This is a genomic window from Amycolatopsis jiangsuensis (genome assembly GCF_014204865.1).
Classification (GTDB): domain Bacteria; phylum Actinomycetota; class Actinomycetes; order Mycobacteriales; family Pseudonocardiaceae; genus Amycolatopsis; species Amycolatopsis jiangsuensis.
Genome location: NZ_JACHMG010000001.1, coordinates 3,173,920 through 3,230,326, shown reverse-complemented (window position 1 = coordinate 3,230,326; position 56,407 = coordinate 3,173,920). Strand labels below are relative to the sequence as shown.

Annotated in this window: 50 protein-coding genes and 1 pseudogene (1 of these 51 cut by a window edge); 35 read left to right on the top strand and 16 right to left on the bottom strand. The window is 70.7% G+C overall.

All coding sequences use genetic code 11. The features are described from left to right. Positions 1 to 200: 200 nt before the first annotated feature. On the bottom strand, positions 201 to 665 hold the full coding sequence (locus BJY18_RS36865; RefSeq protein ID WP_184780440.1) for a GtrA family protein: 465 nt from the start codon (positions 663 to 665) through the stop codon (positions 201 to 203). Positions 666 to 811: 146 nt separating this feature from the next. Between BJY18_RS36865 and BJY18_RS14225 the strand changes: the two genes are divergently transcribed. Both BJY18_RS14225 and BJY18_RS14220 read left to right on the top strand, forming a co-directional pair. Next, positions 812 to 991 carry a hypothetical protein gene (locus tag BJY18_RS14225; protein ID WP_184780439.1) on the top strand — a complete coding sequence of 60 codons (180 nt, stop codon included), beginning with the start codon at positions 812 to 814 and terminating at the stop codon, positions 989 to 991. A gap of 144 nt (positions 992 to 1,135) precedes the next feature. Next, positions 1,136 to 1,438, top strand: a complete 303-nt coding sequence (locus tag BJY18_RS14220) for an iron-sulfur cluster biosynthesis protein (RefSeq protein ID WP_184780438.1) — start codon at positions 1,136 to 1,138, stop codon at positions 1,436 to 1,438. A gap of 3 nt (positions 1,439 to 1,441) precedes the next feature. Here the strand turns inward: BJY18_RS14220 and BJY18_RS14215 are convergent, their stop codons facing one another. From BJY18_RS14215 to BJY18_RS14195, 5 genes are all read right to left on the bottom strand, one after another. Further along, on the bottom strand, positions 1,442 to 2,773 hold the full coding sequence (locus tag BJY18_RS14215) for an FAD-dependent monooxygenase (RefSeq protein ID WP_184780437.1): 1,332 nt from the start codon (positions 2,771 to 2,773) through the stop codon (positions 1,442 to 1,444). Next, positions 2,766 to 3,419, bottom strand: coding sequence for a VC0807 family protein (locus BJY18_RS14210; RefSeq protein WP_184780436.1), 654 nt, complete (start codon positions 3,417 to 3,419; stop codon positions 2,766 to 2,768). The genes BJY18_RS14215 and BJY18_RS14210 overlap by 8 nt, the downstream gene beginning before the upstream one ends. Continuing rightward, positions 3,416 to 4,015, bottom strand: coding sequence for a TetR/AcrR family transcriptional regulator (locus BJY18_RS14205; RefSeq protein WP_184780435.1), 600 nt, complete (start codon positions 4,013 to 4,015; stop codon positions 3,416 to 3,418). The genes BJY18_RS14210 and BJY18_RS14205 overlap by 4 nt, the downstream gene beginning before the upstream one ends. A 1,196-nt stretch (positions 4,016 to 5,211) precedes the next feature. After that, positions 5,212 to 6,336, bottom strand: a complete 1,125-nt coding sequence (locus BJY18_RS14200; protein WP_184780434.1) for a glycerate kinase — start codon at positions 6,334 to 6,336, stop codon at positions 5,212 to 5,214. After that, positions 6,333 to 7,280: a 2-hydroxyacid dehydrogenase gene (locus tag BJY18_RS14195; RefSeq protein WP_184780433.1), complete on the bottom strand. Its 948-nt coding sequence runs from the start codon at positions 7,278 to 7,280 to the stop codon at positions 6,333 to 6,335. Before BJY18_RS14195 ends, BJY18_RS14200 begins: the two co-directional genes overlap by 4 nt. Before the next feature lie 1,196 nt (positions 7,281 to 8,476). Here BJY18_RS14195 and BJY18_RS14190 point away from each other — a divergent pair. The 18 genes and pseudogenes from BJY18_RS14190 (at position 8,477) to BJY18_RS14105 (ending at position 28,284) form a co-directional block, all read left to right on the top strand. Next, positions 8,477 to 9,286, top strand: coding sequence for a CoA transferase subunit A (locus BJY18_RS14190; protein ID WP_184780432.1), 810 nt, complete (start codon positions 8,477 to 8,479; stop codon positions 9,284 to 9,286). Then, complete coding sequence (locus BJY18_RS14185; RefSeq protein ID WP_184780431.1) at positions 9,283 to 10,038, top strand: CoA-transferase subunit beta; 756 nt, start codon at positions 9,283 to 9,285, stop codon at positions 10,036 to 10,038. Before BJY18_RS14190 ends, BJY18_RS14185 begins: the two co-directional genes overlap by 4 nt. Next, the gene (locus BJY18_RS14180; protein WP_184780430.1) at positions 10,035 to 11,216 is read left to right on the top strand and encodes a thiolase family protein; all 1,182 of its coding nucleotides are present in this window, start codon (positions 10,035 to 10,037) and stop codon (positions 11,214 to 11,216) included. Before BJY18_RS14185 ends, BJY18_RS14180 begins: the two co-directional genes overlap by 4 nt. A 16-nt stretch (positions 11,217 to 11,232) precedes the next feature. Further along, entirely contained in the window at positions 11,233 to 11,967 is a 735-nt protein-coding gene (pcaH, locus tag BJY18_RS14175; RefSeq protein ID WP_184780429.1) for a protocatechuate 3,4-dioxygenase subunit beta, read from the top strand. Then, positions 11,964 to 12,515, top strand: coding sequence for a protocatechuate 3,4-dioxygenase subunit alpha (gene pcaG / locus BJY18_RS14170; protein ID WP_312873841.1), 552 nt, complete (start codon positions 11,964 to 11,966; stop codon positions 12,513 to 12,515). Before pcaH ends, pcaG begins: the two co-directional genes overlap by 4 nt. 27 nt (positions 12,516 to 12,542) lie before the next feature. Next, positions 12,543 to 13,322, top strand: coding sequence for a 3-oxoadipate enol-lactonase (gene pcaD, locus BJY18_RS14165; protein ID WP_184780427.1), 780 nt, complete (start codon positions 12,543 to 12,545; stop codon positions 13,320 to 13,322). Further along, positions 13,319 to 13,720: a 4-carboxymuconolactone decarboxylase gene (pcaC, locus tag BJY18_RS14160; RefSeq protein ID WP_184780426.1), complete on the top strand. Its 402-nt coding sequence runs from the start codon at positions 13,319 to 13,321 to the stop codon at positions 13,718 to 13,720. The genes pcaD and pcaC overlap by 4 nt, the downstream gene beginning before the upstream one ends. A gap of 10 nt (positions 13,721 to 13,730) precedes the next feature. Then, positions 13,731 to 14,537 (top strand): IclR family transcriptional regulator domain-containing protein, encoded by an 807-nt coding sequence (locus BJY18_RS14155; RefSeq protein ID WP_184780425.1) that lies wholly within the window; start codon positions 13,731 to 13,733, stop codon positions 14,535 to 14,537. Continuing rightward, positions 14,530 to 15,126, top strand: a complete 597-nt coding sequence (locus BJY18_RS14150) for a nucleotidyltransferase family protein (RefSeq protein ID WP_184780424.1) — start codon at positions 14,530 to 14,532, stop codon at positions 15,124 to 15,126. The genes BJY18_RS14155 and BJY18_RS14150 overlap by 8 nt, the downstream gene beginning before the upstream one ends. Positions 15,127 to 15,704: 578 nt before the next feature. Further along, positions 15,705 to 16,583 carry an AAA family ATPase gene (locus BJY18_RS14145; RefSeq protein WP_184780423.1) on the top strand — a complete coding sequence of 293 codons (879 nt, stop codon included), beginning with the start codon at positions 15,705 to 15,707 and terminating at the stop codon, positions 16,581 to 16,583. A 901-nt stretch (positions 16,584 to 17,484) separates the two neighbouring features. Beyond that, positions 17,485 to 18,600: a vWA domain-containing protein gene (locus BJY18_RS14140; RefSeq protein ID WP_184780422.1), complete on the top strand. Its 1,116-nt coding sequence runs from the start codon at positions 17,485 to 17,487 to the stop codon at positions 18,598 to 18,600. Next, positions 18,593 to 19,705 (top strand): XdhC family protein, encoded by a 1,113-nt coding sequence (locus BJY18_RS14135; RefSeq protein WP_184780421.1) that lies wholly within the window; start codon positions 18,593 to 18,595, stop codon positions 19,703 to 19,705. The genes BJY18_RS14140 and BJY18_RS14135 overlap by 8 nt, the downstream gene beginning before the upstream one ends. 348 nt (positions 19,706 to 20,053) lie before the next feature. Beyond that, positions 20,054 to 20,569, top strand: a complete 516-nt coding sequence (locus BJY18_RS14130; RefSeq protein ID WP_184780420.1) for a (2Fe-2S)-binding protein — start codon at positions 20,054 to 20,056, stop codon at positions 20,567 to 20,569. Then, positions 20,569 to 23,007: a xanthine dehydrogenase family protein molybdopterin-binding subunit gene (locus BJY18_RS14125; protein ID WP_184780419.1), complete on the top strand. Its 2,439-nt coding sequence runs from the start codon at positions 20,569 to 20,571 to the stop codon at positions 23,005 to 23,007. Before BJY18_RS14130 ends, BJY18_RS14125 begins: the two co-directional genes overlap by 1 nt. Next, a complete protein-coding gene (locus tag BJY18_RS14120; protein ID WP_184780418.1) occupies positions 23,004 to 23,855 on the top strand; it encodes an FAD binding domain-containing protein in 852 nt (283 codons plus the stop codon). The genes BJY18_RS14125 and BJY18_RS14120 overlap by 4 nt, the downstream gene beginning before the upstream one ends. Before the next feature lie 104 nt (positions 23,856 to 23,959). Then, positions 23,960 to 24,400 (top strand): annotated as a pseudogene (locus BJY18_RS14115) (SRPBCC family protein); the annotation flags it as partial. Between the two features lie 1,569 nt (positions 24,401 to 25,969). Further along, positions 25,970 to 27,184: a GGDEF domain-containing protein gene (locus BJY18_RS14110; protein ID WP_184784611.1), complete on the top strand. Its 1,215-nt coding sequence runs from the start codon at positions 25,970 to 25,972 to the stop codon at positions 27,182 to 27,184. Between the two features lie 44 nt (positions 27,185 to 27,228). Beyond that, positions 27,229 to 28,284: an NAD(P)-binding domain-containing protein gene (locus tag BJY18_RS14105; RefSeq protein WP_184780417.1), complete on the top strand. Its 1,056-nt coding sequence runs from the start codon at positions 27,229 to 27,231 to the stop codon at positions 28,282 to 28,284. Positions 28,285 to 28,290: 6 nt separating this feature from the next. Here BJY18_RS14105 and BJY18_RS14100 read toward each other — a convergent pair whose 3' ends face one another. Continuing rightward, complete coding sequence (locus BJY18_RS14100; protein WP_184780416.1) at positions 28,291 to 29,037, bottom strand: SGNH/GDSL hydrolase family protein; 747 nt, start codon at positions 29,035 to 29,037, stop codon at positions 28,291 to 28,293. A gap of 113 nt (positions 29,038 to 29,150) precedes the next feature. Between BJY18_RS14100 and BJY18_RS14095 the strand changes: the two genes are divergently transcribed. The 3 genes from BJY18_RS14095 to BJY18_RS14085 are packed head-to-tail and all read left to right on the top strand — an operon-like array spanning position 29,151 to position 31,692. Continuing rightward, positions 29,151 to 29,825 (top strand): response regulator, encoded by a 675-nt coding sequence (locus tag BJY18_RS14095; protein WP_184780415.1) that lies wholly within the window; start codon positions 29,151 to 29,153, stop codon positions 29,823 to 29,825. Further along, complete coding sequence (locus BJY18_RS14090; protein ID WP_184780414.1) at positions 29,822 to 31,216, top strand: ATP-binding protein; 1,395 nt, start codon at positions 29,822 to 29,824, stop codon at positions 31,214 to 31,216. Before BJY18_RS14095 ends, BJY18_RS14090 begins: the two co-directional genes overlap by 4 nt. Continuing rightward, positions 31,213 to 31,692: a hypothetical protein gene (locus BJY18_RS14085; protein ID WP_184780413.1), complete on the top strand. Its 480-nt coding sequence runs from the start codon at positions 31,213 to 31,215 to the stop codon at positions 31,690 to 31,692. The genes BJY18_RS14090 and BJY18_RS14085 overlap by 4 nt, the downstream gene beginning before the upstream one ends. Here BJY18_RS14085 and BJY18_RS14080 read toward each other — a convergent pair. Next, positions 31,685 to 32,890: an acyltransferase family protein gene (locus BJY18_RS14080; protein WP_184780412.1), complete on the bottom strand. Its 1,206-nt coding sequence runs from the start codon at positions 32,888 to 32,890 to the stop codon at positions 31,685 to 31,687. The two genes, BJY18_RS14085 and BJY18_RS14080, sit on opposite strands and share 8 nt — an antisense overlap. Positions 32,891 to 33,027: 137 nt before the next feature. Between BJY18_RS14080 and BJY18_RS14075 the strand changes: the two genes are divergently transcribed. After that, positions 33,028 to 33,849, top strand: a complete 822-nt coding sequence (locus BJY18_RS14075) for an alpha/beta fold hydrolase (protein WP_184780411.1) — start codon at positions 33,028 to 33,030, stop codon at positions 33,847 to 33,849. Here BJY18_RS14075 and iolD read toward each other — a convergent pair. The 6 genes from iolD to BJY18_RS14045 are packed head-to-tail and all read right to left on the bottom strand — an operon-like array spanning position 33,846 to position 40,347. Further along, positions 33,846 to 35,684: a 3D-(3,5/4)-trihydroxycyclohexane-1,2-dione acylhydrolase (decyclizing) gene (gene iolD / locus BJY18_RS14070; RefSeq protein ID WP_184780410.1), complete on the bottom strand. Its 1,839-nt coding sequence runs from the start codon at positions 35,682 to 35,684 to the stop codon at positions 33,846 to 33,848. The genes BJY18_RS14075 and iolD overlap by 4 nt on opposite strands. Then, positions 35,681 to 36,625, bottom strand: coding sequence for a 5-dehydro-2-deoxygluconokinase (gene iolC / locus BJY18_RS14065; protein WP_184780409.1), 945 nt, complete (start codon positions 36,623 to 36,625; stop codon positions 35,681 to 35,683). Before iolC ends, iolD begins: the two co-directional genes overlap by 4 nt. After that, positions 36,622 to 37,404 carry an ATP-binding cassette domain-containing protein gene (locus tag BJY18_RS14060; protein ID WP_184780408.1) on the bottom strand — a complete coding sequence of 261 codons (783 nt, stop codon included), beginning with the start codon at positions 37,402 to 37,404 and terminating at the stop codon, positions 36,622 to 36,624. The genes iolC and BJY18_RS14060 overlap by 4 nt, the downstream gene beginning before the upstream one ends. Continuing rightward, the gene (locus BJY18_RS14055) at positions 37,401 to 38,429 is read right to left on the bottom strand and encodes an ABC transporter permease (protein ID WP_184780407.1); all 1,029 of its coding nucleotides are present in this window, start codon (positions 38,427 to 38,429) and stop codon (positions 37,401 to 37,403) included. The genes BJY18_RS14060 and BJY18_RS14055 overlap by 4 nt, the downstream gene beginning before the upstream one ends. Beyond that, positions 38,426 to 39,427, bottom strand: coding sequence for a substrate-binding domain-containing protein (locus BJY18_RS14050; RefSeq protein ID WP_184780406.1), 1,002 nt, complete (start codon positions 39,425 to 39,427; stop codon positions 38,426 to 38,428). The genes BJY18_RS14055 and BJY18_RS14050 overlap by 4 nt, the downstream gene beginning before the upstream one ends. A 29-nt stretch (positions 39,428 to 39,456) precedes the next feature. Next, positions 39,457 to 40,347 (bottom strand): sugar phosphate isomerase/epimerase family protein, encoded by an 891-nt coding sequence (locus BJY18_RS14045; RefSeq protein WP_184780405.1) that lies wholly within the window; start codon positions 40,345 to 40,347, stop codon positions 39,457 to 39,459. A 133-nt stretch (positions 40,348 to 40,480) separates the two neighbouring features. On the opposite strand from BJY18_RS14045, the gene BJY18_RS14040 reads away from it, so the two are divergent. The 3 genes from BJY18_RS14040 (at position 40,481) to BJY18_RS14030 (ending at position 43,080) form a co-directional block, all read left to right on the top strand. Further along, entirely contained in the window at positions 40,481 to 41,506 is a 1,026-nt protein-coding gene (locus BJY18_RS14040) for a LacI family DNA-binding transcriptional regulator (RefSeq protein WP_184780404.1), read from the top strand. Further along, positions 41,503 to 42,504, top strand: coding sequence for a Gfo/Idh/MocA family protein (locus BJY18_RS14035; RefSeq protein ID WP_184780403.1), 1,002 nt, complete (start codon positions 41,503 to 41,505; stop codon positions 42,502 to 42,504). The genes BJY18_RS14040 and BJY18_RS14035 overlap by 4 nt, the downstream gene beginning before the upstream one ends. A 69-nt stretch (positions 42,505 to 42,573) precedes the next feature. Next, positions 42,574 to 43,080, top strand: a complete 507-nt coding sequence (locus BJY18_RS14030; RefSeq protein WP_312873840.1) for a GNAT family N-acetyltransferase — start codon at positions 42,574 to 42,576, stop codon at positions 43,078 to 43,080. Between the two features lie 82 nt (positions 43,081 to 43,162). Here BJY18_RS14030 and asnB read toward each other — a convergent pair whose 3' ends face one another. Then, complete coding sequence (asnB, locus tag BJY18_RS14025; protein ID WP_184780402.1) at positions 43,163 to 45,004, bottom strand: asparagine synthase (glutamine-hydrolyzing); 1,842 nt, start codon at positions 45,002 to 45,004, stop codon at positions 43,163 to 43,165. Between the two features lie 404 nt (positions 45,005 to 45,408). Here asnB and kdpF point away from each other — a divergent pair, with 404 nt between their 5' ends. Genes kdpF through BJY18_RS13995 form a run of 6 tightly spaced genes read left to right on the top strand, consistent with a single transcriptional unit; the run spans position 45,409 to position 53,088 of the window. Then, a complete protein-coding gene (gene kdpF / locus BJY18_RS36860; protein WP_184780401.1) occupies positions 45,409 to 45,510 on the top strand; it encodes a K(+)-transporting ATPase subunit F in 102 nt (33 codons plus the stop codon). Between the two features lies 1 nt (position 45,511). Further along, on the top strand, positions 45,512 to 47,173 hold the full coding sequence (gene kdpA / locus BJY18_RS14015) for a potassium-transporting ATPase subunit KdpA (protein WP_184780400.1): 1,662 nt from the start codon (positions 45,512 to 45,514) through the stop codon (positions 47,171 to 47,173). Continuing rightward, positions 47,170 to 49,251: a potassium-transporting ATPase subunit KdpB gene (gene kdpB / locus BJY18_RS14010; protein ID WP_184780399.1), complete on the top strand. Its 2,082-nt coding sequence runs from the start codon at positions 47,170 to 47,172 to the stop codon at positions 49,249 to 49,251. The genes kdpA and kdpB overlap by 4 nt, the downstream gene beginning before the upstream one ends. A gap of 56 nt (positions 49,252 to 49,307) precedes the next feature. Beyond that, complete coding sequence (locus BJY18_RS14005) at positions 49,308 to 49,844, top strand: potassium-transporting ATPase subunit C (protein ID WP_221459249.1); 537 nt, start codon at positions 49,308 to 49,310, stop codon at positions 49,842 to 49,844. A gap of 5 nt (positions 49,845 to 49,849) precedes the next feature. Continuing rightward, positions 49,850 to 52,396, top strand: coding sequence for a sensor histidine kinase (locus BJY18_RS14000; RefSeq protein ID WP_184780397.1), 2,547 nt, complete (start codon positions 49,850 to 49,852; stop codon positions 52,394 to 52,396). Further along, positions 52,393 to 53,088 (top strand): response regulator, encoded by a 696-nt coding sequence (locus tag BJY18_RS13995; protein WP_221457715.1) that lies wholly within the window; start codon positions 52,393 to 52,395, stop codon positions 53,086 to 53,088. The genes BJY18_RS14000 and BJY18_RS13995 overlap by 4 nt, the downstream gene beginning before the upstream one ends. Positions 53,089 to 53,119: 31 nt before the next feature. Here the strand turns inward: BJY18_RS13995 and BJY18_RS13990 are convergent, their stop codons facing one another. After that, the gene (locus tag BJY18_RS13990; protein WP_184780396.1) at positions 53,120 to 53,791 is read right to left on the bottom strand and encodes a hypothetical protein; all 672 of its coding nucleotides are present in this window, start codon (positions 53,789 to 53,791) and stop codon (positions 53,120 to 53,122) included. Positions 53,792 to 53,998: 207 nt separating this feature from the next. On the opposite strand from BJY18_RS13990, the gene BJY18_RS13985 reads away from it, so the two are divergent. Next, the gene (locus BJY18_RS13985; RefSeq protein WP_184780395.1) at positions 53,999 to 54,295 is read left to right on the top strand and encodes an acylphosphatase; all 297 of its coding nucleotides are present in this window, start codon (positions 53,999 to 54,001) and stop codon (positions 54,293 to 54,295) included. Between the two features lie 200 nt (positions 54,296 to 54,495). Continuing rightward, on the top strand, positions 54,496 to 56,407 hold the 5' portion of the coding sequence (smc, locus tag BJY18_RS13980; RefSeq protein WP_184780394.1) for a chromosome segregation protein SMC. The gene runs 1,694 nt beyond the window's last position; 1,912 of the gene's 3,606 nt are visible here — the first part of the coding sequence; the start codon lies at positions 54,496 to 54,498; its stop codon lies beyond the right edge, outside the window.

The following is a 56,407-nucleotide window of genomic DNA, read 5'->3' as shown; positions in this document are numbered from 1 at the left end:
CCTCGAGGACACCGATTGGCCGCAGATCGTCGCCCTCTACCGGCTACTGATGCAAGTTTCGCCCAGTCCGATCGCTCGGCTCGGCCACGCGGGCCGCGTACATCGAGGCAGCGCGGCTGGCCACCAACCTGGCCCATGCGCGTTACCTGAATACCCGCGCGCGATCCCTCGGCGACTGAACGCCCCCCGGCGTGTCCGGCTCAGCTGCCGGCTTGTTCCGCGTGGCGGCGGGCGAAAACCCACCAGCGCAGCACCGCGAACCGCACCACACCGCCGACGAAGCTCGCGGCCAGCAGCGCGCTCGTCTGCTCCCATGCGGTCGGGTGGGTCACCAGCTCGTCGAGCCCGGCCAGGACGAGCGAGCCGTAGCCGGCGTAGAAGGCGAAGGTCGCGAGGTCCTGCAGATGCCGCTTCCCGGCGCGGCTGCTGCGCCCGGCGAACGTGACGCGGCGATGGAACTCGGTGTTGCCCACGGTGGTGAGCGCGATGGCCACGAGGTTCGCCCACTGCGCGCCGAGCTGCGGTTGCAGGACGAGGAACAGCACCGCCTGCAGCCCGGTGGTGATCCCGCCGGCGAGGAGATACCACGCGGCGTGCCCGCCGAGTTCGTGGTGCCGGCCGGCGCTGAACAGTGGCCGCCCGGACGTCCACCTGGTGGTGGTCATACGTTCGACGTTACTCGCGGTTCACAACCTTGTTAACCTGGTGAACCCGCTGAAAACCTGTGATCCGGGTGACAGCGGGTGACCCCGTTTCACCGCGGCCCGCCTCGGGTAGCTCCACTCGAACACTGCGGACGCCAGGAGGGCTCATGAGTGATCGGCACCCCGCCGAGGAGGACGAGCCCGGTCCCGGCGTGGCAGTGCAGCGACGGCAGGCCGATCCGGCCGGTGCCGAGGACGAGGCTTCCGCCGGCGCCGGGGAACCGGTGGACCCGGTGGGCGGCACGGTCGCCGACGCGATCCGTTCGGCGATGAACCGGAGAGCCTGACCGGCCGGCCGCAGGGACGCACTGTGACCGCTGCCACCTTCGTCTGATCACCGATCCGCTCACGCTGCGCGACCGGGCAGGCGACCTTAGCTTGAGATCCACCATCTGACATCGCATCCGACCGCGACGAAGGGAAGGCCGAAGATGCTGACCGTCACCGAAGCCGCCGCCGAGGCGATCACCGCGCTGACCGCCCAGGAGGGCACCGAAACCGGTGATAGCGGACTGCGGTTCGCTCTCCAGAGCATGGAAGGCGACGGTGCGCAGCTGGCGTTGTCCGTCGCCCCGTCCCCGGAGGACGGCGACCGTGTGGTCGGCGCCGACGGCGGGGCCAAGGTCTTCCTGGAGCCGCAGGCCGCCGCACTGCTGGACGACAAGGTGCTCGACGTCCAGCAAGACGAGACCGGCGACGTGGCGTTCGCCGTGCTGCCGCAGCAGTCCGCCTGACCGTCAGGCCGGGAGGCCGAACCACCGCCGCGCCGCGGCGTCCAGGTCCGGCCCACCCGCCCAGGCCAGGTAGCCGTCGGGACGGACGAGCTGCGGCTCGGCGCCCCCGGCGGAGACGAGGCGGTCGGCCCAGCCCGGCGGCAGCGGCGTGCCGATGAGCACTCCGCGCCCGTCCGGTGTGGCCGGGACCGCGGTCGCGCGACCGGTGGTGCCCGGGTAGCGGATCCCGATGCCGGACAGTTCCAGCGCGACGTCGCGGCGGGCTTCGGGAACGGCGAGGAGCCCGCGGAAGATCTCGCGCACGGCCGCCGACTCGGGGTTCGGCATGCCGAGCGCCCCTTGCGCCCGGGTGCTGAGCAGCACGCGTTCGGCGATCGGATGCCGCTCGTCGTGGTAGCTGTCGAGCAGCCCCTCCGGTGCCCATCCGCGAACCTGCGCGGCCAGCTTCCAGCCGAGGTTCACCGCGTCCTGCAGCCCCAGGTTCAGCCCCTGTCCGCCCACGGGGAGGTGGATGTGCGCGGCGTCGCCGGCGAACAGGACGCGGCCGTGCCGGTACCTCGCCAGCTGCCGCGCCGCGTCACCGAACCGTGAGGCCCAGAGGACTTCGCCCACTTCGATGCCCGGCCCGTGCGCGGCCAGCAGGCCGCGCTGCAGTTCTTCCGCGGTGACCGGGGCGTCGCGGCCGAGCTGTTGCTGTTCCTCCCCGGCGACGATGACCCGGTGGCGTCCGCCGGTGAGCGGTAGCAGGAATCCCGAACCGTGCGCCGGCAGTTGCCAGTTTTCGGCGAGACCGTCAGGTTTGCGATCGAGCTTGAGGTCCGCGACGACCAAGGAGATCCGCGCCGAGTAGCCGGGGAAATCGGCGCCCAGCAAGGCGCGCACAGTGCTGTGCCCGCCGTCCGCGGCGACCAGCCAGCCTGCCCGATGCTCGCGCCCGCCAGCGGTGACCGTGACGCCGCTGCCATCCTGTGCCACAGCGGTGACGGCCGCGCCACGCAGAACCGGCGTACGCAGCTTCCCCTCGATCGCCGTCGCGATGTGAGCCTGTTCGACGCCGAGCTGGTAAGGAAAACGCGTGGGCAGATCGGCATAGCCGACCGGGAGCCCGGCGAAGTGCCCGGCCTCCAGACGGGCCTGGACGTGCGGTTCGATCGCGGAGAGCAGGTCGCGCTCGGCCAGCACCTCGATCGAACGGGGCTGCACGGCGAGTGCCTTCGACTGCCGGCTCGGCCGCGCATCGCGTTCCAGGACCAGCACTTCGAGCCCGGCGCGTTCCAGTTCGAACGACGTCAGCAGCCCGGTCGGGCCGGCCCCGGCGACCAGGACGTCAGGCATCGAGGTTCTCCTTCTTGAGGTACCAGACGTGCCAGGCGATCAGGAGGGCCAGCGAGCCGAACCAGACCACGTTGGTGACCAGCGAGATCAAGTCGATCGGCAGCACGTAGACGAGGACGACGTGCGCCACCGCACCGGCCAGCAGCACACCTCCCCAGGCCGCGGTATCGATGCGCATCCCGCGGCGGAACCGGGCGTCGGTGTCCCAGCGCGCAGCCCACGCCCGCGCGCCTTCGGCGCCGCGTTTCACCTCGGCGATGGTGCGGCCGAGGATGAGCTGGGCCGGTTTGCCGAGCCCCACCGTGACGAGCATCCAGGCGCCGAAGAGCCCGCCGAGCGCGGCAGTCCAGCCTTCCCGGATCGCGAGCGTGCGTGGATCGTCCGACAGGAGGCCGAGCACCACCGACAGCACGAGGACGCTGAGCGTCACCATGGCGATGAGGTCGATCCGGCGGTTGCGCACGATCGTCCACAGCACATACGGCGCGACCACGAGAACGCCCGACATCAGCGCCCACCACTGGCTCACCCCGGCCGCGCGCAGGCCGTAGAACAACGCCATCGGCACGACGACTTCGAAGATCACGTTGCGCACGTTGGCGCGCACCACGCGGCGCAGGCCCATGTCGGGCTGTTGAACGGTCATTCTTCCCCCTCGACATCAGGTGCGGTCGCCCGCACATACGCTTCGGCGAGCTCACGTCCCAGCCGCGTGAGTTCCTCGGCCCCCGGCGGCGCGGCGGCCATGGTGGCGACGACCGCGTCGATCCCGGCCGCGCAGGCGAGCGCCATGGTCCGCGAGTCGAAACGGCGGAACGCGCCGGCCGCCTGGCCGGTCCGGAAGTGCTCCTCGAACAAGTCCAGCCGCCCGTTCACCGCGGCACTCTGCGAACCGGCGTTCTTCACGAGGTCGATCAGCGCCCGCACGGCCGCCGGATGCTCGCCCACCATGTCCACATTGGACTCGACGTACGCCCGCAACTGGGCGACGTGCCCGACCGCGGCATCGATCCGTGGCTCCATGAACGCCCGCATGACCTGCTCGATCTCCCCGACGCAAGCGGTGAGCAGATCGTCCTTTCCCGCGAAGTGGTAACTGATCATCCCGGTACTGGACAGCCCGGCCTGCTTCGCGATCCGGCTGAACGACGCCCTGGCGTATCCGTCCTCGGCAATCACCTCGATCGCCGCCGTCACGATCTGCGCCCGCCTGCCGGACTCGGTGAACGTTCTTGCTCGCATGAGCAAAAATTAGCTTGAATGAGCAAATTTGGCAAGTCGACGGCGTGGAGTGGCACCTGTGGCCCCGTCGGCGGGCGCGGCACGGCGGTCTGGGCGGGCTTGCCGGGGAGGGCCGGCGGCGGGTGGTTGGGCCTCGCGCTCGCGCTGTCGGGTGAGTGGGTGGGGCTTCGCGTTTTCGGTGGGTGGAGCTTCGTGCTCCGGGGACGGGGTTGAGCTTCACGTTCCAGGTGGTTGGCTCGGCGTCCGGCGTTGCCCTGAAGTCTGCGTTCCCGGGTGTTCGGAACGCCTGGCGCTGCCCATGGCTGGGGGTAGGGGAGCCTCGCGTTGCCCAGGGTGGGTGGCGGCCTCTCGCGTTGCCGAGTGTTCGTCTACGCAACCCCGTTGTCGGGCGTACGGAGTATCGCCCCGCGTTGCTGCCGGGTGGACGGAGCGCCACCCCGGCTCCCGAGCGGACTGAACCGCCGCACTCTGCCGATTGTCCGGCCGCCCCGCCTGGTGAATATCGGTCTCGGGTCGTCACCGTGTCGTCGAGTCCCTGAGCGGTGCGGTGCCACGAGAGGTTCGGCAGGCAATACCGGCTCGTGAGTGTCCAAGCCGGTGAGAACCGGCTTGGACACTCACGAAACCCTGGTCCGGCCGCCGTCAGCGATACCTCGCCAACCGTGCGCGACACAGCACCAGCATGTGCGCTCGGATGTTGCAGCGGTGCCGCGTCGGTCTGTCGAGCGCTTCAGTTGCGCAGTCCGGCAACTCCGGTTCCAAGCGTTGGTGGGTCGTGGGTTTCTTTGCTGGACTTCGGGTTCAGTGCTGCGGCGGTCCGCATCGCGCTGTCTGGCGTTTGGCTGGACCGCCAGGGGATCCAGTTCCGAGACTTTGGTGCTTGGTGGGCTTTTGCTGGTTTTGAGGTTGGTGCCGTAGCGGTCCGCTTCTGCCTGTCGAGCGTGCGGTGGCGGCGCCCGGTGACCTCGATTCCGGGTGTCGGTACGTCGCTGGCACTTCGGCTGGACTCCAGGTTCGCTGCTGCAGCGGTCCGCCTCGAGTTGTCGCGCGCCCGGCGACGCGGCCCGATGATTCCGGTCCAGGACGTCAGTGCGTTGCGCATTCCTCGACCGGAATTTCCGCTCGGGTGCTGCAGCGGTTCCACCTCGTGCTGTCCAGTGTTCGGTTGCGCAGCCCGGAAATCCGGCTCCGAGAGGTCAGCGTGTCGCCCATTCCCTGACCAGGATGTCCGCCCGGGTGCGCAGGAGTTCGGCGGCGTGCGTGCGGGCGTGGTCGAGCGATGGGGCATGGTCGATCAGCGCGCTGCTCCCCACCACGCCCAGCCCGGCCAGCGCCGCGGCGTCCAGCTGGATCCGCCCGGCCAGTACCAGCAACGGTGCCCCGGCCCGCGCCGCTCGCGCGGCGATGCCGGCGGGTGCCTTGCCGGACAACGACTGTTCGTCCAGCGACCCCTCTCCGGTGATCACAAGGTCGGCGCCGGACAACGCGGCGTCCACCCCGGTGAGGGACGCGATCAGGTCGAAGCCCGATGCGACCTCCGCGCCCAGGCCGGCGATCGCCCCGCCCGCGATACCGCCGCCCGCGCCCGCGCCGGGCACCTGCGAGACGTCGCCGGCGCCGGCGTTCGCCAGCACCTCGGCCCAGCCCGCCAGCGCGGCGTCCAGCGTGGCGACGTCCTCGGCGCCCGCACCCTTCTGCGGCCCGAACACCGCGGCCGCGCCGTTCGGGCCGAGCAGCGGATTCGTGACGTCGGTCGCGACAGTCACCGGCACCGTACCCAGCCGTTCGCGCACGGGTCCCAGCTCCGCCCGCGCGACCCGCGCCAGCGCGCCGCCGCCGAGGCCCACGGGTGAGCCGAACGGGTCGAACACCCCGGCACCCAGCGCGGCCAGCATGCCCGCGCCACCGTCCGTGCTCGCCGTTCCGCCGACGGTCAGCACGAGCCGTCGCGCACCCCGGTTCACCGCGTCCGCCAGCAGCTCACCCACGCCCCAGGTGTGCGCGGCGAGGGCGGTTTCCGGGCTGGGCGTGACGAACTCGATGCCGCACGCCCGCGCCGACTCCAGGTACGCGGTGTCCTCGAGCAGTACGTAGCGCGCCTCGACCTGCTCGGTCAGCGGGCCGCGCACCGACAGCCGCACCATGGCCCCGCCCGCGTTCTCCAGAACCTCCAGCGTTCCCTCGCCACCGTCGGCGACCGGGCGGGCGGCGATTTCGGCGTCCGGCAACGCATCCCGCACGCCGAGTGCGATCGCGTCGGCCACCTCGACCGCGGTGAGGCTGCCCTTGAACTTGTCCGGTGCGATCACGACACGGGTCACGCGCTCACCTCCGTCAGCGGTTCCGCCCCGGCGAGCACCGAGGCGACGTTGCGCGCGGCCAGCACCGCCATCGCGGTGCGGGTTTCCACGGTCGCCGACCCCAGGTGCGGGGTCAGCACCACGTTCTCGCGGCCGAGCAGGCGTGGCTCGACGTCCGGCTCCGCCTCGAACACGTCCAGTGCGGCTCCGGCGATCTCCCCGGCCTCCAGCGCGTCGGCCAGCGCGGACTCGTCGACCACCGGGCCGCGCGTGGTGTTCACCAGGTACGCGCCCGGTTTCATCGCCCGCAACGCGGCCGCGTCGATCAGATGCCGCGTGTCCGGGGTGAGTGGGCAGTGCAGCGAAACGAAGTCCGAACGCCGCAGCACCTCCTCGAACGGCACGAACTCTCCGGCGAAATCCGCCTTACGGGACCGTCCGGAGTAGACGATCCGCATGCCGAACGCGGCCGCCCGCTCGGCCACCGCACGGCCGATCTGCCCGAGCCCCACGATGCCGAGTGTTGTGCCCTGCAGCCCGGAACCGAGCAGGAAACCCAAGTGGAACGACCACGGCCGGCCCGAGCGCACAAGTCGTTCCCCTTCGCCGAGCCGACGCGTGAGGGCGAGCAGCAGCCCGAATGTGAGATCGGCGGTGGCGTCGGTGAGTACGCCCGGCGTGTTGGCCACCACGACGCCACGCTCGGTCATCGCGGCGACGTCGACGTTGTCGTAACCCACCGCGACGTTCGCGACCACCTTCAGCCCGGGACCCGCGGCCTCCGCGACCGTACTGTCGATCCGGTCGTGCAGCATCGAGACCACCGCGGCCGACCCGGACACGAACTCCCGCAGCTCCTCCGGCGTGAGCGGCCGGTCGGCGGGCGAAACCGCCACCTCGCCGACAGACTCGAGAACTCGCACGGCCTCATCCGGAATCCAGCGCGTCACGGCGATCTTCGGCATGGCGAGCAGCCTAATGCCCGCACCGCCGGACCGGCGAGGTCACTACCGCGCCGCCACAGCACGGTCGCGCGGTCCTCACGCACGCGGAAGACCGCGCCCGAAACCCTCGCGCGCGGAGGACCGCGCCCGCAGCCTTCGCGCGCGGAAGACCGCGCCCGAAGCTCTCGCGCGCGGAGGACCGCGCCCGACACCCTCGCATGCGGAGCGCTGCGGCTGAAGCCCTCGCATGCGCAACGCCGCTCCACAGCGGACGGCCGCGTTCGCATGGCGGTATCTCCCAACGCCGCACCCGGTGCTGGGAGATACCGCCACCGGACTCGCGAAACTGTGAGCACACCAACGCCGCGACCCGACACCACCGCTGTGCGACGCCGAAACATTCAACACACGACGTGCCGCCGTGCCGGTGCTGGCCGGGACACGATGCTGCCGCTGTGCGTTGCCTGAACCGCGCCCCGATGGCGCCGCCGTATGGTGCCGAAACGTCGGCACGCCGGTGTCGCCATGTGATGCTGGACCGGAACACGACGCTGTTGCTGTAGCGCCGGACCGCGACCCGACGGTGTCGCCGTGTGGCGCCGAGACCTCGGCACGACGGTACCGCCGTGTGGTGCGGAAACGTCGAGACGACGGTACCGCGCGTATTGCACGAAATCTCGGCACGCCGGTGCCGCCGTGTGGTGCCGGACTGGAACACGACGCCGCTGCCGTGTGGCGCCGGAGCGCGACCCGACGGTGTCGCCATGTGGTGCCGAAAGCCCCGGCACGACGGTACCGCGCGTATAGCGCGAAACCTCCGCACGCCGGTGTCGCCGTGTGGTGCCGGACCGGAACACGACGCCGCTGCCGTGTGGCGCCCGACCACCACACGATGACGCCGCCGTGTGGCCCCGCAAGGGCGCCGATCCCAAGCCAGCTGCCCACGGCAGCGCGCAAACCCCTCCCGATCCGCAGCCCGAGCTTCCGATGATCACCACGTCGGCAAGCGGCCCGTCGCCGCCGCAGCAACCGAACTTCCTTACCGCACACCACAAACCGACCGATCAAATCACCTGTCGGTCATTGACCACTCCCGTCCCCCATCCGGTTGCTCTTCCCTTCCCGGCTCGACCGAACCATGCTATGTTCTCATATAGAACGACTGTGCGCTATGCGAACAATCTACCGCAGAGAACACCCACACGGAAGGACTCGAGATGGCACGGGTGCTGGCGCTTGGCGAGGCGGTCGCCGAGCTGGTGCACGACGGGGACACTGTCGCGCTCGAGGGCTTCACGCACCTCATTCCGGTGGAGGCCGGGCACGAGATCATCCGGCAGGGCCGCCGGGAGCTCACGCTCGTGCGGATGACTCCGGACATCGTCTACGACCAGCTGATCGGTGCGGGTTGCGCGAGCAGGCTGATCTTCTCCTGGGGAGGCAACCCCGGGGTCGGTTCGCTGCACCGGTTCCGCGACGCCGTGCAGCACGCCTGGCCGGTGCCGCTGGAGATCGAAGAACACAGCCACGCGGGCATGGCCAACCGCTACGTCGCCGGGGCCTCCGGGCTTCCGTTCGCCGTGCTGCGTGGGTACACCGGCACCGACCTGCCCGGCCAGACGGCCACTATCAAACCGATCACCTGCCCGTTCACCGGGGAGCAGCTCACCGCGGTGCCGGCACTGAACCCGGACGTCGCCATCGTGCACGCGCAGCGCGCCGACCGGGCGGGCAACGTGCAGATGTGGGGCCTCGTCGGTGTCCAGAAGGAAGCCGTGCTCTCCGCCAAGCGTTCGCTGGTCACCGTGGAGGAAGTGGTCGACGAGCTGGAGCCGCGCCCGGGCGCCATCGTGTTGCCCACCTGGGCGGTCACCGCGGTCGCCGAGGTGCCCGGTGGCGCCAAGCCGTCGTACGCGGCCGGCTACTACGAGCGTGACAACGCCGCCTACCAGGCGTGGGACCCGATCGGCCGAGAGCGGGAGGAGTTCACCCGCTGGCTGAACGATCTGACCGGAGTGAAGGCATGAATGAGTACACCGCGGACGAGATGATGAGCGTGGCCGCCGCCCGGGCGCTCGGCGAAGGCACGTCCTGCTTCGTCGGCATCGGATTGCCCAGTACCGCGGCCAACCTCGCGCGCCGCACGCACGCGCCGAACCTCACGCTGATCTACGAATCCGGCTGCCTCGGCGCGAAACCCTCTCGGCTGCCGTTGTCGATCGGCGACGGTGAGCTCGCCGACACCGCCGACGCCGTGGTCAGCGTGCCCGAGGTCTTCAACTACTGGCTCCAGCCGGGCCGGATCGACGTCGGCTTCCTCGGTGCCGCGCAGCTGGACAAGTTCGGCAACATCAACACCACCGTCATCGGCACCGACTACCACGATCCGAAGGTGCGGCTGCCCGGTGCGGGCGGGGCGCCGGAGATCGCCGCCTCCTGCAAGGAGGTGTTCGTGGTGCTGCGCCAGAACAAGCGGGCGTTCGTGGACCAGGTGGACTTCGTGACCTCGTTCGGCCACGGCTCCGGCCGTGGCGACCGGGAGCGGCTCGGCCTGCGCGGAGCCGGCCCCACCCTCGTGGTCACCGATCTCGGGCTGCTGCGGCCCGACCCTGACACCGCGGAGCTGACGCTCACCGAACTGCACCCGGGCATCGAGCTGGACAGCGTCGTGGCAGCCACCGGGTGGACACTGAAGGTGGCCGAAGACCTCAAGACCACACCCGAGCCCACCGAACGCGAACTGTCCCTGCTCCGCGAACTGAAGAAGGCCGGCGAATGAGCGACGTCTACCTGTTCGACGCGATCCGCACCCCATTCGGCCGCCACGGCGGCGCCCTGGCGAAAACGCGCCCGGACGACCTGGCGGCCGGGATGCTGCGTGTACTCGCCGAGCGCAATGACCTCGACCCGGGCACTGTCGACGAGGTTCTGCTCGGTGACGCCAACGGCGCGGGGGAGGACAACCGGAACGTGGCACGGATGGCCACGCTGCTCGCCGGCTGGCCGACGTCGGTGCCGGCCGCGACGGTCAACCGGCTGTGCGCGTCCGGGCTCGACGCGGTGCTGCACGCGAGCCGCACGATCCAGGTCGGCGACGCCTCGCTGATCGCCGCCGGCGGGGTCGAGTCGATGAGCCGCGCGCCGCTCGTGATGGCCAAGCCGGAGAAGGCGTTCCCGGCCGCCAACCAGACGCTGTACAACTCGGCGCTGGGCTGGCGCATGGTCAACCCGGCCATGCCCGCGGAGTACGTGATCTCGAACGGTGACGCCACCGAATACCTCGCCGGGCGCTACGGCATCGGCCGCGACGAGCAGGACGAATTCTCGGTGCGCAGCCACCGCAGCTCCGCCCGCGCGTGGGACGAGGGCTTCTACGCCGATCACGTGGTGCCGGTCGAGGGCGTGGAGCTCGATCGCGACGAGAGCATCCGGCCCGACTCCACGACGGAGAAGCTGGCCAAGCTCAAACCGGCCTTCCGGGCGGACGGCGGCACGGTCACCGCGGGCAATTCGTCGCCGCTCAGCGACGGGGCGTCGGTCCTGCTGCTCGGCGACGAGGCGGCAGGCCGGCGCCTGGGCCGGGATCCGCTGGCCCGGATCGCGGGTCGCGGTGCGGCCGGGGTGGACCCGAACGTCTTCGGCATCGGACCGGTGCGGGCCGCGGACATCGCACTCGAACGGGCCGGGATCGGCTGGGGCGACGTGGCGGCGCTGGAACTCAACGAGGCGTTCGCCGCGCAATCCCTCGCCTGCCTGCGGGAATGGAAAGAACTCGATCCCGAGCTGGTGAACGTGAACGGCGGCGCGATCGCCATCGGACACCCGCTCGCCGCGTCCGGCGGCCGGATCCTCGGCACGCTCGCCCGGCAGCTGCGCCGCACCGGCGGCCGGTGGGGGGTCGCCGCGATCTGTATCGGTGTCGGTCAGGGCCTCGCGGTCGTGATCGAGAGCGTGTGAGGAAGGAGGACAGACGATGGGCACCCCGACCGATCTGCGGTTGCCGCGTTACCGCCGTGACCCGGAGGGCACACATCCGCCGCTGGGCTTCGACGGCTACCGGTCCACCGCCCTGCGGCATCCGAAACAACCGCTGGTGCTGCTTCCCCAGCAGCTCACCGAGGTCACCGGCCCGCTGCTCGGACCGGGCCGGATCGGCGAACTGGACAACGACCTCACCCGGCAGCACGAGGGCGAACCGCAGGGGCAGCGGATCATCGTGACCGGCCGGCTCCTCGACGGTGACGGCAGGCCGATCCGCAATTCCCTCGTGGAGATCTGGCAGGCCAACGCCGGCGGCCGCTACCGGCACACCGGCGACCGATGGCCCTCACCGCTCGACCCGAACTTCGACGGGCTGGGCCGCACCCTCACCGACGGCGACGGGCGCTACGAGTTCACCACCATCAAGCCCGGCGCCTACCCGTGGAAGAACCACGACAACGCGTGGCGCCCGGCGCACATCCACTTCTCCGTGTTCGGCTCCGCCTTCACCCAGCGGCTGGTCACGCAGATGTACTTCCCGGACGATCCGCTGTTCTCGCAGGACCCGATCTTCACCTCGATCCCGGACGAAAAGGCCCGGCAGCGGATGATCTCGCGGTTCGACCTCGCACGCACAGTGCCGGAATGGGCGCTGGCCTTCCAGTTCGACATCGTCGTGCGTGGACGGGAGCAGTCGGTGTTCGAGGACGAGGAGGACGACGAGTGAAGCTGGGAAGCACGCCCTCGCAGACCGTCGGGCCGTACCTGTCGATCGGGCTGCCGTGGGAGGACGGGCCGTTCGTGGTACCCGAGGGCGCCGAGGGTGCGGTGTGGATCCGCGGTGTGGTCTACGACGGTGCTGGCGATCCGATCCCGGACGCGATGATCGAGACCTGGCAGGCCGATCCGGACGGCGGCTTCCGCCACCCCGACGATCCGCGCGGGCACCGTGGCCCGGAGTTCCGCGGGTTCGGCCGGTGTCCCACCGACGCCGCCGGTGAATACCGGATCCACACGGTGCTCCCCGGTGTCGTGCCGGGGGAGGACGGGGCACCGCAGGCCCGGCACATCGATGTGTCGGTGTTCGCCCGCGGATTGCTGAACCGGGTCGTCACGCGGATCTACTTCGAGGACGAGGACAACTCCGGTGACGCGGTGCTGGCGAGCGTTCCGGAGGGCCGCAGGGAGACTCTGCTGGCGCGCCGGACCGCCGACGGGTACCGGTTCGACGTCCGGCTCCAAGGCGAGGGGGAAACAGTCTTCTTCGAGTTCTGACCGAGCGTCCGCAGTGGAGGTAGGGAAGTGAGCGGTGTCCGGGTGCACCGGGTCGTCGAGGGACCGGAGAACGGTCCGGTGGTGGTCTTGTCCAACTCGATCGGCAGCGACCACCGGATGTGGGAGCCGCAGGTCGCGCCGTTGGTCGAGCGCGGGTTCCGGGTGGTGCGGTACGACACGCGCGGCCACGGCGCCTCGCCGGTGCCGTCCGGGCCCTACGAGGTGGCCGACCTGGGTGGCGATGTGCTCGCACTGCTCGACGACCTCGGCGTGGCGCGGGCGCACTTCGCCGGGCTGTCGCTGGGTGGGATGACCGGCCTCTGGCTCGGCGTGCACGCTGCCGGACGTTTGGCGAGCCTCACCCTGTGCTGTACGTCCGCGCGGCTCGGACCACCGCAGATGTGGGCGGATCGAGCTCGGCTCGTGCGCGCCGAAGGCACCGTGGCGGTCGCGGAGGCCAGTGTCGGGCGCTGGGTGACCCCGGCCTATTCGCGGGCTCATCCGGACCGGGCCGCGTTCCTGCGGGACATGATCGCTGCGCAGCCGTCCGAGGGCTACGCCGCGTGCTGCGGCGCGATCGAGCGGATGGACCTGCTCGGCGAGCTCCCGAAGATCGCCGTGCCGGCGCTCGTGATCGCGGGCGCCGACGATCCCTCGACCCCGGTCGAACCACACGGCAGGCAGCTCGCCGAAAGCATCCCGGGTACCCGGCTCGAGGTCATGGCCTCCGCCGCGCACCTCGGCAGTTACGAGCAGCCGGGCGAGTTCACCCGGCTGCTCCTCGAGCAGATCATGGAGAACGAGTGAGCGAAGAACGTCACGAGGCGGGCATGCGGGTCCGCCGTGAGGTGCTGGGTGACGAGCACGTGGACCGAGCCGTGGCACGGACCTCCGAGTTCAGCGGGCCGTTCCAGGAGTACATCACCGAGGCGGCGTGGGGTTCGGTGTGGACGCGAGACGGGCTCGACCGGCGTACCCGCAGCTGCATCACGCTGGCCACGCTGACCGCGTTGCACTGCCATGAGGAGCTGGCGATGCACGTCCGGGCGGCCGTCCGCAACGGCCTGACCGCGGACGAGATCGGGGAAGTGCTGCTGCACACCGGGGTGTACGCCGGGGTGCCGGCCGCGAACGCCGCGTTCGCGATCGCCCAGCGCACCCTGGCCGAGCTGGGAGAAGCCACAGCCCAGCCACCGGCCGGATAGGGTTCGGAGCATGGACTCCGACGATCCGGCCGAACGCGGCGCGCATCACGTGCAGTCGCTCGAGCGTGGGCTGGCGGTGATCAAAGCGTTCGGTGCCGAGGCACCGCACCTCACGCTCAGCGAGGTCGCCCGCAGCACCGGGTTGACCCGAGCGGCGGCGCGCCGGTTCCTGCTCACGCTCGTCGACCTGGGTTACGTGCGTACCGACGGCAAGTACTTCTCGCTCACCGCGCGGGTGCTGGAGCTGGGCTACGCCTTCCTGGCCGGGTTGAGCCTCGCCGAGCTGGCGCAACCGCACCTGGAACGGCTGTCCGCGAAGGTGCGCGAATCCAGCTCGGTGTCCGTGCTGGAGATCCCGGACATCGTGTACGTCGCGCGGGTCGCGGTGTCGCGGATCATGACGGTGAGCATCAACGTCGGCACGCGGTTCCCCGCCTACGCCACGTCGATGGGACACGTGCTGCTCGCCGACATGACCCCGTTCGAGCTGGACATGTTCCTCGGCGTCACCGATTTCGAGCGGCTGACCGCGCACACCCTGACCGACCGCGACTCGCTGAAGTCCGAGCTGGCCGCCGTCGCCCGCCAGGGCTGGGCGATGGTCGACCAGGAACTCGAGGAAGGCCTCCGCTCGGTCGCCGCCCCGATCTACGACCGGAGCGGTCGCGCGGTGGCCGCGGTGAACATTTCCACGCACGCCAGCCGCACCTCCGCGGAAACCGCGCGGACGGAACTCGTCCCGTCCCTGCTGGCCACTGCCGCCGCGATCTCCGACGACCTGAAGCTGTCCGCGTCCGGGCAGGCCGCACATGGCTGAACGCGTCGCCGGCCTGGTGCTGGCCGCGGGCGCCGGCCGCCGTTTCGGCCGGCCGAAGGCGCTCGTCGAATTCGAGGGCGAAGCCCTGGTCCAGCGAGCCGGCCGCGCCCTCACCGAGGCCGGTTGCGAGCCTGTCCGAGTGGTGGTCGGTGCGGCAGCGGCCGAGGTGCGCCGGCTGCTGGCGCAGCCGTGGGAAGCCGTCGAGGCGCCCCGATGGCAGGAGGGTATGGGGGAGTCGCTCAAGGCGGGCCTGCAGCATCTGATCCCTCGGGAGACGCGGGCCGCCGCTGTGCTGGTGCACCTGGTCGATCTGCCGTGGATCCCGCCGTCGGCGCTCCGCCGTGTGCTGGCGGAGGCGACGGAAACCACCGTGGCGCGCGCCGCGTACGACGGAGTGCCCGGCCACCCGGTCCTGTTCGGCCGCCGCTGGTGGCCCGAAGTCGCCGCCGCGGCAACGGGAGACCGCGGCGCCCGCGACTGGCTCAAAGCCCGCACCGACGTCCGCCTCGTCGAATGCGGCGACCTGGGCAACGGTCACGACGTCGATCGCCCGGCAGACCTCGAACGACCCGTCCCACCGGAAAGGTGACACAGCACTGCCGCCGGGAACGACCGCCCGCTGCCACGGGGTGACTGGCAGCGGAGTGGGGCAGGCTGGTGCCAGCGCGCGTCGGGCTCGTCGCGGACCGGGGTTGCGGGGCGTTGCGGCTTGTCGCGATCCGGGGGGTTTGCGGGGCGTTGCGGCTTGTCGCGGTCCGGGGGGGTTGCGAGGCGTTGCGGCTTGTCGCGGTCCGGGGATCTACGGGTCGGTCCAAACCGCGGGGGCAGTTCGGTTCGCGGTCGGCTTGATCCGCGGAGCCGTCCGGTTCGCAGATCGGTTCAATCCGCGGGGAGGTCGGGTTCGTGGGTCAGGTTGGTCTGCATCGCGCAGTGGTGCTGTGGTGCAGTAACGGTGCGGCGTTGCCGACGTCGCGGGGGCGTAGGTTCCACAAATGCGGACAGTGGTTCCGGCGCGGGTGGGTGGCGAGACCGTCGGTGCCGGGACCGTAGTCGGGTGGCGGGTGAGATCGTGAGCGTCCAGGCCACGGGTGGTGCGTGCAGCATGGGATCGGTCCGGTCGGCCGTTGACGCGGCGCTTCGGGCCGGGACCGTCCTACGATCGACGGTGTGACCGAGTCTCCTGCTTCGCCCGAGGACCTGACTGCCGCGCTCGACTCCACCGGTTATCTCGCTGACGAAGGATTGGCGACGGCCGGCTTTCTCGCGTTGCGGATGCGCCGGCCGCTGTTTTGCGAGGGCGAGCCGGGTACCGGCAAGACATCGCTGGCGCTTGCGTTGTCGGAAGCGCTCGAGGTGCCGCTCGTCCGGTTGCAGTGCCACGAGGGCATCGACGCCGCGCAGGCGCTGTACGAGTGGGACTTTCCTCGGCAGCTGCTGCACTTGCGTGCGCTCGAAGCGGCCGAAGGCGGACGGCTGGATGCCGATACTGCCGAGCGGTCGCTCTACACCGAGCGGTTCCTGCTGGCCCGGCCGCTGCTGCAGGCACTGACCACCGCGCCGTGCGTGCTGCTGGTCGACGAGATCGACCGCGCCGACGACGAGTTCGAGGCCTTCCTCCTGCAGCTGCTCGACGAATACACGGTCACGATCCCCGAATACGGCGAAATTCGCGCCGAGCAGCCGCCACTGGTGGTGCTCACCTCGAACCGGACGCGCGAGGTGCACGACGCACTCAAGCGCCGGTGCCTCTATCACTGGCTGGAACACCCCGACCTGGGCCGGGAGATGCGGATCCTGCGCCGGCGGGTGCCGGACGTCAGCGAGACCCTTGCCCGCCAGATCGCCGAGGCGGTACACCGGCTTCGCGACCTGGAACTGCTGAAACCCCCCGGGACAGCCGAATCGCTCGACTGGGCCCGGGCACTGCTCGCCCTCAACCGGAATGAACTGGACGCCGCGACCGCCGCCCGCACCCTGGGCGCGGTCCTGAAGTACAGCGAAGACCTCGACCGGGTCCGGGCCAAGCTGGACGCCCTGTTCGCCTGAACGTTCCGCTGGGCGGGTAGGCGACAGTGGCCGGTCGGCTGAGTCGGCTGAGGGAGAGTGCCCCGGGCTGGGCGCGTAGGAGGCAGCGCCGGCTGGTGGGCGGTGGCGGCTGGGTCGGTTGAGTTGGTGGGCGGTGGCGGCTGGTTCCGTTGAGTCGGTGGGCGGCGCTGGCCGCGCTCGCTGGTCGGTGGGCGGCGGTGGCTGTTTCCATGAAAGGCTGGGTGGCGGTCGCTAGGTCCGGTGAGTCGGCGGAAGACAGTAACTGGGTTCGCTGGTCGGTGGGAGACAGTGGCCGGGTTCGCTGGGTGGCTGGGCGACGATGGCTGCGTTCGCTGGGTGGGTGGCAAGGTGATGGCTGCGCCCGCCGGGTTTTGCCGGACCCGTAGTTGCCGCGGTCGGTTGATGCGGGATGGCGGCCACTCGACGTCCCCTGGCGGGTGCGGTTTCGGACGGGTTCCGGAAGCCGGAGCGTGACGGCCGGGCGGGCTGTTGCGCGGGCGGAAAACGCGTTGACCAGCCTTGCCGGGCTCGGTCATGCTGGATGCATCATCGCGAGCTGAGCATCCCACGAGCATCAATCACCGTCGTCGAGTGTCGTCGTCAGTCGCTGCCCAAAGCGCTGTCAAGAAGCACCGCCAAAGAAGTGCCGTCCGAAAGCGCCTTCGGGAACCACTGCCGAACGTACCTCCCGAAGCATCGCCAAGAAGCATCCCCAAGAAGCGCCGCGAGAAACGGCACCGTCCAGGCGTTCCGCCGCCGGTGCAGGCCCTTCGCGCCCACCCGGTTGCGGGTCCGGTCGCTGTGGAGGGCGACCGGTCCGCGCCGTCGTTCCGTTACGCGAACGGCGGCGCGGACCGCCTTCGGTGCCACCTCGAGTGCACACCAGGGACACAATGGGGGCATGGACACCGAACGGGCGGATCCGCTCGCCGGGTTCGCCGGGTTCGCGGCGGCTCTGCGTGAGGCGGGCGTGGCCTGTGACGCTCGCCGGGTGCAGGCGTACCTCGCGGCGGTCGGCGAGGTCGACCTCGCGGCGCCGACGCAGGTGTACTGGGCCGGGCGCCTCACGTTGTGTTCCGACCCGGACGATCTGCCGCGTTACGAGGAAGCGTTCGCGCGATGGTTCGCCGCGGACGACCGGTTGCCGAAGCAGGCCGGCGCGCCTGCGCCGAAGCGTGCCCGCATCGCCCCGCTCACGTCCGGCGGAGACGGGGAGTCGGCCGGTGCGGACGCCGAGGACCGGTTGCGGATTGCCGCGAGCGATCACGAAGTCCTGCGGCACCGCGACCTTGCCGAGTTGAGCAAGGCCGAGCGTGAGCATCTGCGGGAGCTCCTCTCCACACTGCAGCCCGTGCTGCCCAGGCGCCGCGCCGCGCGCCGCGTGCCTGAGCGCGGTGGGCGGCTGGACGCTTCGCGCACACTGCGTGCCATGCTCGCCGACGGTGGGGAGCCTGTCCGTCTCGCCTACCATCGCCGCGGCACACGGCAGCGGCGCGTCGTGTTGCTGATCGACGTCTCCGGTTCGATGAGCCCGTACGCCGACGCCTTACTGCGTTTCGCCCACGTACTCACACGGTCGGCGCCCATGGCTGTCGAAGTGTTCACGCTGGGCACGCGGATGACACGGGTGTCGCGGCAGCTGCGTCAGCGCGATCCGGAGCAAGCCATGCTCGCCGCGGGCACCGCGGTGCCCGACTTCGCCGGCGGTACCCGCCTCGGCGAGACGCTGCGCGTGTTCCTCGACCGCTGGGGACAGCGCGGTGTCGCGCGCCGAGCGGTGGTCACCGTGTTCTCCGACGGCTGGGAGCGAGGCGATGTAAGTCTGCTGTCCGGACAGCTCGGCAGACTGCGCAGGCTCGCGCACGCCGTACTCTGGGTGAATCCGCATGCGGGGAGAGAGGGTTACGCGCCGGTCCAGTCCGGCATCGTCGCCGCCCTTCCCCACATCGACCGGTTGCTGGCCGGACACAGCCTGGCGACGTTGGAACAACTGCTCGGGGAGATAGCCGATGCGTGACGTACTGGACGATGTGTACCGCCGCTGGCAGTCGGGCGAGACCGTGGGTCTCGGCACCGTGGTGGCCACCTTCTCGTCGGCGCCCCGCGCGCCCGGCGCGTCGATGGTGGTCGCGCCGGACGGCACGGTGGCCGGCAGCGTGTCCGGCGGCTGCGTCGAGGGCGCGGTGTACGAGCTGGCGCAGGAGGTGGTCGCCGAGCGCAAGCCGGTGCTGCAGCGCTACGGCGTGACCGACGACGACGCCTTCGCGGTCGGCCTGACCTGCGGCGGGATCATCGACATCTTCGTGGAGCCGGTGGACCGCGAATCGATGCCGGAGCTGGACCGGGTGGTCGAATCGGTGCGGGCGGGCGAGCCGGTCGCGGTGGTCACCGTGATCGAGCACGAAACGGCCGGGCTGGTCGGCGAACGCCTGATCGTCTGGCCGGATCGGGTCGAGGGTTCGCTCGGTTCGTCCCGGATGGACGACGCGGTCGCCGACGACGCCCGTGGCCTGCTCGCGTCCGGGCGTACCGGAACCCTGCACTACGGTCCGGACGGTCAGCGCCGCGGTGAAGGCATGGCAGTGTTCGTGAACTCGTTCGAACCGCCGCCGCGGCTGCTGGTGTTCGGCGCGATCGACTTCGCCGCCGCGATGGCCCGCATGGGCGCCTACCTCGGCTACCAGGTCACGGTGTGCGACGCGCGTCCGGTGTTCGCCACCAGCAGCCGGTTCCCGGAGGCGCACGAGGTCGTGGTCGACTGGCCGCACCGCTACCTGCAGGCTGAGGCCGAAGCGGGCCGGATCGACTCGCGGACCGCGATCGCGGTGCTCACCCACGATCCGAAGTTCGACGTGCCGCTGCTGGAGGTCGCACTGCGCCTCGACGTCGGCTACGTGGGCGCGATGGGCTCACGCAAAACGCACGATGATCGCTTCGCCCGGTTGCGGGAGGCCGGGATCACCGAGCCCGAACTGGAACGGCTGTCCTCGCCGATCGGTCTGGACCTGGGCGCGCGCACGCCGGAGGAGACCGCGGTGTCCATCGCGGCGGAGATCATCGCGCTGCGCTGGAGCGGCACCGGTCGCCGGCTGGCCGCGCTGAGCGGGCGCATCCACGCCTGAGGCGGTCCGGAACGGACGGTGCCCGATCCGGAAACCGCGCTGCCACGCCGAAAACCTCGGTGAATCGCCGACCGGAGCGCGTACTGGTGTGTGCACAGCCGCCGTCGCGTGATCGCGGCGAGTGGCCGTAAAAATCACCCGTACGGAGTGCCGCATCTGCGGTTCGACAGACCAGAAACCCGTGCAGCTGCGGAAGTGCGACGGGGACATGCGACATTCGGACTTGTCCGCGCGGGAAAGGAGTAGCACGCTCGCGTGTGAGGCCGATCACCGTCGCGCCTTGGCCGTTCCCGAACCGGCCCGCCGGCCCGCCGGGGCCAGGCGGGCATTTGCTCTTGGAGGCCTTTGATGCGGATCACCGTCACCGTCGACGGGACCAAGTACACCGACGACGTCGAGCCGCGCACGCTGCTCGTCCACTATCTACGGGAACGGGTCGGGAAGGTGGGCACCGTCGTCGGCTGCGACACCAGCAACTGCGGCGCCTGCACCGTGCACCTCGACGGGCACAGCGTGAAGTCCTGTTCCGTCCTCGCCGTGCAGGCCGACGGCAGTGAGATCACCACCGTCGAAGGGCTCGCCCGCGACGGGCAGCTGCACCCCGTCCAGCAGGCCTTCCACGACAATCACGCGCTGCAGTGCGGGTTCTGCACTCCCGGCATGATCATGCAGTCCATCGATCTGCTGGCGGACAACCCGGATCCGGACGAGCAGGCGGTGCGAGAGGGGCTCGAAGGCAACCTCTGCCGCTGCACCGGCTACCAGAACATCGTCCGCGCGGTGCGGGACGCGGCCCGGCACATGAGCCCGGGCGCCGGTCCCGAGGCCGAGCAGATCAAGCACGTCGGCGTGGGTGGTGAGTGATGACCGCGACCATCGAACCCGAGGTCGGAAAGTCCCGTCGCCGCAAGGAAGACGAACGGCTGATCACCGGCCGCACGCGCTGGACCGACAACATCGCGCTGCCCGGGATGCTGCACCTTGCGGTGCTCCGCTGCCCGCTGGCGCACGCGAAGATCACCTCGCTGGACACGTCCGCGGCGAAGGAATCGCCCGGCGTCATCGCCGTCTACACCGCCGCCGACCTCGATCCGGACGGTAGCATCGGCATGCCCTGTGCCTGGCCGGTCACGCCGGACATGGGTGCGCCGCGGCGTCCGGTGCTGGCCGCCGATCGGGTCAACTTCGCCGGGGAAGGCGTGGCCGTGGTGGTCGCCCGGTCCGCCGGTGAGGCGCACGACGCGCTGGAGGCGATCGAGGCCGACTACGACGAGCTGCCGCCGGTGCTGGACATGGAGGCCGCGCTCGCCGAAGGCGCTCCGCTCGTGCACGAGGAGCTGGACAGCAACAAGAACGCGCTGTGGGTCTTCGATTCGGCCGGTGCCGGCACCGGCGGGGACGTCGAGCAGGCGCTCTCCTCGTCGGAGATCGTGCTCAAGCGCCGGTTCCGCCAGCAGCGGCTGGTGCCCGCGTTCATGGAGCCACGGGCGTGCGTGGTCGACCCGACCGGCACGCAGGTCACCATGTGGTCGGCCACCCAGGTGCCGCACATCCTGCGCGTGATGTCCGCGATGACGCTCGGTATCCCGGAGCACAAGCTGCGGGTGATCGCCCCGGACGTCGGCGGCGGGTTCGGCGGCAAGATCGGCGTGCTGCCCGAGGAGATGATGGCGCTGCTCGTGGCGCAGAAACTCGGGAAACCGGTGAAGTGGAACGAATCCCGGTCCGAGACGATGCTCGCCGCGCACCACGGCCGGGACCAGATCCAGGACCTGACGATCTCCGCGAACGCCGACGGCACGCTCACCGGGCTGAAGGTCGAGCTGCTGGCCAACCTGGGTGCCTACAACGGGCTGGTCGGACCGGGGGTGCCGATCCTCGGTGCGTTCATGTTCAACGCGATCTACAAGATCCCGGCCTACCACTTCGCCTGCACCAACGTGTTCACCACGACCACGCTGACCGACGCCTACCGCGGTGCCGGCCGGCCGGAGGCGACGTTCGCGATCGAGCGGATCATGGACGAGCTGGCCGACGAGCTGGGCATGGATCCGCTGGAACTGCGCGAGAAGAACTGGATCAAGCACGAGGAGTTCCCGTACACCACAGTCGCCGGGCTGACCTACGACACGGGTAACTACGAGGCGGCCACGGAGAAGGCCAAGCAGCTGTTCGGATACGACGAGCTGCGCCGCGAGCAGGAGCGGCGCCGTGCGGCGAACGATCCGGTGCAGCTGGGCATCGGGATCTCCACGTTCACCGAGATGTGCGGGCTCGCGCCGTCGCGGGTGCTCGGCTCGCTCGACTACGGTGCCGGCGGCTGGGAGTACGCGTCGCTGCGGATGCTGCCCACCGGCAAGGTCGAGGTCACCACGGGTGCCTCGGCGCACGGGCAGGGGCACGAGACGGCGTGGAGCCAGATCGTGGCCGACCAGCTGGGGGTGCCGTTCGAGGACGTCGAGGTGCTGCACGGGGACACCCAGTCCTCGCACAAGGGCCTGGACACCTACGGTTCCCGGTCGCTGGTCGTCGGCGGGATCGCGGTCGTCAAGGCCGCGGAGAAGGTGATCGCCAAGGCCAAGCCGATCGCCGCGCACCTGCTGGAGTGCTCGGAGGACGACCTCGAGTTCACCGGCGGCAAATTCGCGGTCAAGGGCACCGATTCGGCCACCACGATCCAGGACGTGGCGCTCGCCGTGTTCGCCGCGCACAACCTTCCCGACGGGACCGAACCGTCGCTGGATTCCGACGCCACCTTCGATCCGGAGAACTTCTCGTTCCCGCACGGCACGCACCTGTGCGCGGCCGAAGTGGACACCGAGACGGGCCGCGTCACGCTGCGTTCGTACGTGTGCGTGGACGACGTCGGCACGGTGGTCAACCCGCTGATCGTGGAGGGCCAGGTGCACGGCGGGCTCGCGCAGGGCATCGCGCAGGCGCTGTTCGAGGAGGCTGTGCACGACGAGAGCGGAACGCTCACCACCGGTACGTTCGCCGACTACCTGCTGCCCTCGGCAGCGGACCTGCCGTCGTTCACCACCGAGCGCACCGAGACCCCGTCGACGACGAATCCGTTGGGAGCCAAGGGAGTCGGCGAGGCGGGCACGATCGCGTCCACGCCCGCGGTGGTCAACGCCGTGGTCGACGCGGTGCGGCACTTCGGCGTGAACGACATCGAAATGCCGTTGTCGCCGATGCGCGTGTGGAGCGCGGTGCGGCACGGCACCGTGCGGGCCGGCGGTCCCGGCAACGAGGCCGGCGGTGGCCTCGGTTCGATCGACGCCTCCGGAGGTGCCCAGTGATCCCGGCTCCGTTCGACTACGTTGCTCCGTCCACTGTGGACGAATCGATCCAGGCGCTCGCCGCGGCGGGCGAGGATGCCAAGGTGCTGGCCGGCGGGCAGAGCCTGCTGCCGGTGCTGCGGATGCGCCTCGCCGCCCCGTCCACTGTGGTCGACCTGCGGAAGGTCGCCGAGCTGCGCGGCGTCCGCGAGGAAGGCGACGTGCTGGTCGTGGGTGCGATGACCACGCACTACGAGGTGCAGCGAAAACCGTCGATCGCCGAGCACGCGGCGCTGGTGAAGGAGGCCACGGACACCGTCGCGGACCCGCAGGTCCGCCACCGCGGCACGTTCGGCGGGGCGATCGCGCACGCCGATCCGGCGGGTGACCTGCTGGCCCCGGTGCTGGCGCTGGACGGCGAACTCGTCGTGGCCGGTCCCGGCGGCCGGCGCACGGTGCGCGCGGCGGAGTTCTTCCAGGACTACTTCACCACCGCGCTGGCCCCGGACGAGCTGCTCGTCGAGGTGCGGCTGCCCAAGCACACCGGCTGGCGGGCACACTACGAGAAGTTCAACCGGGTGGCGCAGGCCTGGTCGATGTGCGCGGTGGCAGCCACCGTGCGCACCGAAGGTGGCGTGATCGAGGAAGCCCGGATCGCGCTCACCAACATGGGCGCGACCCCGGTGCGGGCGACCGCGGTGGAACAGGCGTTGCTGGGTGCGTCGGCCACCGCGGACACGATCCGCGCGGCCGCCTCCCACGCCGCCGAAGGCACCAATCCGGCCGCGGACGGCAACTCCGACGTCGAATACCGGCAGCACCTCGCGCGGGTGCTCACCGGGCGGGCGATCACCGCCGCGGTGGGCTGAGGCAGCGGTCCCTGGCGGGGTTCGCGCACGGACCCCGCCAGGGCGCCCGGGCCGCCGTATGGTGGAGCGCATCGGCTCGACGTAGCAGGAGAGGAGGTCGGCCCGTGCGGCTCGACCACGAATTCACCGTCCCCGCTCCCCTCGGGGAGGTCTGGCAGGCCGTCATCGACCCGGAGCGCGTCGCCCCGTGCATGCCCGGCGCCGCGCTGACCCAGGTGGACGGCGACACCTTCGCGGGCACGGTGAAGGTCAAGCTGGGCCCGATCTCGCTGCTGTACAAGGGCAAAGGCGAGTTCCTGGAGAAGGACGAGGCGGCCCGCAAGGTTGTCATCAAGGCCTCCGGCAAGGACTCGCGCGGCGCCGGCACCGCCGCCGCGACGGTCACCCTGACCCTGACCGAACAGCCCGGCGGCGGCACCCACGGCGCGGTGGCGACCGACCTGTCCATCACCGGCCGCCCGGCCCAGTTCGGCCGCGGCATGATCAGCGAGGTGGGCGGCAAGATCCTGGACACGTTCGCGACCAACCTCGCCGGCTCGCTGGCGACCTCCCCGGCCACGGAAGGGCCGGGCGGTGGTGGTGCCGGGGCCGGTGGTGGTGCTGCCGGGGCTGGTGGTGCGGGCGGTGTTGCCGGGGCTGGTGGGACCGGCGATACGGGCGGTGCTGGTGCTTCGGGTAGGGCTGATGGTGCTGCTGCTTCGGGTGCGGCTGACAAGTCCGCGGGGGCGGCTGTCTCAGGCGGAGCTGCCAAGTCGGCTGGTGCTGGTGGGGCTGGCGAACGTTCGGGGACCGGTGTGACTGAGGCCGCCGCTGGTGCTGCTGGGGCCGCTGCGGTCGCGGGATCAGCGGCGTCGGCCGGGGCAGGCGGTGCTTCCGGGTCTGGCGGTGCTGCTGGGTCTGCCGGGACTGGTGGAGCTGGCGCGGTTGGTGGGGCTCGTGGAGCTACGGGAACCACTGGGGCTGGTGGTGCCGGTGAAGGTGCTCGGGCCGCCGCGTCGGGTGGTTCTGCGGCGACGGCCGCCAAGGATTCGTCCGATGACTCCGGATCCGCGGAGAAGCCGCACCTGCACAGTGTTCCGGCCGGTGGCGCGACCGGCGAAGCCGAGCCGATCGACCTGCTCGACTACGCCGGACAGTCCGTGGCGAAGCGGCTGATCCCGGTCGCCGCCGGTGCCGTGGTGCTGGTGGTGGTCCTGGCGATCGTGCGGGCTCTGCGGCGCCGCTGACCAGCACCCGGCGCGGCTCCCGGCGCCGAAATCCGGCGCCGGGTTGTGCCCCGGCAGGCCAAGGATCGCGAACGGTCGGAGCTGCGCCGACAGCAGGGGGCAGCTCTGCCGGCGACAGGAGTCCCCGAATTCGGCCGAGATAGTCGGCCAGGGCGCGGGACTGCGCTGAACTGGCCGGACCGCGCCCAGCTTGAGCTCGGGTGGACCGCGCACCACGGGGGGACGGCACGCTTCGCGTGCAAGACCGCGCGAATGACCGGAAAGCTGGACTGCGTCGGACCGCGCCCACCTGACTGGGCCGGATGGGTGCGTGCTGGCCTGGATCGGGATGGGTGGCGTGCTGGGCTGGCGCGGGACCGTGCTCAGCTTGGGCCGAGTCGGGCTGTGCCGGGGTGTGCTGGCTGCGTCGGTACGTCTGGCCTGGCGAGCGGGCAGAGTAGGGCCCGGTTGAGCCGAGCCGAGCTGGGCCGTGGCGAGTAGGGCCAAGCTGCGTCGGTGGAGGCGGGAGCTGCATTCGACCTCTCCTTGGACCAAGCTCGTCTGCGCCATGCCGCCGGGCCGCTTGGCGCTGTGGGGTTGGAGCCGTTCCGCTGCCCGGGCCGTCTCGCCGGACGAGCCGGGCGAGCCGAGGCGGCTCGCCCACCCGGAAGAGTCCACCCGACCGTGGGAGGCTCGGGTCGAATGCCCGCTCGCGCTACTCACGGCATGTTTCGGGGGCAGGTCCTTGGGGGTTCTCCACCGGTTCGGCGAAAGAGACGCTGTCGACCGGCTACGCTGGGCCACCTCGTCGGCGGAGTTCTCGGGTGGGGCGGCACGATGCAGTCAGGTGGCGGCCGCGCGGTGCGGGCAGCGGTGACCTCCTGGCGTGGCTGGCCGGGCCGGTGGGCGATGTGGATGGTCGCGCGGCGGCGGTGGATCGGGTACGCCGTCGGGTGCGAGGTGCTGGCTGCGGCCGTGACCGTGGCCGGGCTGATGACGGGGTTCGGCGGGGCGGTGCGGCCGGTCTGGTTCGGCGCGCTCGTCGCGGTCGGGATCGCGCAGGCGGAGATGTCGCGGCGCATCGAGCGGCTCCGGCGGTGGATGAGCGGCCAGACGCACATCAACGTCACGTCCGTCTGGTACCTCGCCGGCGCGGTGCTGCTGCCGCCTGCCTGGGTGGCGTTGCTCGCGCTCGTCCTGTACCTCCACTTGTGGCTGCGTGTATGGCGAAACGTGCGTACGCGACCCGCACATCGCTTCGCGGCGAGTACTGGGTGGGCGATGCTGTCGTGCTTCGCGGCGTCTGCCGTGCTCGCTGTCACCGGCCTGAACGACGTCGGCATCGACAGTTGGTACGGCCTCTGCGCACTCGTTCTCGCTGCAGCGGTGTTCGAAGTGGTGAACGCCGGGCTCGTCGCGATCGGGATCTTCCTGTACACGAACAGCCGTTCGTCCGCGGACCTCGTCGGCACGTGGGAGGACAACGCCTTCGAGCTGGCCACACTGTGCCTCGGTGGGCTGACCGCGCTCGCCCTCGTGTGGCAGCCGGTGCTCGTGGTCTTCGTACTGCCGCCGCTGTTGCTCCTGCACCGCTATCTGCTGCTGAAGCAGCAACTCCAGGTGGCCGCGGTGACCGACGAGAAGACCGGCCTGCTCAACACGGCGGGCTGGCACGACCTGGCCACCCGCGAGTTCACTCGCGCCCGCCGTCGCGGTGAGGGCAGCGAATTCGCCGTCCTGATGATCGACCTCGACCATTTCAAGCGCATCAACGACACCTACGGCCACCTCACCGGCGACGAGGTGCTGGCCGCGGTCGCGGTGACCATCGAAGGTTCACTGCGTCAGAGCGACACCGTCGGCCGCTTCGGGGGCGAAGAGTTTGTGGTGCTGCTGCCTGCCACGGGTGCCACGCACGTCCTCGGCATTGCCGAACGGGTGCGAAGCGCGGTGGGCGAGATGACGGTCGCGGTGAACGGGTCGGTGCGGATCAGCGGACTCTCGGTGTCCGTCGGCGTCGCCCGTTACCCCGCTGCCGGCGAGACCCTCGACGAAGTCCTGCGCACCGCGGATGCCGCGCTCTACCGGGCCAAGGACTCCGGCCGCAATTGCGTCTCGGTGTGACCCGCGGCCCGAAATACCGGGCGCGCGGAGTTGTTGAACGTTGTATGAGTACTGCGGACCACGCTACGGACGTCGTGGTGATCGGGGCCGGGCAGGCCGGGCTGTCGGCGGCCTACCACCTGCGCCGCGCCGGTTTCGTCAACGACAGCGGGTTCGTCGTGCTCGATCACGGCAAACGCGCGGGCGGGGCTTGGCAGTACCGGTGGCCGTCGCTCGTGCTGGGCAAGGTGCACGGCATCCACGACCTGCCCGGCATGGCCTTCGGCACGCCCGACGTGACGCGTCCGGCGAGCGAGGTCGTCTCGGAGTACTTCGCGCGCTTCGAACGCACCTTCGACCTGCCGGTGCGGCGTCCGGTCGACGTGACCGCAGTCCGGACGGCGGGGGAGCGGCTGCTGGTCGAGACGCCGGCGGAGACCTGGTCCGCACGCGCGGTGATCAGCGCGACCGGCACGTGGGACCGTCCGTTCCTGCCGTACTACCCGGGTAGGTTCGCCGGACGGCAGCTGCACACCGCCGACTACCGCGGGGCCGAGGAGTTCCGCGACCGCCGGGTGGTGGTCGTCGGCGGCGGTACGTCGGCGGTGCAGCTGCAGCTGGAGATCGCACGGGTCGCGCGATCGATCACCTGGGTCACGCGCCGTCCTCCGGTGTGGCTCGACGAACCATTCAGCGAGGACTGGGGACGACGCGCGGTGGCGAAGGTCGAACGCCGTGTGCGCGAAGGACTTCCGCCGGAGAGCGTGGTGAGCGTGACCGACCTGGCGCTCACGCCCGAGGTGCGCGCCGCACGCGCCGCCGGCCAGCTCGACCGCAAGCCGATGTTCGACCACCTGGTGCCCGAAGGCGTCGTGTGGGCCGACGACAGCTTCGAGCCCGCGGACGTCATCCTGTGGGCGACGGGGTTCCGCGCGTCGATCGACCATCTGGCCCCGCTGCACCTGCGGGCGCCGGGTGGCGGCATCCAGCTGGACGGCACCCGCGTGGTCGCCGAGCCCCGGCTGCATCTGGTCGGCTACGGCCCGTCGGCGAGCACGGTCGGTGCGAACCGGGCCGGTCGCGCGGCGGTCCACGAGATCCGGCGGCTGCTGGGGAAGTGACGCGGGTCAGCAGCCCTGGAAGCGCTGGTCGGCCGACCAGCCGGCGTTGGCCCAGGTGTCCGGCGCCGGTGGCTGGAAGCCGGGGTACTGCTTGGCCAGTTCCGTGAGCAGCCACTGCGTGAACCGTGCCGCGCCCTGCGGGCAGGTGTGGATGCCGTCCGCGCTGCGGTCGGGCTTGCCGTCCTTCGTCGGCTGGTAGGCGGGGCCCCAGACGGTGCTCGCATCCAGCGCGCCCGCCTGGCCGTGGGAGCCTGCCGCGACGGTACGGGCGACCTCCGGAGTGTGGTTCAGCTCGGTCATGTGCGGTTGGTAGAAATCGTCCGGCCGGATCGGCGGGAAGGTCACGAACAGCGTCTTCGCGCCCGCGTGCGCGGCCGTTGTCACCAGCTTTTCGTAGCCTGCCTGCTGTTCTTGGGGGCTGCCCCAGTCGTAGGTGGTGGACTGGTAGATCAGCACGGACGGCTTGGCCGCGCCGATCTTCTCCGGCAGCTTCTCCCAGTTCTTGTCGGAGAACGGGCCGACGACGTTGCCGCCGCCGTCGGAGGCGATCGAGGTGAAGCCGACACCGGCTGCCTTGAACGCGGCGGCCAGCGGCAGTGCTTCCCCGGCCGCGATCGAGTCGCCCAGAAAGAGCACTGTGGACAGTCCGGAGTGTCCGGCAGGCTCTCCGGCCCCGTCGGACGGTTCGGCGCACGCGGTCGCGCTCAGCAGCAGCCCGGCGATGCCGAGTGCGAGGGTTCGAGTCCTGGTCATGGCCACTACGGTGCCGCCGCCGCGTCCCGGGTCACTCGCCGCTGTGTCGCGGTTGTGTCGCAAGGACCGCGACGATCCGGGCGGTGCGGGTCCGTGTTGTCCATACTGGACGCGTGGTGGCGATACTGCTCATCGAGGACGATCCGCTGGTGCGGCGCGGACTGGAACTCGCGCTCTCCCGGCACGGGCACGACGTGCGCACCGCGGAGACCGGGGAGGCCGGTCTCGCCGAATTCCGTTCGGCCGCACCGGAGCTGGTGGTGCTCGACCTGATGCTGCCGGGCATCGACGGGTTCGAGGTGTGCCGCCGGATCCGCGGAGCCGGTGACGTCCCCGTCATCATGCTCACCGCACGCGGTGATGACTTCGACGTCGTCGGCGGGCTGGCCGCGGGTGCCGACGACTACGTCGTCAAGCCGGCGCAGCCCACCGTGCTCGATGCGCGGATCCGCGCCGTGCTGCGCCGCACGCACGGCGGTTCGGACGGGGTTCGCGCGCATGGTGAGCTGAAGATCGACACTGCCGCGCTCACCGTTTCGCTGCGCGGCGAAACCGTCTCGCTGACCCCGACCGAACTGCGCCTGCTGCTGACCCTGTCGCGTGGTCCCGGCCGGGTGTTCAGCCGTCAGCAGCTGCTGGAAGAGGTGTGGGAGCACGACTACCTCGGCGATTCCCGGCTGGTCGACAACTGCGTGCAACGGCTGCGCGCGAAGATCGAGGCCGACCTGGCGAATCCGCTGTATGTGCAGACTGTGCGTGGGTTCGGCTACCGGTTCGGGCCGGTATGAGGTGGTGGTGGCCGCGTGGGCTGCGGCCTCGGCTGCTGGTCGCGTTCGTCCTGGTGACGGTGCTCGGCGCGGCCGCGGCGGCGTGGTCCAGCGCGGGAACGGCGAGCACTGCGCTGGTGGATTCGGCGCAGCGGCGGCTCAGTGACGCTCTCGTGAGCCAGATCGGTGCGGTCACGCCGCGGCTGACGTATCCGCCGGACCAGGATGCGCTGGACCGGCTGCGCAGTGCGGCCGGGCCGAACACCGTGGTCACTTACCGCGATCTGCGCGCCGAGGCCGGCGTCGAGCCGGCGAGCGACGCACTGCGTGCCGCGGTGCGCAGTCAGAACGGGCTCGTCACCGAGCGGGTCACCGTGGGCAGTACGCCGTGGCTCGTGATCGGTACGCCGGTGCTGCGCACCGCGCCGGACGGCACGCGCACGCCGTCGGGGATCGAGGTGTACTCGGCGCACGATCTCACCGAGGTCGAGCAGCAGATCGACGGGCTCGCCACGAACGCGGCCGCCACCGCCGCCGTGGCGTTGCCGCTCGCGATCCTGCTGGCGTTGCTGGCCGCACGCAGTGTGCTCCGGCCGGTGCGGGAGCTCCGGGACACCGCGCGGCGGCTCACCGACGGCGACCTGGACGCGCGCGCACCCCCGCAGGGCGCCGACGAACTGGCCCAGCTGACCGTCAGCATCAACGAAATGGCCGAATCGGTGCAGACCTCGATGACGGCGATGCAGCGGATGCAGACCGATGCGAGGCGGTTCGCCGCGGACGTTTCCCACGAACTGCGCACTCCGCTCAGCACGCTGACCGCGGTCATGGAGGTGCTGGAAACCGCGGCAGGCGGGATGGAACCGGACGCACGGGAATCCGCGCAGCTCGCGATCACCGAAACCCACCGGCTGGTCCGGCTCGTCGAAGACCTGATGGAGGTGTCCCGGTTCGACGCCGGGACCGCGCAGCTGCGGATCGACCAGGTGGACGTGGCCGCGGCGGTGGCGGACTGCCTGCGGGCCCGTGGCTGGACCGAGCAGGTCGAGCTGGCCCCGGCGAAGGGCATCGTGCTGGGTCTGGACCGGCGACGGCTGGACGTGATCCTGGCCAACCTCGTCGGGAACGCGCTGCGGCACGGCGCTCCGCCGGTGCGGGTGCGGATTTTTCTGTCCGGCACGCAGGTGCTGGTGGCAGTCACCGACCACGGGCCCGGATTGCCGAAGGAGGTGCTGCCGCACGTGTTCGACCGTTTCTACAAGGCCGATGCCGCACGGACGCGGACTCCCGGCAGCGGGCTGGGGCTGGCGATCGCGCTCGAGAACGCCCGTCTGCACGGGGGCACGCTCACCGCGGAGAACGTCGATGGCGGAGCCCGCTTCGTCCTGCGGTTGCCGAGGGAGGGGCAGTGAAACGGATCTGGCCGCTGGCGGCGGCTCTGCTGCTGACCGGGTGCGGTGTCGAACCGTCCGGGCCCGAGGGGCGGGGCGAGGCGCCGACCGGGGTGGCTCCCGGAGTCACGCTGTATTTCGTGGACGTCCACCGGCAGCTCCGTCCGCAGCTGCGGGAGACCGGACAGCTGGGCACGATCCCGGAGGCGGTGTCGCTGCTGCTGACCGGCCCCGGTCCGGACGACTCGGAACTGCACACGGAAATCGCGGGCACCACGGTCACCCAGGTGCGGATGAGCACCGCGCCGGACCTGCTCCGGATCGGGCTCCCGTTGACCGTGCAGGACGTCACCGCGCGGGGGATCGACCAGATCGTCTGCACGGCGCTCGGGGTGCAGATCCAGAGCGGTGGCTCCCCGGCGACGCGGGTGCAGGTGGACTTCGTCCAGCCCACCCCGGCGTCGGACCAGCGGCGGACCTGTCCGCTGTTCAGCTGAGCTGAGTGAGGTCGATCGCGGGCGGCGCGGGCTCGGGCATCGCCGTCCACAGCAACGCGAGCACCACTGTCGCCGCAGTGAACGCGAGTACTCCGCGGCGGCCTCTTGCCCACCGTGCCCGGAATCGGATGGGATCTTCCACGAAGTACTTCGACAGCGTGGCCAGCACGATCGACACGGCGCAGACCACTGCGGTGTGAGCCCAGCCGTCGAGCCCGGTCCGTTCGGGCGAGAGCAGCACGAACACGGGCCAGTGCCAGAGGTACAAGCTGTAGGAGATCAGCCCGAACCAGCGCAGGGGACGGCAGGCGAAGAGCCTGGACGCGAGCGCTCGTGGCTGCTGGGCGCACAGTCCGATCAGCAGCGCTGCCGCCAGTGAGTGGGCGAAAAGCCCACCGGTGTACAGCCAGCCGGAACCGGTGCCGTCGGCGAACACCCACAGCGCGGCGAGCCCGGTCATGAGTACTGCCATCGCGGCATCGCCCCACCGTCCGGTCCGCGGCGGCCGCGCGGCGACCACTGCGCCCAGCAGCAGGGAAAACGCGCGGGTGTCGGTTCCGGTGTAGACGCGCGTCGGATCCGCCGGGTCGACCAACAGAATCATCAGCACGAGGGACAGTGCCGACGCCAGTACGGCGACCAGCGCGACCCGGTGGCGCACCCGCCGCCCCAGCGCCAGCACGATCACCGGCCACAGCAGGTAGAACTGCTCTTCGACGGCAATGCTCCACAGGTGCTCGAACACCCGGCTCGGCCCGAACCGGTCCCAGTAGGCCGCCGATTCCGCGAGCAGGTGCCAGTTGACGAGATTCAGCTGCACCCACGGCCCGTCGGCGAGCGTCGAGGCGAGCATTCCCGGGTCCCCGACGAGCCGCACCACGACGGTGACCACGGCGAGCAGCACGGCGAGCGCGGGAAACAGCCGCCGAATCCGCCTGCCCCAGAAGGAAATCAGCGAAACCGTACCGGTGGCGTGGACCTCACGCAGCAGCAGGCCGGTGATGAGGTAGCCGGACAAAGCGAAGAACAGGTCCACGCCGAGGAAGCCGCCCGGCAGGTGACCGGTGTGGAACAGCAGTACGCCGAGGATGGCCACGCCGCGGATCCCGTCCAGCGCGGGGGAGTGCGGAGCCTTGGTGGCCGCAGTGGGTTCGGCGGCGCGTACGGCCGTGGGCAGAGGTGGCTGGACATCCGGCATGGCTTCGACGATGCGGTCCCGGGGTGGCGATGCCGTCCGCACCAGGTCGCAATCACGTCGTAGCGCTGACCGGCTCGACAACTCGATACGTCGTAAAGTAGCCTTCGGAGCAATAGTTTACGACGTAAAGAGATGAGATGCCTGAAGTTGCCTTGTCTGGGGGAAGCCGGTTGGACGTCGAGGTGCACGGTGCGGGGCCGGTGGTGCTGCTGCCGGTCGACCCGAGCGCTGCCGCGGGGGAAAAAGCCGAGGTGATGCGGCAGTGGGGTGCCGACCCGGAGCTGGGCCGGTCGCTGATCAGGGGGCTGTCCGGGTTCCGGGTGGTGGCTTTCGACTACGAAGGCCACGTGCTAGCGCACCCGCGTCCGGACACGCTCACCCCGGCCACGATCGCGGCCGACTTTCTGGCGGTCGCCGACGCGGTGGGAGCGCCGAGGTTCGCCTATTACGGCTACTCGTGGCTCGCCCTGTCCGGACTGCAGCTGGCTTTGCGCACCGATCGGCTCGACGCTCTGGTGATGGGTGGCTTTCCGCCGCTGTCCGGGCCGTACGAGCCGATGCTGGCCGTCACCCACGCCACGCATGAGTTGTCCACTGTGGAACCGACGAACGCCGAGGCGACGCCGGGGGACTGGGATTCCGTCGAGGTCACCCTGTCACCTGGGCAGACGAAACAGTTCGTGACCCTGTACGAGGCTCTGCGGGACTTCGACGACGAAGCCGCGCAGCCCTCGTGCGCCCGCCTGTGTTTCGCCGGTTCTGCCGACCGGATCGAATACGGCGAGCGCTGGGGCGGCGTGACGGTGGACATCGCCGGTCCCCTCGACCACCGCCTTACCGATCTGGTTGCCCGTGGCTGGGACGTCGAGGTCCTCGACGGTCTCGACCACATGCAGGCGATGCAGGCGGGCGCGGTGCTGCCGGTCGTGCGGCCGTGGCTGGAGAAGACGCTGGGTTAACGATGCAGGTACCGCACCTGGCCGGGTTTGGCGGCGTCGAATTCGGCGCGGCCGGCCAGGTGCTCCGGCACGCCGACCTCCCACCACGCCCCCGCTTCGGTCCACGCGGCGGGCAGGGTGCGGACGACGACCACGGCAGGGCGGCGGGTCGTGCCGGCAGCGGTACGGGCTTGGGCATACGCGTCGCGAAGTTCCGAGAGCGAGTGCGCTTCGAAGACTGTGCAGCCCATGGCCTCGGCGTGCCGCGCGAAGTCGACGCGGGGTGGTTCGTCGTGGGAGGTGCGGCAATCGGGGTAGAAGTTGGTGAACGGCTTGCCACCCTGGCCCTGCTGGAGCCGCCCGATCACCGCGTACCCGTCGTTGTCGCAGACCACCGCGACGAACGGGTGGCCGGCGAACGCGGCGGAGAACAGGTCCGAGTTCAGCATCAGGTACGAACCGTCGCCCAGGAGTGTGGTGACCAGCCCACCCTCGTGCGCCATCGCCGCACCCCACGCGCCGGACAGCTCGTAGCCCATGCAGGAGAAGCCGTACTCGACGTCCATGCTCACTTCGCCGGACCCGCGCCAGCCACCGATCAGCTCACCGGGCAGGCCGCCGGACGCGGTCATCACGTAGTCGCGCGGTTCGGACAGGTCGTTCACCACGCCGACGACCTGGGCGTAGCTGGGGATTTCCGAAGCCGCTGAACGCAACGAGCCGATGTGCGCGTCCCAGCGGGCTCGTTGCGCGGCTGCCTGTGCAGTCCACTGTGGGTCAACGTGCCAGTCTTCCAGGTGCGCGCCGAGGTCGGTCAGACCGGCCGCAGCGTCCCCCACCACCGCGAGGGCTCCGTGTTTCACGGCGTCGAAGCGGGCGGCGTTGAGCGCGATCAGCCGCACGTCCGGAGAAAAGACCGTCCACGACGCGGTGGTGAAGTCCTGCAACCGGGTGCCCACGGCAAGGACCACGTCCGCGGAAGCGGCGAGTACGTTCGCCGACGCCGAGCCGGTGATTCCCAGCGGACCGGCGTACACCTCGTGCCCGTGCGGCACGAGGGTGCGCCCGGCGGTGGTCTCCGTGACCGGAATCCCGTGTCGCTGCGCGAAGTCCAGCGCCTGCGCCCCGGCGCCGGAATAGCGGACGCCGCCACCCAGAACCAGCAGCGGCCGCCGCGAGGACCGGAGTGCGGTGGCGGCTTCGGTCAGCGCCCGCAGGTCCGGCCGGGTGCGCGGCAGCCGGTGCGTGACCGGCTCGAACAGCGCCTCGGGGAAGTCGTACGACTCGGCTTGCACGTCCTGGGGCAGCGCCAGGGTGACCGGCCCGGCGTCGGCCGGATCCGTGAGGACCCGCGCGACCTGGGGCAACGCGGCGAGCAGCTGCTCGGGCCGGGTGATCCGGTCGAAGTAGCGGCTCACCGCGCGGAGGGCGTCGTTCGCCGTGGCCGTGCCGTCGTGGAACGGCTCCACCTGCTGCAACACCGGGTCCGGTGCGCGGTTGACGAACGTGTCACCGGGCAGCAGCAACACCGGCAGCCGGTTCGCGTGCGCGACACCCGCCGCGGTCACCAGGTTCAGCGCGCCCGGCCCGATCGACGACGTGACCACGCCGACCTGCCGCCGGTGCGTGGCCTTCGCGTATCCGGTCGCGGCGAGTGCCATGCCCTGTTCGGTGTGCCCACGCCACACCGGGAGCTCGTCCCGGTGTTCCTCCAGCGCGGTACCGAGGCCGAGCACATTGCCGTGCCCGAAGATCGCCCAGACAGCCGGGAACAGCGGCACCTCCCGGCCGTCGAAGGTCTCCGAACGCTGCGCCAGCAGCCAGCGCACGAGAGCCTGTGCCGTCGTCAGTTTCACAGCAGCTCCTCGATCTCGGCGGCGGTGGGCATCGCGTCGGCGCAGGCCAGCCGGCCCGCGACGAGCGCGCCCGCGGCGTTCGCGTACTCGGCGATCCGGGCCGGATCCCACCCGGACAGCAGCCCGTGCACCAGCGCACCTCCGAAGCCGTCTCCCGCGCCGAGCCCGCAGACCACCTCGATCTGTTGCGGTCGCACGGTTCGCCGGCCTTCCGGCGTGGCGATCAGCACGCCGTCGGCGCCCTTCTTGATCACCGCCAGCCGCAGCCCGCGGGCGAGCATCCGGTCCGCGGCCTCGTCCGGATCGGCGGTGCCGACGGCGACTTCCACCTCGGTCCGGTTACCCACCGCGACACTGACGTGGTCGAGCATCCAGCCGATCTCCGCGCGCGCGGCCGCGAGGTCCGGCCAGAACATCGGCCGGTAGTCGAGGTCGACGACAGTGTGCTCACGCCGGCCGCGGGCGGTGAGGATCCGGCGCTGGGTGGCGCGTGCGGGCTCGGCCGAAACGCCGGTGCCGGTCACCCACAGCAGCGGGACTTCGCGGACCAGATCCCACGGCACGTCCGCGTCGGCGAGCGTGAGGTCCGGGGCGATCGGGTCCCGGTAGAACAGCAGCGGCGGATCCGCCGGCGGGTTCAGCTCACAGAACACGACCGGGGTGTGCAGCTCCGCCGAAGTACCGACGTGCGCCGGGGAGACGCCGAAGCCGGACAGTGCGTGGCGGACGTAGTCGCCGAACCCGTCCGCGCCGACCTTGGTCAGCACCGCGGTCCGGCGCCCGAGCCGCGCGGCGGCGACCGCGACGTTGGTCGCCGTACCGCCGAGCGATTTGGCGAACGTGCTCACCTCGGCGAGCGGCACCCCGCTCTGCTGCGGATACAGGTCGACCCCGACCCGGCCGACGGTGAGCGCCTCGATGGGCACACTTGCGTCGGTCATGAGGATTCCGCCTGGCGCAGTTCGTGTTCCAGGGCTTCCAGTTCCGCGCCGCCGGCCATCTGCCGGGTCAGTTCGGCGAGAGTGATGTCCGGCTTCTCGTACGAGCCGAGTGCCGCGCCACGCTTGAGCAACAGAAACCGGTCGGCCACCGGGTAGGCGTGGTGCGGGTTGTGCGTGATCAGCACGACGCCAAGGCCGCGGTCACGGGCCTGCGCCACGTACTTCAGCACCACGCCGGCCTGCTTCACACCGAGCGCGGCAGTCGGCTCGTCGAGGATCAGCACCTTCGCCCCGAAGTGCACTGCCCGCGCGATGGCCACGCACTGTCGTTCGCCGCCGGAGAGCGTGCCCACCGGCTGTTCCACGTCGCGCAGGTCGATGCCCATGTCCGCGAGCGCTTTCTTGGTGAGCGCGCGTCCCTTCTTCCGGTCCAGCGCCTGGAACGGGCCGAAGCCGACGGTCGGCTCGGAGCCGAGGAAGAAGTTGCGCCACACACTCATCAACGGCACCACCGCCAGATCCTGATAGACCGTCGCGATGCCGCGGTCGAGCGCCTCGCGCGGCGAAGTGAACCGCACCGGGGCGCCTTCGACCAGGAACTCGCCCTCGTCGTGCTGGTGCACCCCGGCGAGGATCTTGATCAGCGTGGACTTCCCGGCCCCGTTGTCGCCGAGTACGCAGGTGACCTGCCCGGCATGGACCACAGTGGACACATCACGCAACGCCACCACACTGCCGTACCGCTTGCCGACCCCGGTGACCTCGATCAGAGGGTTCATCGCCGCACCCTTTCCGCGCGCCGCCGGAAGGCGTTGTTGACCAGGACCGCGGCCAGCAGCATGATGCCGAGGAACAGCATGAACCAGTCGCTGTCCCAGCCGGCGAACACGATGCCCTGGCGTGCCATGCCGAAGATCAGCGCGCCGATCGCGGCCCCGACCGCCGAACCGTAGCCACCGGTGAGCAGGCAGCCGCCGATCACCGCGGCGATGATGTACTGGAACTCCAGCCCGATGCCCTGGTTGGCCTGCACGCTCGCGAACCGCAGGATGTTGATCGAGCCGACCAGCCAGCCCGCCAGCGCGGTGCCCATGAACAGGAGGATCTTCGTGCGCACCACCGGCACGCCCACCGCCCGCGCACTGCCCGCCGAGCCGCCGACCGCGAAGATCCAGTTGCCGAACTTGGTGCGCACCAGCAGCCACGCGGCCACCGCCGCGAAGCCGATCCACCACACGATCGAAATCTGGAACGGGGTGCCGCCGATGTCCACTGTGGAGGCGAAAACGAATCCGGCCGAGGCGTAGCCGTCGGTCGAGCGCATCCCGGAGACCTGTACGGTGCCGGTCACCAGCCGCGTCACGCCCAGGTTCAGCCCCTGCAGGGCGAGGAAAGTGCCGAGCGTGACGATGAAGCTGGGCAGCCCGGTCTTCATCACCAGCCAGCCGTTGAACAACCCGACCAGCAGCGCGAACACCAGCGACACGAGCAGCGCGAGCCACACGTTCCAGCCGGCCGCGGTGGCCAGGATCGCGGTGACCAGCGAGGTGGACGCGGTCATCACGCCCGCGGATAGGTCGAACTCGCCGCCGACCATCAGCAGCGACACCGCCACCGCCATGATGCCCAGCGTGGCCGCGTCGTCGAGCCAGGTGGCGGCCCCGCCGGCGCTGAAGAACCGGTCCGTGACGAGGGTGAAGAACAAGAACACCACGACCGCGCCCAGCAGTGCGCCGATCTCCGGGCGCACCACCAGCCGGTCGAGTGCCCGCGGCTTCACCAGCCGTTCGTCGAGGGTGGTCATCGGGTGCCCCTTTGCACGTACTGGCCGACCTTGTCCACAGTGGATCTGTCGACCAGATCGGGGCCGGTGAGCACCGGCTTCCCGCCACCGACGACGTTCGCGTTGTCCCGGTAGAGCTTGAGGAACTGCACCGGAAGGTAGCCCTGCTCGTACTGCTGCTGGTCGACCGCGAAGACCACGTCGCCGGACTTGATCGCGGCCACCACGTCGGAGTTCAGGTCGAACGTGCCGACCCGCGCCTTCGAGGCGACCGACTTGATCGCGCTCACCGCCCGCGCGGCGACCTGCGAGTTCAGTGTGAGGACCGCGTCGATCGACGGGTCGGTCTGCACCGCGCCGCGGATGCGGGACTCCGCGTCGGTCGGGTTGGAGATGTCCACTTGCAGCATCTGCACCCCGCCGCCGAACCCGGTCTTCGCACCGGCACACCGCTGCGCCTGCCCGACGTTGCCCGCCTCGTGCACGACACACAGCAGCTTCTTCTTGCCGAGCTCCTTGAACTTCTTCCCGGCCTCCTCGCCCGCGATGGACTCGTTCTGCCCGACGTGCGTGAGCGCGCCGTACTCCACGCTCTTGTCCTCGCCGGAGTTGATGGTGATCACCGGGATGCCGGCGCGGACCGCGGCCTCGATGGACGGCCGCAGCGCCTCCGGGTTCGCCATCGACACGACGAGCCCGCCGGTCCGCTGCGCGACCGCGTTGTCGATCAGTTTGGCCTGCGCGCCGGGGTCGCCGTCGGAGTTGTACTCGATCTGCACGCCGAGGTCCTTGCCGGCCTGCTCGGCGCCGTTCTTCACCACGTTCCAGAACGCGTCACCCGCGGTGCCGTGGGTGATCACGGAAACCTTCAGCTGCCCGGACTCCACCGGCTCGGACGCGGGCGCGGCCGCCTTCGGCTCGGCGGACGGTCCGGTGCACGCCGTCAGAGCCAGCCCCGCTGCCAGCAGGCCCGCCGTCAGGCGGCCGGAGCGCCGGACGCGCTCCCCGCGATGGGACATCGTCGTCTCTCCTCGCTCGTGTTTCTCCCTCAGCCGGCCAGCCGGCCGGCGATCCCGGTGAGACAGGCGAGGCTCACGGCCACGTCCCGTCCCGGCCGGTCCACGGGACTGTCTTCCCCGAGCGCAGTGTCCTGCTCCAGTACATACCAGCCGTCGTAACCGGCTTCGGCGACGAAGCGGACCATCGCCTCGATGTCCACGTCGCCTTCACCGAGCGGAACGTACAGGCCCCTGCCCACCGCTTCGGTGTAGGGCAGCTCGCCTGCCCGCACCGCGGCGGCGAGATCGCCGCGCACGTCCTTGAGGTGCAGATGCCCCACCCGTGACGGATGCCTGCGTGCCAAAGCGACCGGGTCGGTGCCGCCGATCAGCAGGTGCCCGGTGTCCAGACACAGCGGCAGATCGCTGTCGGCGAGGAACCGCTCCACCTCGGCCTCGGTCTCCACGTGCGTGCCGACATGCGGATGCAGCACGGTCTTCAACCCGTGCCGCGCCGCCAGATCCCGGATCCGGCCCGCCGTGGTGACCACAGTGGACCATTCGGCAGCACTGAGCGCGGGCCGTTCGTCGTAGCCGTCCAGCCCGGTCGCGGCGGCGAGCACGAGCACCTCCGCCCCGCAGGCGGCGAACAGTGCCGTGGAAGCCTCGGCTTCGGCGATCGCGGCCTCCGGGTTCTCGTGCAGCGCCACGGCCAGGAAACCGCCGACCAGCCGCAGCCGGTACCCGGCGAGCAGGGCGTTGAGTTCACCCGGGTCGCGCGGCAGGTACCCGGGCGGGCCCAGTTCCGTCGCGGTGATGCCCAGCCCGGCCATCTCGCCGAGCACGGCCGGCGCGTCGAGCACCCGGCCCCAGCCGGGCACCTCGCACACGCCCCAGGAAATCGGTGCGGCCGCCACGCGGATCTTCGGCACTGCTGTCATGGATCCCTCTCCGCCACACGGGGTCAGTCGGGCCGGCGCTTGATTAGAGCGCTCCAAGCTTGTAGCGTCCGGCGAATCGGGTCAAGGGCCGGTTTCCAGTCCGTGACCCAGTGATCCGCCGGGAGGCCGCGGCATGGGCAGACCCACCATGGAGGACGTCGCCGCGCGTGCCGGCGTCTCCCGCGCGCTGGTGTCGCTGGTGATGCGCGATTCGCCGAAGGTCTCACCGGGGCGGCGCACCGCGGTCCGCAAAGCCGCGGCGGAGCTGGGGTATTCGCCGCACGTGATGGCGCGTTCGCTGGCCAGCCGTACGTCCACTGTGGTCGCGGTGATGGTCAGCGACCTGCGCAACGCGTTCTTCGCGGACGTGGTCGAGGGCCTGGACGCGGCCGCGCGGGCGGCCGGGTTCGAACTCGTTCTCAACACCGGCGGCCGGATGCCTTCGCGCGAGCGGAACGCTCTGCACAGCCTGCTTTCCTTCCGCCCGGCGGGGATCGTGCTGCTGTCTCCGGTGGTGCCGGCCTCCGCCATCGAAGCCGCCGCACGGCAGTGCCCGGTCGTGCTGGTCTCGCGCACCTCCCGCTCCAGCGGGGTGGACACGGTGAACGACGACGGAGAGGCGGGCTCGGCGCTGGCCGTGGACCACCTGGTACGCCTGGGACACCGCCGAATCGCGCATCTGGACGGCGGGGGAGCGGCCGGTGCGTCCGCTCGCCGCCGGGGGTTCCGGCGGGCGATGCGCGGGCACGGGCTCGTCCCGGTCGTGGTGCGCAGCGAGCACACCGACACCGCGGGGGAGAAGGCGGTACGGGAATTGCTGTCCCGTGGCGACCGGTCCGCCCTGCCGACGGCTGTGGTGGCGGGCAACGATTTCAACGCGGTCGGGGCAATCTCCGCGTTGGAGGAGAACGGTCTGCGGGTGCCGGAGGACGTGTCCGTGGTCGGCTACGACAACACATCGCTGGCATCGCTACGGCATCTCTGTCTGACCACAGTGGACCAACCGCGGATCGAGATGGGCAGGCTCGCGCTCGAGACACTGCTGGAACGCGTGCGCGGCGAGCGGTCCGAACCGGTCCGGCATCTGCTGCACCCGTCGCTGGTGGTCCGGAACACCACGGCGAGTCACCGGGAAGACGATCGGAAGGGACGGCGATGAGGCTGGGACTGGCGGGCATCGGAAGGATCGGCGCGGCGCACGCGGAGACGCTCAACGGCTTCACCGAGGTCTCCTCGGTGGTGCTGGCCGACGTCGACAGCGCGCGGGCACGGGCGACCGCGGACAGGCTCGGGGTGACGGCGGTCGACGGTCTCGACGCGTTGTTCGGCGCCGGTCTCGACGGGCTGGTCGTCACCGCGGCGACCGACGCGCACCCGGAGCTGATCATCCGCGCGGTCGACGCCGGGATCCCGGTGTTCTGCGAGAAGCCGGTGGCTGCCGACATTCCTGGCACGCTCGCGGTGATCGACCGGATCGAGGGCTCGGGCGTGCCGGTGCAGATCGGCTTCCAGCGGCGGTTCGACGCCGGGTACCAGGCTGCGCGGGCCGCGGTGGACAGCGGTGCGCTCGGCTGGCTGCACTCGGTGCGGGCGACCACTTTGGACCCGGCGCCGCCGCCCGCGGAGTACGTCGCCCATTCCGGCGGCCTGTTCCGCGACTGCGGGGTACACGACTTCGACATCATCCGCTGGGTCACCGGACGGGAGGTGGAGGAGGTCTACGCGGTGGGGCGCAACAAAGGCGCGCCGTTCTTCAGCGAAGCCGGCGACGTGGACACGGCGGCGGCCACCCTGACCCTTGACGACGGCACTCTCGCCACAGTCTCGTTGACGCGCTACAACGGCGCCGGTTACGACGTGCGTTTCGAGGCACTGGGCTCGGACGGTAACGCTGTGGTGGGACTTGACGACCGGGCGCCACTGCACACTGTCGAACCGGAAGCGACGCCGTTGCCCGGTCCGCCGTATCCCGGCTTCATGGAGCGGTTCCGTCCCGCCTACGCCGCGGAGCTGAAGGTTTTCCTCGACGTCGCGGCGGGGAAACGGCCGAGCCCGGCCGGTGCCGTGGACGCGCTCGAGGCGTTCCGCGTCGCCGAGGCCTGCGAAGTCTCCCGCCGGGAGCAGCGGCCGGTGCCACTGACCGAGATTCCGGCCTGATCGCCTGCGGCGATGGTAAGCGGGATTACCGGCTAGCGCCGGGGACCGCGCTGTGCCAAGCTGCAGGGCGTGCCTGGAGCCGGAGAGTCCGACATCGTGCTGATCCCGCTCGACGAGCCGGGTCTGGCACGGCTCGCGGACACCGCGGTCGCCGATGCCCTGCCGCTCGAGGTGATGCCCGCGGCCGACGATCCGCAGGGCTGGACCGAGGAGCTGCGCGAGGCGTTCCTCGCCTTCCACCGCCGCCGGTCGCTCGATCCGGAGACGGCCATCGAAAGCACCTGGGTGATCGAGGTCGCCGGCCACGCGGCCGGGGCGGCCCGGCTGCGGCCGGTGTCCGGTGCCTCGGCAGTGGAAGTCGAGGCGGGGGTGTGGCTCGCCCGCTCGATCCGCGGTCACGGCATCGGCCGGCGGGTGGCCGAGGCGCTGCTCGAATCGGCCCGCGACGGCGGAGCGGTCCGCTTCATCGTCGCGACGACCACAGTGGACAACGCCGCGGCCCGCAGGCTGATCAGCGGCACGGGCGCGGACCTCGACGTACGCGGTGCCAGCGTGGACGGCCGCCTGGAGTTGTGAGCATCCGGCACGAAAGTGCCGGGGTGGCCCGGGAAATTCCGGCAACCACCCCGGCACTCTGTCGTTCACTCCACGGACCTGCTCAGTCCAGCTGCAGTTCCGGGGAGTACATGTCGAACCAGTGGTACAGGTCGATCGCCCGGTCCAGGCCGGTGCGCTGCCTGCTGTCGATCGCCCCGCTGTCCACTTCGGACACCTTCTGCAGCCAGTTCCGGTCGACCACGGAGAACACCGGGTGGTCGCGCTCGGCCAGGACCTCCTTCGCCTGCACCTGGAGGGTGGCCGCGTAGTTCGGGTCCTGAGTGGAGGGATACGGGCTCTTCACCCGGTCCCGCACCGAGGCCGGCAGCACATGCTTCGTCGCGTGCCGCAGCAGGCTCTTCTCCCGGTTGTCGAACGTCTTCAGCGCCCACGGGGCGTTGTAGACGTACTCCACGAGCCGGTGGTCGCAGAAGGGCACCCGCACTTCCAGGCCGACCGCCATCGACATGCGGTCCTTGCGGTCGAGCAGCTGGCGCACGAACCGGGTCAGGTGCAGGTTCGAGATGACGCGCATGCGCGCTTCCTTGCCCGATTCCCCGTCCAGCCGGTCGACCTGGCCGACCGCGGTGCGGTACTGGTCGGCCACATAGGCGTCCAGGTTCAGCTTGCCCGCCAGATCCGGGGTCAGCAGGCCTTCCCGCCGATCCATCAGGTTGTTGCTGAAGGCCAGCCACGGGAAGGTGTCCGCGTTCACCGCGGCCTCGTCGTGGAACCAGCGGTAGCCGCCGAACACCTCGTCCGCCGACTCGCCGGACAGTGCCACTGTGGACTCCGCGCGGATCGCCTTGAACAGCAGGTAGAGCGAGGTGTCCATGTCGCCGAGCCCGGCCGGGATGTCCCGCGACCGCAGGACCGCGCGGCGTACCTCCGGGTCGGTCAGCTCGGCCGGGTTGAGCATCACGTCCTGGTGCGCGGAACCGACCAGCTTCGAGACGTCCCGGATGTAGGGCGAGTCCGGGGTGTCGCGCATCTCGTCCGGCTGGAAGTTCTCCTCCTGCCCGTAGAAGTCCACCGAGAAGGTGCGCAGCTGCTCGCCCTGCTCGGACAGCCGTGCCGCGGCCAGCCCGGTGACCGCGCTGGAGTCCAGGCCGCCGGAGAGCAGCACGCACCGCGGCACGTCTGCGACCAGCTGGCGGTGGACGATGTCGGTCATCAGCTCGCGCACCCTGGCGACGGTCGTCTCCTGGTCGTCGGTGTGCGGACGGGCGTCGAGCTTCCAGTAGGTGCGGGTGTTGATGCCCTCGCGGGTCACGGTGACCACGGTGCCCGGCTGGACCTCGTACATGCCCTTCCACAGCGACCAGCCCGGTTGCTTGGTGAAGGCGAACAGCTCACGCAGGCCGTCCACGTCGATCACCTTGCGGGCCGACGGGTTCGCCAGGATCGCCTTGGGCTCCGAGCCGAACAGCACGCCGTCGCGCGTGGGGTAGTAGTAGAACGGCTTGATGCCCATCCGGTCGCGGATCATCACGAGCTTCTGGTCCCGCTCGTCCCAGATGGCGAAGGCGTACATGCCGTTGAGGTGGTCCACCACCTCGGTGCCCCACTGCAGGTAGCCGTGCAGCACGACCTCGGTGTCGCTGTCGGTCTCCCAGGTGTGGCCGAGCTTGGTGAGCTCCTCGCGCAGCTCGGTGAAGTTGTAGGCCTCTCCGCTGTAGACCATGGCGACGTCGCCGTTCGGCGTGCGCACGCTCATCGGCTGCCGGCCGCCCGGAAGGTCGATGATGGCCAGCCGGCGATGGCCCAGCGCCACGTTGCGGCGGACCCAGGTGCCCCGGTCGTCCGGGCCCCGGCAGGCCATGGTCTGGGTCATGGCATCGACGATCTCCTGCCGTCCGGTGAGATCACTGTCGTAGGCCACCCAGCCGGCGATTCCGCACATTCTCCGCCTCCCGAGAATTTTGCTTAGTTGGTACAACTATTTGTTACTCAGGTGTAACACAGTGCTGCGTGAATGTCTGTCCGAATTGCACGCTCCGTCCCTGATCCGCTACTGGGTGTGGTACTTGTCACGGCCCGGTCACGACCCGTCATGAGCTGCCGTTCCGGCGTGGCCGGGGTCACCCGGCGTCAAGGTCCCGTAAACGCGTCGGGCCGACGGCGTCAAGGAGCCGTCAGAAGCGCGGGGGAGGGCCGGGTGCCGGCCGCACAGTGGCCTGGTCCTGACGGCCACCCGATCCGGGTGACCCTTCCTGAGAGGTGCCTCGTGGCGGATTTGCTGTACGCCGTGTTGCTGATCGGCGTTTTCCTGGTGCTCGCCGGTGTCCTGCGCGGGCTGGAGAAGCTGTGAGCGGCGCGGGCACCGTGGCCGACGTGGTCGGCGGCCTGCTGGCGCTGGGCTTGATCGGGTACCTCGTCGTCGCGCTCGTACGGCCGGAGAAGTTCTGAGATGAGTGACGTCGGTGCCGGCCTGATCCAGGTCGGCGTGCTCCTGGCCGCCCTCGCGGTGGTCTACCGGCCGTTCGGCGGCTACCTCGCCAGGGTCTTCTCCGGCGAGAGACACCTGCGGGTCGAGAAGGCCTTCTACCGCCTCGCCGGGGTCGACCCGGACTCGCGGCAGCACTGGAAGACCTACGCCTCCGGGGTGCTCGGTTTCTCCTTCGTTTCCATCGTGGTGCTCTACCTGCTGCAGCGGCTGCAATCGGTGCTGCCGTGGGATTTCGGTCGTGGACCGGTGCCGCCCGCGGTCGCGTTCAACACCGCGGTGAGCTTCGTGACCAACACGAACTGGCAGTCCTACGTCCCCGAGACGACCATGGGTCACTTCGTGCAGATGGCGGGCCTGACGGTGCAGAACTTCCTGTCCGCGGGGGTCGGCCTGGCGGTCGCGATGGCGGTGATCCGCGGGTTCGCCGGTTCGCGCACCGACCGGCTCGGGAACTTCTGGGTGGACCTCACTCGCGCCGTGGTCCGGGTGCTGCTTCCGATGGCGTTCGTGTTCGCCGTCGTGCTGATGGCGCTCGGTGTGGTGCAGAGCCTGCGTTCCGGGGCGCCGGTGGTGAATCCGGACGGCAGCCGCGCCACGATCCCACTCGCGCCTGCCGCGAGCCAGGAGGCGATCAAGGAACTCGGCACAAACGGCGGCGGCGTCTTCAACGCCAATTCCGCGCACCCGCTGGAGAATCCGAACGCCTGGACCAACCTGGTGGAGATCTTCCTGATCCTGGTCGTCCCGGTGTGCCTGACCCGTGCGTTCGGGCAGCTGGTCGGCAAGCCGCGGCAGGGGCACGTGCTGCTGGGCGTGATGGGGATCCTGTGGGGCGGGATGCTCGCGGTGATCTGGTCGTCGGAAGCGTTGACGCGCAGCCCGGCCGCGCTGGCCGCGGGGGTCGGCCTGGAAGGCAAGGAGCAGCGTTTCGGTCTGAGCCTCACCTCGATCTTCGCGAATTCGACCACCGGGACCTCGACCGGTGCGGTCAACGGCGCGCACGACAGCCTGTCCGGCCTCGGTGGGGGCGGGGCACTGCTGAACATGCTCTTCGGCGAGCTTTCGCCGGGCGGGGTCGGGACCGGGCTCTACAGCATTCTCGTGATGGCCGTGATCGCGATGTTCCTCGCCGGGCTGATGGTCGGGCGCACGCCGGAGTACCTCGGCAAGAAGCTCGGCAAGCGGGAGGTGACCTGCGCGGCGATCGCGATGCTTGCCATGCCGGCCGTGGTGCTGCTCGGCTCCGGCATCGCGCTGCTGCTGCCGGGTACGACCGGCGCACTGGGCAACCCGGGTGCGCACGGTCTTTCGGAGATCCTCTACGGCTACGCCTCGACCGGCAACAACAACGGCAGCGCGTTCGGCGGCCTGACCGCGACGAGCGACTGGTTCCAGGCGTCCTTCTCGGTGGCCATGCTGATCGGCCGGTTCGTGCCGATCATCGCGGTGCTCTGCCTGGCGGGCTCGCTCGCGCGGCAGAAGAAGGTGCCGGAGACCGCGGGCACGCTGCCGACCACCGGACCGCTGTTCGCCGCGATGCTCACCGGCACCGTCGTGCTGGTCGCGGCGCTTACATTCGTCCCGGCTCTCGCGCTGGGACCTATCGCGGAGGCTCTGGCATGACAGTGCTCGAAGAGCGACCGTCCACGAGACGGCAGGAGGACACCGGACGAGTCGGCGCCGGGGTGTTCCGGCCGAAACAGCTGTGGGCGTCGATGCCGGACGCGCTGCGCAAGCTGAATCCCCGTCACCAGCTGAAGAACCCGGTGATGTTCGTGGTGTGGACCGGCTCGCTGCTGACCACCGTCTTCGCGATCACCGATCCGAGCGTGTTCACCATCCTCATCACCGTCTGGCTGTGGTTCACCGTGTTCTTCGCGAACCTGGCCGAGGCGGTGGCCGAGGGGCGGGGCAAGGCGCAGGCCGAGACGTTGCGGCGGACGAAGAAGGAGACCGTGGCGCGGCGGCTCGCCGAGGACGGGTCCGAGGAGCGGGTGCCCGGGGTGGACCTGCGCGTCGGGGACCTCGTGGTGGTCGAGGCGGGGCAGGTGATCCCCGGAGACGGGGACGTGACCGAGGGCATCGCCACCGTCGACGAATCGGCCATCACCGGGGAATCGGCCCCGGTGATCCGGGAGTCCGGCGGTGACCGGTCGGCGGTGACCGGCGGGACCACGGTGCTCAGCGACCGGATCGTGGTGCGGATCGGCACCCGGCCAGGGGAGTCCTTCGTGGACCGGATGATCGCCTTGGTGGAGGGCGCTTCCCGGCAGAAGACGCCGAACGAGATCGCGTTGACCATCCTGCTGGCCACACTCACCATCATCTTCCTGCTCGCGGTCGTGGCGCTGCAGCCGATGGCCGCCTATTCCGGGCGGGAGCAGTCCGTGGTCGTGCTGAGCGCGCTCGTGGTGTGCCTGATCCCGACCACCATCGGCGCGTTGCTGAGCGCGATCGGCATCGCCGGGATGGACCGTCTGGTGCAGCGCAACGTGCTCGCCACGTCCGGGCGCGCGGTGGAGGCGGCGGGCGACGTGTCCACGCTGTTGCTGGACAAGACGGGCACGATCACCTTCGGCAACCGCCGGGCAACCGAACTGATCCCGGTCGGTTCGTCCACTGTGGATGACCTGGCGGGCGCGGCCCGGCTGTCCAGCCTCGCCGACGGTACGCCGGAAGGCCGCAGCATTGTCGAGCTGACCGCGGCGGAGTACGGGCTGCCGCCGGTCGCGGACGACTCGGAGACGGCGGCCGAGTTCGTGCCGTTCACCGCACAGACCCGGATGAGCGGCGTCGAGCTCGGCGATCGCGCGGTCCGCAAGGGGGCGGCTTCCGCGGTGCGCGAGTGGGTACGTGACCGCGGCGGCGAGGTACCGGAGGAGACCGGGCGCGTCGTCGAGGAGATCAGCCAGCAGGGTGGCACGCCCTTGGTGGTCGCCGAGGCGGCCGACGGAAAAGCGTTCGTACGCGGCGTGATCCGGCTCTCCGACGTGGTGAAGCCGGGTATGCGGGAACGGTTCGGCGAACTGCGCGAGATGGGCATCAAAACGGTGATGGTCACCGGCGACAACCCGCTCACCGCACGGGCGATCGCCCGCGACGCGGGCGTCGACGACTTCCTCGCCGAGGCCAAGCCCGAGGACAAGATGGCGTTGATCAGGAAGGAACAGGAGGGTGGCCGGCTGGTCGCGATGACCGGCGACGGCACCAACGACGCGCCCGCGCTCGCGCAGTCCGACGTCGGGGTGGCGATGAACACCGGGACCATGGCGGCCAAGGAGGCAGGCACCATGGTCGACCTCGACTCGAACCCGACCAAACTGATCGAGATCGTGGAGATCGGCAAGCAGCTGCTGATCACCCGGGGCGCGCTGACCACCTTCAGCGTGGCGAACGACCTCGCCAAGTACTTCGCCATCCTGCCGGCCATGTTCACCGGCATCTATGCCCAGCTCGGCGCGCTGAACGTCATGGCACTGGCCACGCCGCGCTCGGCCATCCTGTCCGCGGTGATCTTCAACGCGCTGATCATCGTGGCGCTGATCCCGCTCGCGCTGCGTGGCGTGCGGTACCGGCCCTCGTCGGCGTCCGCGCTGCTGCGGCGCAACCTGCTCGTCTACGGCCTCGGCGGGATCGTCAGCCCGTTCCTCGGGATCTGGGTGATCGACCTGATCGTGCGCCACCTTCCGGGAATCGGGTGAGAACGGTGCGTACTCCGCTGAACCAGGCATGGGCGGGCCTGCGGCTGCTCGTGGCGATGACGATCCTGCTCGGCCTGCTCTACCCGCTCGCGGTGTGGGGGGCCGGGCGGATTCCCGGCCTGCGAGACCACGCCGAGGGCTCCCTCGTCACCCAGGACGGTCGCGTGGCCGGCTCGTCGCTGATCGGCATCGACCCGGTGCCTGCCGATCCGGCGCACGACCCGTGGTTCCACACCCGGCCCTCGGCCGCCCCGGAAGGTGCTTCCGGGGGATCGAACCAGGGCCCGTTCACCCAGGATCTGGTGAAGACGATCACCGAACGGAAGGACCGCGTGGCGGCGAGGGAGGGCGTCGCGCCGTCCCGGGTGCCCGCGGACGCGGTGACCGCGTCGGCCTCCGGACTCGACCCGTCGATCAGCGTCGCCTACGCCGACCTGCAGATCCCGCGCGTGGCCAGGGTCACCGGGTTGCCCGAGGGCGAGGTGCGGCGGCTGGTCGGGGCCACCACCACGGGCGCGGGGATCGGGGTGCCCGGCGTGAACGTGCTCCTGCTCAACCTTGCCGTGCGTTCGGCCGTTCCGGGAGCACACTGAACACCGTGAGCACACCGGACACCCCGAAGCCGCGCCGTGGCGAGCTGCGCATCTACCTCGGCGCGGCTCCGGGCGTCGGCAAGACCTTCGCCATGCTGGGCGAGGCTCGGCGCCGCCGCGACCGCGGTACCGACGTGATCGTGGGCCTGGTCGAGACGCACGACCGCGCGAAGACCGCGGACCTGCTCGACGGGCTGGAGATCGTGCCGCGGCGCACCGTCGTCCATCGCGGGCACGAGTTCGCCGAGCTGGATCTGGCCGCGGTGCTGGCCCGGGCCCCGGAAGTCGCCGTGATCGACGAGTTGGCGCACACCAACGCGCCAGGGCAGCGGCACGAGAAGCGCTGGCAGGACGTGGCCGCGCTGCTCGAGGCCGGGATCGACGTGCTGTCCACGGTCAACGTGCAGCATCTGCAGAGCCTGAACGACGTCGTGGAGCGGATCACCGGCGTCGCCCAGCAGGAGACCGTGCCGGACGAGGTGGTGCGCAGGGCCGGGCAGCTCGAACTCGTGGACATCACGCCGGAGGCGCTGCGGCGGCGGCTCGCGCACGGCAACGTGTACCCGGCCGAGCGGATCGACGCCGCGCTGGCGAACTACTTCCGCCCCGGCAACCTGACCGCGCTGCGCGAGCTGGCGTTGCTCTGGGTGGCCGACCAGGTCGACGTCGCACTCCAGCGGTACCGCGCGGAGCAGCGGATCACCGACACCTGGGAGACGCGCGAACGCGTCGTCGTGTCGGTGACCGGCGGACCGGAGAGCGAGACGCTGATCCGGCGCGCCAGCCGTATCGCGAGCCGGGCCGGAGCCGAACTGCAGGTCGTGCACATCCTGCGGGGGGACGGGCTCGCCGGGCCGGGACCGACCGCGATGGCCCGCTGCCGGACCCTCGCCGAGGACGTCGGCGCCACCTTCCACACCGTCGTCGGCGACGACGTGCCCACCGCGCTGCTCGACTTCGCCCGCGGCGTGAACGCCACCCAGCTGGTGGTCGGCACGTCACGGCGTTCCCGGATGGCGCGGCTGTTCGACGAGGGCATCGGCGCGACCGTGGTGCGGCGGTCCGGGCCGATCGACGTGCACATGGTCACCCACTCCTACGCTGGTGGACGGCTGCGGGCGCGGCTGGGCACGAGTGCGCTGGCGCCGTCTCGGCTCGCGCTCGGATGGGTGCTGGGCGTGCTGCTGCCGCTGGCCGCGACCGGGCTCGGCGTGCTGCTGCGTGACGCGGTGGAGTTTTCCACCGACGTGGTCCTCTACGTGCTCGCGACGGTCGTCGTCGCGTTGGTCGGTGGGCTCGGCCCGGCGCTGCTCGCCGCCGTTTTCGGTGCCGGGCTGCTGAACTTCTTCTTCACCCCACCGCTGTACACGCTGAACGTGCACAGCCCGCAGAACGTGGTCACGCTCGTCGCGATGATCGTCGTCGCCGTGCTGGTGGCGCTGGTCGTCGCGTCCGCCGCACGACGAGGGGCCGCTGCGGCGCGGGCGCGGACCGAGGCGTCGCTGCTGGCGTCGTACGCGCGTACCGTGCTGACGAATCCGCATCCGATCGAACGGCTGCTGGACAAGGTCCGGGAGAACTTCGGGCTGAACTCCGTGACGCTGCTGGAAAAGCGGGACGGTCAGTGGCAGGAGGCCGCGGCGGTGGGGCCCGAACCGTGCGCCGATCCCGACGCGGCCGATGTGGACATCGCGGTGACGGCCGACGTGCACCTGACCTTGCGCGGCCGGGCGCTGCCCGCGGCGGACCGGCGGGTGCTGGAAGCCGTTGCGGGACAGGCGCTTCTCGCGTTGCGCCAGCAGCGGATGGCGGCCGCCGCGGCCGCGGCCGAGCGCAAGGCCGAGGCGACCGAGCTGCGCACCACCCTGTTGTCCGCGGTCGGGCACGACCTGCGTACCCCGCTCACTTCGATCAAGGCGGCGATCGGCAGCCTGCGGGCACCCGACCTGTCACTGTCGCAAGAGGACACCGCGGAGCTGCTGGAGACCGTGGAAGTCTCCGCGGACCGGCTCGCCGGATTGATCGACAACCTGCTGGATTCCTCGCGGTTGGCGACCGGTGCGGTCACCCCGCTCCTGCGCCCGGTGGGCTACGACGAGGTGCTGGCACACGCGTTGTCCACTGTGGACAATTCGGACGGTGTGCTGATCGAGGTGGATCCGCGGCTGCCGTCCGTGCTGGCCGATCCGGGCCTGCTGGAACGGGCGATCGCGAACGTGCTCGACAACGCGCTACGCCACGGCGGCGGGGTGGTTTCCGCGCGGGCGAGCGCGCATTCGGAATTCGTCGAGCTGCGGATCGCCGACCACGGCAGGGGATGGGGCAAAGGTGCCGCGGAGTCGGCGTTCGCGCCGTTCCAGCGGCTCGGCGGCGACCGTGATTCGGTGCCGGGGGTGGGTCTCGGGCTGTCGGTGGTGAAGGGGTTCACCGAGGCGATGGGCGGTACCGTGCGGGCCGAGGACACCCCGGGCGGCGGGCTGACCGTGGTGCTGTCGCTGCCGGCCTGCGCCGGGCGTGCACTCGTGGGTGTGGAGGAGGGCGTCGTCCGATGAACGCCGAGGTGGCGACCGTGCTGGTCGTCGACGACGAACCGCAGATCGTGCGGGCCCTGCGGATCAACCTCAACGCCCGCGGGTACCGGGTGATCACCGCGCACGACGGCACGGCGGCGCTGAAGGCGGTCGCCGAGACCAAACCCGATGTGGTGGTGCTGGACCTCGGCCTGCCGGACCTGGACGGCACCGAGGTGATCGAGGGTCTGCGTGGCTGGACCACGGTGCCGATCATCGTGCTGTCCGCGCGCGGCGACTCCGCGGACAAGGTGCGCGCGCTCGACGCGGGTGCCGACGACTACGTGACCAAACCGTTCGGCATGGACGAACTGCTGGCCCGATTACGGGCAGCGGTCCGGCGTTCGGCGGTGGCCGGGCCGGACGACGCGGAGGCGTTCGTGGACACCGGCTCGTTCACGGTCGACCTGGCGGCGAAGCGGGTCCGCCGCGACGGCCGTGAGGTGCACCTGACCAGAACCGAGTGGGGCGTACTGGAAATGCTGGTGCGCAACCGCGGCCGGCTGGTCGCGCAGAAGCAGCTCCTGCACGGCGTGTGGGGCCCGTCGTACGAGACCGAATCGCACTACCTGCGGGTGTATCTCGCGCAGCTGCGGCGGAAACTCGAACCGGAACCGTCCCGCCCGCGCCATCTGCTCACCGAACCCGGCATGGGCTACCGCTTCGAACTCTGAAGCCTCGGCACGGAATCCGGCAAGGAAAGGCTCAGCGCGACGACGGCTCGCTCGGCGGGGTGTCCGAAGTGGATGGTTTCGAGCTGTCGCTGGTCGGCTCGCCGCTCGAGGAACCGCCGCCGCCACTGCTGCTCGTGGGCGGGTCCGTGGGGTCGCTGGAACTCGGCGGGTCGTCGCTCGTGGGCGGGGTGGTCGGGGTGGTCGACGTGTCCGGCGGTGGGGTGTCCGGCGGCGTGGTGTGCGTGGTCGGCGGGTCGCTGCGCGGCGTGGTCGTCGGCTGGCCGATGGGACCGCCACCCGGCGGGTTGCCCGGCGGCGGCACGCCGACGCTGGTGGTCGGCACCCCGTCCGGGCCCACGGACACGACGGTGGTCGGCGTGGCGGGCACCGTCGAGTCGCCGGAGGTCGGCGAACCGGGCGTGCTCGCCGGAGCGCCCGGCACCTGGCCGCCCGGGGTGACCTGGGACGTGCCGGGCAAGGTGCCCTGTCCGGTACGGCCAGGGACGTCGGTGGCGGTGTCGGCGGGGGAACCGGGGCCGGCCAGCTCGGCGACCGCGGCGAAGGCGGTGGCCACCACGAGACCGCTCACACCGAGGATGGCGAGGTTGGACCGGCGGGACCGGCCACGGCCCGGCGGCGGGGCGGTGTTCTTCGGGGCGGCCGGGACGGAGACGCTCGGATCAGGCCCGTCGGGGCGGGACATGCAGGCTCCTCTGAGGTTACGGACGCGGGAAGGTGCCACTGGTTCGGTGCCACCCGGTGCTGTGTCACTCGGTCCGGGCCCCGCACGGCGGGGGATTCGGGGTGCCCGGACGCGGACCCCGGCCGGGAGGCTATCACCGCCGGACGGCAGTTCGCCCGGACGTGCGTCGAGGCTGGTCACGGTCCGCAGTCGGCGGCGTACGGCAGGATGGACCCCGTGAGTGAACAGGAAACGCCCGTCCGGCTGTCCGCCTGGGTGCACGGGCAGGTGCAGGGAGTCGGTTTCCGCTGGTGGACGCGCAGCCGGGCGCTGGAACTCGGCCTGACCGGGTTCGCCCGCAACCTGCCCGACGGCAGGGTCGAGGTCGTGGCGGAGGGTACTCGGGACCACTGTGCGCGGCTGTTGGCGGCGCTGCGGTCACAGACCTCACCCGGACGAGTGGACCGGGTGGTGGAGCGCTGGGCGCCGGCCAAAGGCGGCCTGACGGGGTTCACCGAACGCTGAGCTTCACCGCTACCTCTGCCGCGGGAGTCTGGTGAGCGTGTGACGGAAGGGGCGCACGGGGTTGCCGAGGCGACCCGCTCTGTGCTAAGGCGCGCCCGGGAACCCGGCCTGACGCGATCGCGGGTCCGCCCCGGGTAACCTGTGCGGATCGGAACGCCGGTAGCCAGACCAGTACCCAGCGCCAGAGGGGTCAGCACCACGTGCACCTGAAAAGCTTGACGCTGAAGGGCTTCAAGTCCTTCGCCTCGGCCACCACGCTGCGGTTCGAACCGGGGATCACCTGCGTGGTCGGGCCGAACGGCTCGGGCAAGTCCAACGTCCTGGACGCGCTGCGCTGGGTGATGGGCACCCAGGGCGCCAAGGACCTGCGCGGCGGCAAGATGGAGGACGTCATCTTCGCCGGGACCGCGGGCCGTGCCCCGCTCGGCCGGGCCGAGGTCACGCTCACCATCGACAACGCCGACGGCGCGCTGGCCATCGAGTACAGCGAGGTGTCGATCACCCGCCGGATGTTCCGCGACGGCGCGAGCGAGTACGAGATCAACGGCGACCGCTGCCGGCTGATGGACGTGCAGGAACTGCTGTCGGACTCCGGTATCGGCCGCGAGATGCACGTCATCGTCGGGCAGGGGCAGCTCTCGGCGATCCTGGAGTCGAAGCCCGAGGAGCGCCGCGCGTTCATCGAGGAGGCCGCGGGCGTCCTCAAGCACCGCAAGCGCAAGGAACAGACCCTGCGCAAGCTGAACAACATGCAGGGCAACCTCGACCGGCTCGGCGACCTGACCAGTGAGCTGCGCCGCCAGCTCAAACCGCTGGGCAAACAGGCCGAGATCGCGCGCAAGGCGCAGTCGGTGCAGTCCGAGCTGCGCGACGCCCGGCTGCGGCTGCTCGCGGACGACCTGGTCACCCAGCGCGACGCGATCGCCAGGGAAGAGGCCGACGAGCGCACCGCGCGGCAGCGCCGGTCCGAGGTCGAGCAGGCGCTGGAACTGGTGTCCGCCGAGGAGACCGAGCTGGAGGCCTCGCTGGCCGAGGACGCGCCGCGGCTGCAGATCGCGCAGGAAACCTGGTATAAGCTGTCCGCGCTGGCCGAGCGGTTGCGCGGCACCGTGCGCCTGGCGGTGGAACGCCAGCGCCACCTGTCCGCCGACGTGGAGGCGCCGACCGGCGGCCGGGACCCGGAGGACCTGCTGGCCGAGGCCGAGCAGGTCGCCGAGCGCGAGCAGGAGCTGAACGAGGGTGTGCTCGAGGCCCGGGAGCTGCTCGCCGAAACGGTGCTGCGGCGCGAAGAGCTCGAACAGCGCGTGCAGGCCGCCGAGCGGGCGCACTGGGCCGCGGTCCGGGCGATCGCCGACCGCCGGGAGGGCATGGCGAAGCTGACCGGTCAGGTCGAGGCCGCGCGCAGCAAGAACGGTGCGACCACCGAGGAGATCGACCGGCTCACGGTGTCGCTCGAGGAAGCCACCGAACGGGCCGAGATCGCCGTCGAGGAGCTGGAGGAGGAGAAGGCCTCCGGTGGTGTCGAGGATTCCGGCGACGACGAGTTGCGTGAGCGCCACGACCGCGCGGTCGAGGCCAACAACGCCGCCAAAGCCCGGGTCGAAGAGCTGGTCAAGGCCGAGCGTGGCGCGGAGCGTGACATCGCGTCGGAGAAGGCGCGCGTCGAGGCGTTGTCGATGGGGCTCAAGCGCAAGGACGGCGCGGGCGCACTGCTCGGCGCGTCCGCGGAGCTGCCCGGCCTGCTCGGTTCGGTGGCTGCGCTGCTCACCGTCGAGCCGGGCCACGAGGTCGCGCTCGCCGCGGCACTCGGCCCGGTGGCCGACGCGATCGCGGTGTCCGGGGGAGAACAGGCGCTGTCGGCGCTGAAGTACTTGAAGGACACCGATTCCGGCCGAGCCGGGATCGTGCTCGGCACTGGTTCGTCCACTATGGACACCACCGACTGGCCGGTGCTGCCCGGCGGCGCGCGGTGGGCCCGCGAGGTGGTGCGGGCGCCGGAGCAGCTGCGGCCGGCGGTGGAACGGGCGCTGGAACGGCTCGCGCTGGTTCCGGACCTGGACACCGCACGGCAGCTGGTGGCCGCGCATCCGGAAGTCCGGGCGGTCACCGGGG

What these genes read in the sequence shown, in the direction of transcription:
- BJY18_RS14075 (WP_184780411.1), top strand. Translation starts at nt 33,028, where the DNA reads ATGCCTGAAGTTGCCTTGTCTGGGGGAAGCCGGTTGGACGTCGAGGTG.
- BJY18_RS14220 (WP_184780438.1), top strand. Translation starts at nt 1,136, where the DNA reads ATGCTGACCGTCACCGAAGCCGCCGCCGAGGCGATCACCGCGCTGACC.
- BJY18_RS14205 (WP_184780435.1), bottom strand. Translation starts at nt 4,015, where the DNA reads ATGCGAGCAAGAACGTTCACCGAGTCCGGCAGGCGGGCGCAGATCGTG.
- BJY18_RS14225 (WP_184780439.1), top strand. Translation starts at nt 812, where the DNA reads ATGAGTGATCGGCACCCCGCCGAGGAGGACGAGCCCGGTCCCGGCGTG.
- BJY18_RS14080 (WP_184780412.1), bottom strand. Translation starts at nt 32,890, where the DNA reads ATGCCGGATGTCCAGCCACCTCTGCCCACGGCCGTACGCGCCGCCGAA.
- BJY18_RS14150 (WP_184780424.1), top strand. Translation starts at nt 14,530, where the DNA reads ATGGCTGAACGCGTCGCCGGCCTGGTGCTGGCCGCGGGCGCCGGCCGC.
- BJY18_RS14105 (WP_184780417.1), top strand. Translation starts at nt 27,229, where the DNA reads ATGAGTACTGCGGACCACGCTACGGACGTCGTGGTGATCGGGGCCGGG.
- kdpB (WP_184780399.1), top strand. Translation starts at nt 47,170, where the DNA reads ATGACAGTGCTCGAAGAGCGACCGTCCACGAGACGGCAGGAGGACACC.
- BJY18_RS14185 (WP_184780431.1), top strand. Translation starts at nt 9,283, where the DNA reads ATGAATGAGTACACCGCGGACGAGATGATGAGCGTGGCCGCCGCCCGG.
- iolC (WP_184780409.1), bottom strand. Translation starts at nt 36,625, where the DNA reads ATGACCGACGCAAGTGTGCCCATCGAGGCGCTCACCGTCGGCCGGGTC.
- BJY18_RS14180 (WP_184780430.1), top strand. Translation starts at nt 10,035, where the DNA reads ATGAGCGACGTCTACCTGTTCGACGCGATCCGCACCCCATTCGGCCGC.
- BJY18_RS14215 (WP_184780437.1), bottom strand. Translation starts at nt 2,773, where the DNA reads ATGCCTGACGTCCTGGTCGCCGGGGCCGGCCCGACCGGGCTGCTGACG.
- BJY18_RS14155 (WP_184780425.1), top strand. Translation starts at nt 13,731, where the DNA reads ATGGACTCCGACGATCCGGCCGAACGCGGCGCGCATCACGTGCAGTCG.
- BJY18_RS14005 (WP_221459249.1), top strand. Translation starts at nt 49,308, where the DNA reads ATGACGATCCTGCTCGGCCTGCTCTACCCGCTCGCGGTGTGGGGGGCC.
- BJY18_RS14060 (WP_184780408.1), bottom strand. Translation starts at nt 37,404, where the DNA reads ATGAACCCTCTGATCGAGGTCACCGGGGTCGGCAAGCGGTACGGCAGT.
- BJY18_RS14040 (WP_184780404.1), top strand. Translation starts at nt 40,481, where the DNA reads ATGGGCAGACCCACCATGGAGGACGTCGCCGCGCGTGCCGGCGTCTCC.
- BJY18_RS14110 (WP_184784611.1), top strand. Translation starts at nt 25,970, where the DNA reads ATGTGGATGGTCGCGCGGCGGCGGTGGATCGGGTACGCCGTCGGGTGC.
- BJY18_RS14045 (WP_184780405.1), bottom strand. Translation starts at nt 40,347, where the DNA reads ATGACAGCAGTGCCGAAGATCCGCGTGGCGGCCGCACCGATTTCCTGG.
- BJY18_RS13995 (WP_221457715.1), top strand. Translation starts at nt 52,393, where the DNA reads ATGAACGCCGAGGTGGCGACCGTGCTGGTCGTCGACGACGAACCGCAG.
- BJY18_RS14100 (WP_184780416.1), bottom strand. Translation starts at nt 29,037, where the DNA reads ATGACCAGGACTCGAACCCTCGCACTCGGCATCGCCGGGCTGCTGCTG.
- BJY18_RS14090 (WP_184780414.1), top strand. Translation starts at nt 29,822, where the DNA reads ATGAGGTGGTGGTGGCCGCGTGGGCTGCGGCCTCGGCTGCTGGTCGCG.
- BJY18_RS14130 (WP_184780420.1), top strand. Translation starts at nt 20,054, where the DNA reads ATGCGGATCACCGTCACCGTCGACGGGACCAAGTACACCGACGACGTC.
- BJY18_RS14135 (WP_184780421.1), top strand. Translation starts at nt 18,593, where the DNA reads ATGCGTGACGTACTGGACGATGTGTACCGCCGCTGGCAGTCGGGCGAG.
- pcaH (WP_184780429.1), top strand. Translation starts at nt 11,233, where the DNA reads ATGGGCACCCCGACCGATCTGCGGTTGCCGCGTTACCGCCGTGACCCG.
- kdpA (WP_184780400.1), top strand. Translation starts at nt 45,512, where the DNA reads ATGAGTGACGTCGGTGCCGGCCTGATCCAGGTCGGCGTGCTCCTGGCC.
- BJY18_RS14195 (WP_184780433.1), bottom strand. Translation starts at nt 7,280, where the DNA reads ATGCCGAAGATCGCCGTGACGCGCTGGATTCCGGATGAGGCCGTGCGA.
- asnB (WP_184780402.1), bottom strand. Translation starts at nt 45,004, where the DNA reads ATGTGCGGAATCGCCGGCTGGGTGGCCTACGACAGTGATCTCACCGGA.
- BJY18_RS13990 (WP_184780396.1), bottom strand. Translation starts at nt 53,791, where the DNA reads ATGTCCCGCCCCGACGGGCCTGATCCGAGCGTCTCCGTCCCGGCCGCC.
- BJY18_RS14210 (WP_184780436.1), bottom strand. Translation starts at nt 3,419, where the DNA reads ATGACCGTTCAACAGCCCGACATGGGCCTGCGCCGCGTGGTGCGCGCC.
- BJY18_RS14140 (WP_184780422.1), top strand. Translation starts at nt 17,485, where the DNA reads ATGGACACCGAACGGGCGGATCCGCTCGCCGGGTTCGCCGGGTTCGCG.
- BJY18_RS36865 (WP_184780440.1), bottom strand. Translation starts at nt 665, where the DNA reads ATGACCACCACCAGGTGGACGTCCGGGCGGCCACTGTTCAGCGCCGGC.
- BJY18_RS14190 (WP_184780432.1), top strand. Translation starts at nt 8,477, where the DNA reads ATGGCACGGGTGCTGGCGCTTGGCGAGGCGGTCGCCGAGCTGGTGCAC.
- BJY18_RS14055 (WP_184780407.1), bottom strand. Translation starts at nt 38,429, where the DNA reads ATGACCACCCTCGACGAACGGCTGGTGAAGCCGCGGGCACTCGACCGG.
- BJY18_RS13985 (WP_184780395.1), top strand. Translation starts at nt 53,999, where the DNA reads ATGGACCCCGTGAGTGAACAGGAAACGCCCGTCCGGCTGTCCGCCTGG.
- BJY18_RS14035 (WP_184780403.1), top strand. Translation starts at nt 41,503, where the DNA reads ATGAGGCTGGGACTGGCGGGCATCGGAAGGATCGGCGCGGCGCACGCG.
- BJY18_RS14125 (WP_184780419.1), top strand. Translation starts at nt 20,569, where the DNA reads ATGACCGCGACCATCGAACCCGAGGTCGGAAAGTCCCGTCGCCGCAAG.
- BJY18_RS14050 (WP_184780406.1), bottom strand. Translation starts at nt 39,427, where the DNA reads ATGTCCCATCGCGGGGAGCGCGTCCGGCGCTCCGGCCGCCTGACGGCG.